The organism is Paraburkholderia sp. UCT2 (assembly GCF_014397665.1).
Taxonomy (GTDB): domain Bacteria; phylum Pseudomonadota; class Gammaproteobacteria; order Burkholderiales; family Burkholderiaceae; genus Paraburkholderia; species Paraburkholderia tuberum.
The window spans coordinates 1-57014 of the sequence record NZ_VZQO01000016.1 but is presented as its reverse complement, the minus strand read 5'-3'; the positions used below and the strand labels follow the sequence as shown (position 1 = coordinate 57014).

Sequence of the window (57014 nt, the reverse complement as noted above, 5' to 3'; positions counted from 1 at the left end):
GCTTTGCTGCCCGACGTACCCCGCCCGATACGGTGGCTATTGCTGGACCAGATCGTACGCCGCAAGCGCCGCAATCTGCGTCACGCCACCGTCCACGGGTAAGCACGTGCCAGTAATGAATCGCGATTCGTCGCTGGCGAGAAACAGCGCGGCGGCCGCGACGTCCCATGCATCTCCCTCCAATGGGAGGGGCGCGATCTTGCGGCGACGTTCGCGAGCCTTATCGTCAAGCATGCTTTCCACCATTGGCGTAAAAATATGCCCCGGAGCAATCGCGTTGGCACGAACCTGATCGCGGCCGTACATCACCGCGAGTTCACGCGTAAAGCCGACCATTCCCGCCTTTGACGAGCCATATGCGGCCGACCCGTGGCTGCGGATGCCTGCGACCGAACCGATGTTGACGATGGCCCCGCCCCCGCGCGCCACGATCTTCGGCACCGCACTTCGGCTCATCAAGAACGCACTTTTCAGATTGACGTCGATCACACGGTCCCAGGACGCTTCGTCGACGTCCTGCAATCTCCCCGGCGCGCCTGAGATACCGACGTTGTTGATGAGAATGTCCAGACCTCCATACCGCTGAACGGTCTCTTCGACAATGCGCGCACAGACAGCGCCGTCCGTGATGTCGCCGGTCGATACGAACGCTCGGCCGCCCGCTTCCGTGATCAGCGCGAGCGTTTCCGCCGCCCGCTCGTACTGCTGATCGACGAGACAGACAGAGGCGCCCTCCGCCGCAAAAAGACAGGCAATGGCCTTGCCCGTGCCAAAACCCTGACCGAGCGATCCTGCGCCGGTCACGATCGCGATCTTGCCGCTTAAACGTTGATGAAAGATTTTCGGAACAGGCATGCTGTAATCGGTTGATGAAAGTCGATTGTCATCTTGAACGTTCGAGCGAGCACCGGCACGTTCACGTTCAAGCCATAACTCGCCAGGAGGCTGCCGATGGTCGAGCTTAGTCTCGCCAGGCCAATAATGCAACATACGGTTGCATTATTGGCCTGGATCATGTCGATTCGCGCACCGTGCCGTGATCCAACAATGCCGCGCCAAAGCGTGCCGCATACGCGGTGTTCACTGCTTCGGTCTGGAAGCGGGTTTCGTTAATCGCAAAGATGAAGTATCCATACGCGAGATCACGTCGATAGTCGTTCCACGCTTCGTCGAAATCGGGCGCCTCGACCCCGCCGATCGCCAGTTGCGAAAGATAGTGTTCGAGCAGCGACCGCTCCCATGAGCGACGGTCCTCGATATCGAGTGCACACCCTATGTGGTAGGCGACCTCGAGGCTCCAAGGCGCCCGACTGACCTGGGCATCGAAAAAACCCGGCGTCCCGTCAGCTTCGACGTACAGATTTCCCAGATGCGTATCGCCGTGAATAAGGCATACCGGTTTGCTCTTATGTTCGCGCGCAATGCGCGCGAGAGATGCCATCATCCAGTCCCGATCGTGCAGATACCGGCTTACTGCCGCTCCTCTCGGCAGCGATATGTAGTGGGCCCAGACGTCCGGTTCGAGGTATCGGTTCTGGTATTCCAGCGACCAGTCCGAAAAGCGCTCTCCCACCCATTCGAGCCGACCGCCCTTGTCGAACTCCCGGCTGTTCCATGTTTGCGCGTGATAGCGCGCCATCGCACTCAACCGTAGGGCGACTTGTTCGTAGCCCTGCGATTGCTGGGCACGGCAAAACTGAACGTTACGCTCGCGCAGGTCTTCCATCACTACGACCGATTGCCAGGCATCAGGATCCGTGCCTGCAAAAAAGCATCCAGGCGCGTTCATGTTGATGAACGGGAGAACGTCGCGATAAAAACGCATTTCATTGCGATACATGTCTCTCATCGAAGGACTGTGATCCTCGAAACCGCCCTTGACGATCATGCGCGCCGGCAGCGCCATTGCCTGTCCCGCGTCGTTGTACTCGAGCGCGACGCGTACCTTGGTCGACGTACCCGGCAATACCTCCACGTGCCGGCACGAAGTTACTTCGGCCCCGGGAAAGCGGAACGCGATCGCGGAGGTTAGCCACTTTGCGGTCACTTCCTCAACAGCGACAGGCAACGCCATGTCACTTACCACACCAGATTCCGACAAGGTTCCTCCCGAAGATTGCAAACCAAAAGACGCGTGCGCATCGTCGCGCATACCTGCTCCCCGTCGCAACATGGGGAAAACCACACCTCGCCTATCGTTGCATATTTTGAATGCCGTGCATATAGTTGCTTGCAAATGCAGCTACTTTTTTGGCAGGAAATCGATGAATCTATCCGACTCCGTCACGCTCGAGCGAGAACCGGCTGGCGCCGAACTCGCACGGAGACTTGCGCCAGAGGAATACCGTACTGAAGATAGTGTCGCGTTCAAGATGAACCTGGTTCATCTTCTGCTTGGCGCGGAAATCGATGGAAAGCTCGCTGCGAGCGAGCTTTCAGCAATACAGTGGGGAATCCTGAAAGCACTGTCCGACGGACGTGCTCGCACACCTACTGCCTTGTGCCGGGTGCTGCTCGCTGACAGCAGCATCATGACCCGCAAGCTCGATTCGCTTGAAAAAAGAGGATTGATTAAACGAATTCGCAGCACTTCCGACCGACGCTGTGTCGAGCTCACACTGACTGCAAACGGCCGCCAGTTGTTGCGCGGAACCCTGCCGCACATCGTCGATGCAAGCAATCGGCAGCTTCGCGGCTTCACGGTCGAAGAAGTCCGAACCGTCAAACATTTACTCGATCGGATGATCGTCAATCTGAGCTGACTAGCGATAGCAAGCTCGGAATGGACCAGCGTCTGCGCCCCCAAGTCAACGCGTATCGATATTTGAAAGGAGCTTTTATGGAGCACCCCGAAACAACAGAAAGGCAACGCGGGAACCCGGCGCAGGAGCCCAGCCTCGTGCCGCTGCCGGTTCCTCACGTATACCGCGGTCGCACTGTCACCGGAAGCGCCATCAGGCACGTGTCGCGTGATCTTGGCCAAGGTTTCTGCACGCCCAGGATCGACCTTGACGACCTCGTGTGGCCGCGAGCTGAGTCAGGCCCCGCCTTCGATATGCCGATTGCGAAGGTTATCGACTTTCTTGTCGAGCTGGGGCCGCGTTTGCATCTGGACGTCAATCCGCTGATGCAGGCCGCGCTCGAGTCAATGATCAAAGTGAGTCCGCTCGGGCGACGGATTCTCGAAAACTGCTATCGCGACATTCCCAACCTTTTCGCACGCGAGGTGATCGAGGACGAGTTGCGCGTAAGTCTTGGCGACGCGCGCCTCGTCGACGGTTGGGTGGCACGCACGCTGCGCGGGCGCCCGAGTCGTCTGCGCGCGTTTGCACCGCGCCTCGTACATGTGCTCGCGGGCAACTCGCCGATGGTGGCAGCCATGACGGTCATGCGCGCGGCGCTGACGAAAGGCGTCCACCTGCTCAAGCTGCCTTCGAACGATCTTTTCACGGCCACTGCAATTCTGCGCACGATGGCCGACATCGACCCGGATCATCCCGTCACCCAGTCGTTTTCGGCTGCGTATTGGCGCGGTGGAGACGAACATGTCGAGTCGATTCTTTATCGTCCGCAGTACTTCGACAAGATTGTCGTATGGGGCGGCGACAGCGCGGTTCGGCACGTGATGCGCTACGCTGGCCCCGGGCTCGAGCTGGTCGCGTTCGATCCGAAGGTATCCATCTCGCTGGTCGGCCGTGAAGCCTTTGCATCCGACGAGGTGCTGCGCGACGTCGCGCGTGCCGGCGCAGCCGATGTGCTGTCGTTCAACCAGGACGCGTGCAATGCGAGCCGGTATCAATTCATCGAAGGCGACGAAGACGACGCCGACCGCTATGCCGAGCAACTGGCGCTGGCACTCGGCCAGGACTTTCGCTATGGCGACGGCCAGGGCCCGCTGGTGCCCAGCGACATTCGCGAAGCGGTTGATGTGCTGCGTGAGATGGAGCCGCTCTACCGGGTGTTCGGCGGATACGACGGCAAGGGGCTCGTCATTCGCTCGGAAGAAATGGTCGATTTTCATCCCATTTGCAAGACCGTCAACGTCGTTCCCGTGGCAAGCCTGCGCGACGGCGCGCGCTATGCGACCGTCGCCACGCAAACGGTCGGCATCTATCCGCCGCACCGGGTCACAGAGGTGCGCGACGCGCTCGCGTGCGCTGGCGTGCAACGCATCGTGGCGCTGGGCGAGTCTATTTCAGATGGGGTTGGCGGCTATCCGCATGACGGCATGTTCCCGATCCATCGATTCATGAAATGGGTCTCGGAGGAATCGGGCCCGAATCCGGAGGAGACCCAATAATGCAAGCCCTTTCCACGCTGCTTCAACTCACGGATCTTCAAGACCCCTTCCGCAACGCGCCGGAAAGCCTCCATGCCGCGCAACTGCAAGCCGTGCGCGAGCGCTTCGCGCAGCGCCGGCAGCAGATTCGCATTCTCGACAAGCGAGCCAGCGAAGCCGGCGTGACGGAAGTGAAGAGCATGAGCGACGCCGTGCCATTGCTTTTTGCCGACTCCGTCTACAAGAGCTATCCCGATTCGTTCATCGAGCAGGGAAAATGGCGCCACCTCACAGCGTGGCTTCAAACGCTCACAACCCGCAAGATCGACGGACTCGACTACGGCACGATCGCCGATCTCGACGACTGGATCCATGCGCTGCGTCGAAACGGCCATTATGTGATGAGCTCGAGCGGGACCTCGGGCAAGCAGTCCTTCATTTACCAGAGCGAAGCCGACCGCGAACTCGGCTGGCGCCTCCTCTCCCAAGGCATTCGCTGGGCGGCGAGCGGCATGCGCGATCCGTCGCGTCGCTATCCCGTGTTCCTTCTGACGCCCTCCTCCGGCTCTTACACCGGAACGGAGCGCATGGCGAAATTCGCCGAATCGATTGCGATGCCGGGCGACCTTCATTACATGTCGGATGTGCCGCAAAGCGCCGCGCACACCACGCGCATGGCGCGCATGCGGCGGGCCATCGCGGACGGCACCGCGCTCCCCAGTGAAATCGAAGCCTTCCAGAACGAAAGTCGAGAACGCAGCGAATGCGTACAAGCCGATTTCCGGCAGTTCATCGACCAACTGCTCGAACGGCGTCACGAGCCCATGTTCATCATGGGCATGATGGGCATGCTTTATCAGATCGTCGCCACGGCGCGCCAGCGTGGCATTCCCGACGCCGACTTTCACCCCGACACGATCATTAGTATCGGCGGCGGCAAGAAAGGTGCGAACCTGCCAGAAGATTTCCAGCAACAGTGCGCGCGCTTCTTCAACTTCAACGCGACCAACTTCAACGACGGCTACGGCATGGGCGAAGTATCGGGCTTTTGCCCGTGGTTTCACGAAGCGAAGGCGTGGACGGTCCCGCCCTGGCTCGTCCCGTTGGTGCTCGACTCGACCGGCGAACAACTGCTTAATCCTGCGGACGGGAAAGGCATCGTCGAGGGACGGCTCGCCATCATCGACCTGCTCGCGGATGGGCGCTGGGGCGGCGTGATCAGCGGCGACAAGGTCACCGTGGAGTTCGGTCACGGCATCGACGGCGTGCGCACGCCAATCATTCGCGATGTGGTGCGCTACAAGGATTTGCCCGGCGGCGACGACAAGCTGTCATGCGCGGGAACGATCGACGCCTACGTCCGCGGAGAGATCGCCGACATGACCGAGGCCCGGACCGCCAACTAAAGCGATGTTTCCTACTCATCTGAAGGCCAATCGACAATGACTGAAACACAGACAAGCCCAGCCGTGTGGTTCATTACCGGCGTTTCGTCCGGCTTCGGCCGCTCGCTTGCGGAGGCGGTCCTCGCTCGCGGTGACAAAGTGGTCGGGACCGTTCGAAATGACGCACAGATCACGCCGTTCGAAATTCTCGCACCCGGACACGCGCACGGTGTGCTGCTTGACGTGACCGACGCGGCAGCGGTGCGTCGCGGCGTCGAGCAGGCCATCGAGCGCGCGGGACCGATCGACGTACTCGTCAACAATGCGGGCTACGGTCTCTTCGGCGCATTTGAAGAGGTCTCCGACGCGGAAGCACGTCAGCTGTTCGATACCAACGTGTTTGGAACGGTCAACGTGATACGCGCCGTACTGCCTCATTTTCGCGATCGCAACCGCGGTCATATCGTGAACTTCTCGTCGGTCGCCGGCGTGATCGGCATCGCAGGCTGCAGTTTCTATTGCGCTTCGAAGCATGCGATCGAAGGGCTTTCGGAATCGCTCGCTCGTGAACTGAGCCCGTTCGGGATTCGAGTGACCGTGGTCGAGCCGGGTGGCTTCCGCACCAATTTCGCAGGCGGATCGCTGAAGTGGAGCGAGGTCGAATCACCCGTCTATACGGAGACCGTGGGCAAGATGCGTCGTTACATGAGCAGCTACCACGGCACGCAAACGGGCGATCCGGCCAAGGCTGCCGACGCCATCGTGCGCGCGGTTTCCGCGGACGTCCCACCGCTGCGGCTACCGCTAGGTCCGGACGCCGTCGACCTCGTTCGGAAGAAACTTTCGTCCGTGCAACACGACCTCGAAGCCTGGCTCGACGTGTCGAGTTCCACCAACTTCGACCACTGACGCCTGGCAACTCATAGCCCTGGAGACGACATGTCCGCTTTGGACCCGTTCTATGCAATGCTGCGCGCTGAAAGCGACCCGTTTCGCAAGCACCCCGAGAACCTTCGCGAGCTTCAGCTCGCTGCCATGAAAGAGCGCTTCGCCGAGCGCCGCGAACAGATCAGGCTACTGCGTCGCAGAGCGGAAGATGTCGGCGTCAACGAGGTGACCCGCCATGAAGATATGGTGCCCCTGCTGTTCGCGCATCAGATCTACAAGAGCTACCCCGAGTCATTCATCGACAACGGCCGCTGGAAGCATCTTTCGGCATGGCTGCAAACGCTATCGAGCAAACGGGTAGCCGAAGTCGATCTGGACGGCGCGGACAACGTCGACGCATGGATGGACCGTCTGCGCACAGCGGGACACCATGTTTTCAGCTCGAGCGGCACATCCGGCAAGTGCAGCTTCATCAGTCAGACGCAAGCCGATCTCGACAATGTCACCGAGTCGTGCGTGAAGCTGGGCGTCTACGGCAACGCAATGATCCGAAGAGATTTCGGCAAGCGCCCGGCTTTCCTCATGATGCCGCCTGCCGGCGCGCATCGGCATATCGAACCGGTACTGAACGCAGCGCAACGGCTCGGCGCGGAAACCACGCTGATGTTCGACGAACCGGTGCTCGCATCCGCAACGATTTCGATGGGCCGCATGCGCCGCGCAATCGCCGACGGCTCCGCGAAACCGAGCGAGGTCGCGGCGTTTCAGGAGCAGGCGGTGGCGCGCCAACGTCATACCGGCAAGATGATCGACCGGTTTCTCGACAAGCTCACCGCGCAGCGCGAAGTTCCGGTGCTCGTCCAGGGCAACTGGTCGTTGCACTGGACGCTCGTCGAGCGCGCCCGTCAGCGCGGCATCGCCGATGGCATCTGCCATCCGGATACGGTAATCACCACCGGCGGCGGCTTGAAGGGCACCTCGGCCCCCGCCGACTTTCGGGAGCAAATCATCCGCTTCTACGGTATTCGTGCCGAGAACGTCCAGAACAGTTATGGCATGTCCGAGATGATCGGAACCGGCCCGTGGTCGGAAGTGGCGCAGGGTTATGCAATCTGCCCGTGGATCGTTCCGTTCGTCCTCGACAAGGCGGGAGAGCAACTGCTGAATCCTTCGGATGGAGTAGGCGTCGTTGAGGGGCGCTTCGCGTTTTTCGACCTGCTGGCCGAAGGATACTGGGGTGGTTTCATCACTGGCGACAAGGTCGTGGTCGACTTTTCACCGGCGGAGAACACCGACGGCCTGCAAGGGCCGCTGGTCCGTCAAGTCGGCCGCTACGCCGATCTCGAAGAAGGCGAAGACAAGCTCTCGTGCGCCGGCACGATGGAGTCGTATGTACGTGGCATGATCAACGTTTGAGCCCTGCTGCGCGCGGTCCGAGCCCCAGGGGCGCCATTACTGGCGCCCCCTTGGGCTCATGAGTATACTGATGTCCTGATTCCGACATCAAACACTCCCCGATGTACAAACCTATGTCAGTTCAGGCTCCCAACGGAGCCTCGCGGCTCGCTGCGGCGGACAAACCTCGAACGGCTGGCCGGCCCACTCACGACGATGCAGTTCAGTTGCGCGAGCGGCTGCTCGAAGCCGCCAAATCCGTGTTCATCAGAGAAGGTTTCGGCGCCGCCAGGGTCGAGGAAATCGCATCGCTGGCTGGCGTCAGCAAAACGACCGTGTATCGCCAGTTCGGCACGAAGGAAGAGCTGTTTCGCTCCATCGTCTGGCGTGGGATGGCCGATCTGCGGGGCAAGATCTCGGAGCACCTGGAACCGGGCCGCGATTTTTCGACGAACATGGCATCCCTTATCTATGCGCTCGTCGAACACATGGCAATACCGGACAGCATGCACACTTCACGCATGGTCATTGGCGAGGCGATTCGCTTTCCCGATGTCGCAAAGCAGTTTCTGCAGTTCGTGGTGACGATGCTGGAGCCGCTAACCGGCGTTCTGGAAGCCGCCGCGCTCAGCGGCGTAATCGCCATCGACGATCCCTCGAACGCGGCGCGCGATCTTCTCACACTGGTCACAGGCGCGCCCGAGGTGCACCTCGCGGTTCAGACCACCCGTTCCGAACGGAAACGCCGGGCTGAGCGGATTCATCGGCTTCTGTTGACCGCGTGGAGGTACCGTGCGGCACTGGATAAGGTTCGAGCCCGGTCAATGCCGTAACGTTCGCGCGGCCATCCAGGTCTCGCCGACGCTCTAGCTGTCAATTTCACCCATCACCTGGAATTGCCCCGACGCCTGGGCGATGCATTTCGCATTCGCCCAGATCCGGCAGTCGGAGAAAATCACCCGCTTTCCCGAACGTAGAACGTCGACGTGTGCTTCCACCCAGTCGCCCGGCTCCGCGTTCCCCATGAAATTGACCGTCAAGCCCGTCGTCAACACCCTGACGGCCGGTTGACGCGAATACTTGCTCGCCCACGTGATGGCGGTGTCTGCCAGCATGCAAACAGCGCCCCCGTGCATCATCTGGCCAAGGTTGCGATGCGCTTCGCGAACGTACATGCCGACGACGTGTCCGCGTTCGCTCTTGCGAAAGTAGGTGGCCTGCGAGACGGCGCCAATATTGCTTTTTCATCGATAAAACATAGCGTATCATTATTCGCACACGAGTCAACTATGTGAATGACCAATGGATACCACGTCGCTCTTTTCGCCTCTCACCGTGCGCGGGGTCACGCTTGCCAACCGTATCGTCATGTCACCCATGACTCGCGGCTTTTCGCCGAACGGATTGCCCGGTAGTGACGTCGCCGCCTACTACAAGCGGCGTGCGCAGGGCGAGACAGGCCTGATCATCACGGAAGGCGTCGGCGTCGATCACCCCGCGGCGCTCGGCGAAGCTGGACTCGGAGAAAATTCGATTCCCGTGCTCGCCGGAGGGGAATCAGTTGCCGCGTGGCGACGCGTGACGGACGAAGTTCACGCTAGCGGCGGAATCATCTTTCCTCAGTTGTGGCATATGGGACCCATGAAAGAGGCGAATACGGGCCCCTTCCCGGCCGCCTCGCCACTGCGCCCATCGGGACTGTGGGGACCGGAAGGACGAACGACATCACTCAACGCAGGTTACATGGAGCGCGTCATGCCGCCAACGCGCCCGATGACCGACGCCGAGATCGCGGACGTCATTGCAGCCTATGGTCGAAGCGCGCGCTATGCGACGGTCGCCGGCTTCGATGGCATCGCGATTCACGGGGCTCACGGCTATCTGATCGACGCTTTTTTGTGGGCAGAAACCAATCAACGCACGGATCGATGGGGCAAGGATCTCACGGCGCGCAGCCGCTTTGCCACCGAGGTTGTCCGAGCAATCCGCGAAGCGATCGGTGCGACGATGCCGATCACGTTCCGCTTCTCCCAGTGGAAGCAGCAGGATTTCCGCGCGCGTCTCGCCAACGACCCGCACGAACTCGAGCACATTCTCGCGCCGCTCGCGGATGCTGGCGTCGACATCTTCGAGGCGAGCACCCGCTATTTCAACCGGGCGGAATTCGCGGGCTCAGAGATGAATCTCGCCGGTTGGGTGAAGAAGGTAACCGGCAAGCTTTCGATGACTGTTGGTGGGATCGGCATTAACAAGGGCTACTACGATTCAATGGCCGGGGCCGCGACAGCGCCGCAGCCCGACCTCACTGCCCTGCTCGATCGTTTCTCACGCAGCGAGTTCGATCTTGTTGGCGTGGGACGCTCGCTTCTACATGATCCGAACTGGGCGCGGCGCGTACGGCTTGGCGAGCCGTTCCTCGGGTTCAGCAACGACTCGCTCGCACACCTCACCTGAAACGCGATTTGCAGTTGGCGCCTTGACTCGGGTATCAACTGCTATTTCCGGTTCGGGATCTTTACGTACGCCCGGTGACAGGAATCAACGCACCGGTCACCCCCGACGCGGCGCCAGACGCGAGAAAGAGAATCACCTCGGCGATTTCTTCAGGCCGTACCCAGCGGGAAAAGTCAGCGTCGGGCATATCCTTGCGGTTCTGTGGCGTATCGATGATGCCTGGCAAGATAGCGTTGACGGTAATGGAACGGCCTTTGAGTTCTTCGGCCAGCGCCTCAGTCAAACGCATCACCCCCGACTTCGAGGCCGCATACGCTCCCATGCCCGCGCCCGCCTTCAGCGCAGCGCCGGCTCCAATATTGATGATGCGTCCGCCTTCCGCGCTGTCGGCAATATGGTCGAGTGCCGCTTTCGACGCAGTCGCCGCCGTGCGCACGTTCGTCCGGTACATCAGATCCCAGGTGTCGAGACTGCCGTCCGCCAGCGTTTCCCAGCGAAAGCCTCCCGCTACATTGACGATCGCATCGAGCTTGCCAAGCTGCTCGACGACCGCGGAAAGCGCCGAGCGCGCCGCATCGAGATCAGTCAGCTCGACGCCTCCTCGCCACCAGGAAGCGTGCAACTGCTCCGCGCTCGCGTTCTCCGGTTCGAGCGCCTTGTCGATCAGCGCGACCTTCCAGCCGTTCTCGGCAAACACGCGACCAACCGTGCGCCCAAGCGTGCCGAATCCACCCGTTATCGCCACTACCCGTTGCATGTGCATCTCTCCCTCGCCGCGCCCGGCGCCGCCTGTACCGCTGGCGCCGGACACTGTAAAAGCTCAACGTCCCTTGAACACCGGCTCGCGTTTCTCGCGAAACGCGTTGACCGCCTCCTGATGGTCTTCCGTCAGGTTCGACAGCGCCTCGTATGCAATCGACGCGTCGAGAATGGCATGCGCAAGTTGCTTCAGGCCGATGTTGATCGACGCCTTGGTCCACTGGATGGCGCGCGAAGCGCCGTTTGCGAGACGCTTCGCCATCGCGTCGACCACGGCATCCAGCTGGTCGGCCGGTACGGCATGATTGATGAGACCCAGTCGTGCCGCCTCTTCCGCGGTGACGAGATCCCCCGTCAACAGGTATTCCTTGGCCTTCGCATAGCCCACGAGCTGCGGCCAGATCACCGCGCCGCCATCGCCCGCCACGAAGCCGACTTTCACGTGCGGATCGCCAATCTTTGCGTGATTGGCCGCGTAGCTCAGATCCGAGAACAGCGCGATCGTCGCGCCGAGACCAATTGCATGACCGTTGATCTTGGCGATGACCGGCTTCGGACAATCCAGCATCGAGAAGACAATTTTCTTTGCACGCTGCATGCCTTCGAGAAACAGCGTGGGATTGTCGATGACCTGCTGCATATGCTCGATATCGCCGCCCGCGCTAAAAGCCCGCCCTGCGCCCGTCAACACCACGACACGGGTCTCAACGTCCTCGGCGACATCGAGAAAAAGCCGCGACATCTCAATGTCCATTTGCTCGTCGAACGCGTTCAACGTTTCCGGCCGGTTGAGCGTAACGGTCAAGACGCCGCCTTCGCGTTCGAGCAATAGCGCCTGATAGTCCGAAATATTCATGGCTAACCTGTTCATAATGAAGAAATCGCGCGGGACGGACAGACCGTCTGCCGCCGCCGACCGGTACAAGACCGATTACACGTGCAGCGGAATGAACCGGCGGCCGTTGTCGTACATGATCTTGCGCGTGTCTTCTTCCGAGAGCCCATTGCATGCTTCCGACGCGAAGTCCTTCGGTTCGGGCACGCCTTCCGCGTGCGGATAGTCGGAGCCCATCAACAGGAAGTCCGACGATCCCGTTTGAGCGATGATCTGGGCGATGTCGTCCTCCGGATACGCGACCACGAAGACATTTTCCTTGAAGATCTGGCTCGGGCGTTTCTTCAGCTGACCGCACGGCCAGTAGCCATTCTTCGCCATCCCCCGGCACTTGTCCATTTTGACGAGCAGCGAAGGCACCCATTCGGCACCGTTTTCGGCGCTGCACAGCTTGACCCGCGGGAAACGCTCAAAGAAGTTGTAGAAGATGAACGACGACAGCGTTTCCATGACCGGCCGCTCGCCGTAACCGTGCATCCAGACAAAGGCGGTCTGACGCTGGCGCGACTGCTGCACGGGCTCGCCCCACACCGCCATATGATCCTTCATGTAGATCGCTTCCGACACATGGAAGGTGACGCGCACGCCCGCTTCGTTGAGGACCGACCAGAACGGATCGAAGTACGGATCCGCAGGTGCACGGCCATTGAACGGCCCCATCGGCATCAGGATCACCCGCACACCGTTCGCAACCAGCCACCTGGCCTCGGCGACAGCCGCATCGAGATCGTCGAGCGCGACGACCGGCGTCGTGTAGATGCGGTCTTTGTAGTTGAAGCCCCAGTCGTCGAGCATCCACTGGTTATACGCATGCAACACCGCATTTGCCGCAACGGGCTCGTCGAGGTAGGAAATACACGCGACCATTTCGCCGATGTACATCGTGCAGGCTTCAACACCGAAATCGTCCATCTTCTTCAGGCGCGCGTCGCGGTTGAACATGTCCGGCGTCGGCGAAACCCGCATATCGACGTTATCCTTGCCATCCTTCATCGCGCGCAGCCATTCATGCAGCTTGCCCGGCGGCGGAACGTGCCCCTCGGCCGATGTGTAGCCCTCGCTGATTTCCACCTTCCGGTCGCCCACATACATGCAGCGGTTGCCGTCTGCCGTGACACGGCTGGTAAAAGACCAGTCCTTCCTGAACTTCTCGGGCAAATGACGGTTGAATGCGTCCTCGACTTCGTAGAAGTGCGTGTCGGCGTCGTAGATCTTCCCTTGATACGTTTGCATGGTCTCGCTCCTGATTGTGGGGAGCGCTTCAGAACGTGCGCCCTTGAGAGAAGTATCGGGTCAAGCCATCGACCAAAAAACTCTCATATCGAACTCGAAAACGTCGATATCGATTTGATATCGGGCGGTGGCCTCTCGACCCTTGCGGTCGGTATCGAACTCTCCAAAAAAAAACATAAATACGAACGCCGTTCGCATATAAGTATAATCGAAACGAAGACACGCAACCGGAGACGTTTATGCAAGCCGAAGTACTCTCCCAGCCTGCACACCGAGCGCAACCGGTAGCGGGTCCACCGCGCGGGTTCACGATGGCGATCCTGCTTGCCGCGGTAGCGGCCTCGTCCGGCATCACCGTCATCTACACCGTGCTGGTCACGCTCTACAAGGCTTTTCCTGCGTCGAACTCCGTGAGCTGGACCGTCACCGCGTACTGGCTCGGCTCGGCCGTCTTTGCCGCCGTGAGCGGGCGACTCGGCGACCTGTTGGGCTACCGCCGCATCCTGCTCGTGGTGATATCGGTCGCTGCGGCGGGCGCAGTCGTGGCCGCATGCGCGACCGATGTCGGCATGCTCGTCGCGGGGTGTGCGATGCAATCGATCGCGGCAGGCATTACGCCACTCTCCATCGGGCTGGTTCGTGAGAATCTGCCACCCGCCAGGCTGCCTGCCGCGGTGGGGTTGATCAGTGCGGCAGGCATGGTGTCGGCGGGGCTGATCTACATCTGCGCGGGCGTTGTCGTGGATCACTATTCGTGGCAGGGCGGCTTCTGGTTCAAAGTCGCGCTTTGCGTCGTGGCCGTCGCGGCGGTACGCGCGTGGGCACCGCCGTCGCCACCGAATCCCGGCGTACGGATCGACTACATTCGAGGTCTCGCGTTCGCTCCGGCACTTTGCGCCATCCTCTTCGCCGTGCAGCAAATCCGCACGTGGGGGCTCGCCGATCCGCGGCTGTGGGGCTTGATCGCTGGCGGGATGATCGTGCTCGGACTCTGGGCACGCCATCAACACGGGGCGCGTCATCCGCTCATCAATGTGCGTCTGCTGAAGACGCGCGAAGTCGTGTTGGCCAATGCATGCATGGCATTCCTCGCGGCAGGCGCCATGCAACTAGGACAGGTCTTCTCGCTGCTCGCCCAGCAACCTGCCGGCGCGCACGCCGGATTCGGGTTGAGCGCGACGGCAGCCGGATTACTGATGTTCAGCATCAACATCGTCGCGTTGGTCGCGAGCCCATGGAGCGGCCGGGTTGCTGCCCGCTACAAGGCCCGGCCCGCTGCCTTGATTGGCATGCTCATACTGGCCCTAGGCTGGGCCTCGCTGATCGTGCTTCATCGCAGCCTGCTGCTCTTCGTTCCAGGTGCGGTGCTGTGCTCGTTCGGCCTCGCCTTCGCAAGCACGGCGCTGTACAACCAGATCGTGGAAGCGACGCCTGCACATCAGACAGGCGAGGCAACGGGCATGCTCTACGTTTTCTTCTCGTGTTTCTTCGCGGTAGGTGCCCAGGCGGTATTTGCGCTGCTGCGCAGCGCGACGGCGGGACACGACGGTGCATCGTTTCCGGCCGATAGTGGCTATGTTTCGGTATTCGTCTACATCGCCTGCAGTTCGATCGCCGGACTGCTGGTCGCCTTCATGCTGCCGAAGCGTCGTACACACTGACGGTCGTTGCGACCGATCCGTTGCGCGCGGGCGCAACGCTTCTTCGACCGCACCGCGACCGCGGCGCATTGAAGCACCCGCTTCACTGCGCCGCCGATCGACCGGCGAGTCACTCCTCTTCTGCCTGACCCAACGCAGACGCCCGCTGTGCGACTCTGATCATGTGCTCTTCGAGCCGGTGACGTTCGCGGTCGAAGCGTTCGAGCGGCGCACCAATTGCCATCGCTGCGATGACATTGCCATTCGGTCCGAAGATCGGCGACGACACGCCGGCCGAATCCGGCAGTAGTTCACCGCGACTCACCGACAGGCCGCTTTCGAGGATGTGGTCGAGTTCGTCACGCAACGCCTTCTTCGTTGCGATCGTTTGCGGGGTGCGGCGCTCGAATTTGACCGTCTTCATGTAGTCGTTAACGAAAGCGTCCGGTGCATGGGCGAGCAGCACGCGGCCCGCAGCCGTGCAATAGAGCGGGCGACGCAAACCGATGTGCATTGAATAGCGCACCGATTGCTCGCTCTCGATCACGTCGACATAGGTAATCTCTTTGTGTTCGACGTCAAGGACACCGACATACACGGTTTCATTGGTGCTCTTCGAGAGATCCACCAGGAACGGGCGCAGTATCTTCGAAAAATTCCACGCGGCCATCACGCCTGCCGACAACCGGAAGATCGACGGTCCCAGGCGATAGCGGCCTACGTCGTGCATCAAGTAGCCCTCCGCCACCAGGGGTCTCAGCAGATTGAGCAGGCTGCTCTTCGGTGACTCGAGAGCGACATTCAGTTCTGCTAGCGACATCCCGTCAGGAGACTTCGCCAGCACATCGAAAATTCCGAGGAGTCGGGTCAGCGAGCGCGGCCCGCTGACGTCCCGGTCCGCCGGCGCTGAGGTCTCTTTCAACATGATTTTCCCCATGAATTGACTGTATCGATTATACGTGAACTATTCACATAGTTTTACATCGATCAAAATTTGGCACACTTTTGCACCACCCGAATTCGGGAATACGCCAGGCGCTCCCTCACACAGCTTTGAGATATATTTGAACGACGTTCACAAATCTGGAATTCAGAAGCATCATCTTCCAGACCCTTTACGCAACACGCTCGCGCGTCGAACAGCAACATCAACCTTCACTTCTGGATTCACTCATGTACACGAAAAAACTGGCAGAAAAGGTCGCCATCGTGACCGGAGGCGGCCAAGGCGTTGGACTCGGCATCGCCCTTGCGCTTGCCACCGAGGGGGCGAGTCTGGTCCTCACTGGTCGCACGGAGGCCAAACTCACGCGGGCTGCTGAGGAATTGAGCGCCCTCGGTTCGCAAGTGCTGGTCGTGCCCGGCGATACGCGCAATCGCGCCGACGCCGTGCGGACGGTCGAGCTTGCCGTCGAGCGATTCGGACGTGTGGACGCACTCATCAACAATGCCCAAAGCAGCAGCCCGGGGGTGCCGCTCGAGTCCGTTACCGACGATGACTGGAGCAACACGCTCGAATCGGGCTTGTACGGCACGCTGTATTTCATGCAGGCCGCATTGCCGCGGATGAAGTCGCAGGGCCGCGGCGCCATCATCAACTTCGGCTCGCGCACCGGTATCGAAGGCCTCAAGGGATTCGGCGCGTACGCCGCAACCAAGGAGGGCATTCGTGGGCTCTCGCGTGTTGCCGCGCGCGAATGGGGCGTCTACGGCATTACCGTCAACGTCATTTGCCCGGCAGCGCTCACGCCTGCCGCCGAAGCCTACCTCGAAGCCAATCCTCAGGAACGCACTCGCTATCTCTCTGAAATTGCGCTTGGCCGCTTCGGCGATCCTCAGCGCGATATTGGACGAACAGTTGCATTTCTATGTAGTGACGACGCTAATTTCATCACCGGGCAGACTATCAGTGTGGACGGCGGACAGTCAATGCTTTAGTGCGTCTTTTTGAACACGGTGCAATATATGAAACGTTTAGTTGCATTATCGCGAGCCTCGATCCGAGGAGTGAGCTTCCCGCCGGGCGCGTACCACGAAGCTTGAAGAGCGATCAGGTGTTTCTCCTCTCACACACTTCGCGAGAGCGTGTGGAGTTTGGCCTTGGCTGCGGGACACCGAGCCAAGGCGTTTTTTCGCCGTTACCTTTGGGACTCGATCGCGTCCCCGACTTCTACGTGGTCTGTACATACGATACGGCTGTTGCTTCTCTCAGTCGTCACGACTCCCCCTTAGCTGCAACTTTTCACCATCTCCTCGATCACCTTCTTCGCGTCGCCGAACACGAGCACCACGTTGATCTTGCCGAACTCGCCGTTGATGTCCTTTCTATAGAACTTTCTTTTCGCGCAGGATATCGATATCCGACTGCGACATACTCAGCACATCACGCAGCACGTCGTCCGTATGTTGTCCGAGCGTCGGCGGCGCCCCGTACGAATCGATAGGCGTGCCCGACATCTTGACCGGATTGGCGACCATCCGAACCGCCTTATCCGTGAGCGGGTGCGCGACTTCGACGCACATCGCGCGTGCCTGCACATGCGGATCTGCGAACACCTGCTCCAGATTGTTGATCGGTCCGGCCGGCACCCCGGCGGCGTCGAGTGCTGCGAGCAGTTCGCCGCTCTGCCATTGAAGGATCAGCGGCTCGAACACTTCGCCCAGCGCGCGACGATTCTTTACGCGCAGCGCAATCTCGCTGAATCTTGGATCGCTAGCGAGCTCGGGGTGCCCCAGAACGTCACACATCCGCGCGTATTGCTCGTTGTTGCCCGCCACGATCATGATGTCGCGATCGGCGCAGCGGAACATGCGGGACGGCATCCCACCGTTGCCCTCGGTACCGCGCCGGATAGGAATCTGGCCTGAAACGAGATACTGGCTTGCATAGTGCGATGTGGCAGCAATCATCGCGTCCAGCAATGCCAGGTCGATGTACTGTCCCTGCCCGGTACCGCCTTGCGCCGCGTCGCGATGATAAAGCGCTGCGATGATCGCCGAAGCGGCGTACTGACCACACAGGATGTCCGCAAGACTGGGCCCGGTTTTCATTGGCCCGCCGCCCGGCACGTCGTCGCCGTTTCCGGTCACGCTCATCAGGCCACCCATCGCCTGGAAAATCGAGTCGTAGCCGGGGCGCGGGCTATACGGTCCGGTCTGACCGAATCCGGTTATCGAACAGTAGATCAGGCGCGGATTGACCAGCTTGAGGCTGTCGTAGTCGAGCCCGTAACGCTTGAGGTCGCCAACCTTATAGTTCTCGATCAACACGTCGCAGTGCGCCGCCAACGAGCGGATCAGCGCCTGGCCTTCGGCCGTGGAGATATCGCACGTGATCGACTTCTTGCCTCGGTTCGCGCTGATAAAAAACGTCGACTCGCGCGTGACCTTTCCCTCCCGATCCATCAGGAACGGGGGGCCGAATTGCCGCGAATCGTCGCCCTTGCCCGGACGCTCGACCTTGATGACCTCCGCGCCGAGATCCGCCAGCATCTGAGCCCCCCAAGGCCCGGCGAGAATACGGCTCAGGTCGAGTACGCGAACACCCGCCAACGCGCCTTTTGTCATAGCAAACGGTCCCCTTGAATTCACACCGGCTGCCCCGGAAGCTTGCATCAGCGTCCGACGAACTTCGCCGTACGTTTTTCGATGAAGGATTGAACGCCTTCCTTCGCGTCTTCAGTGTTGTAGAGAAACTGCTGGGTCGACTGAATCGTCGCGTAAGCATCCTGCCAGCCTTGTCCCAGCGAAACGCGCGCGTTCTGCATCGTGGCCTGCACGGCTAGCGGTGCCTGCGCCGCGATTCGCTCGGCGATCGCGAGCGCCCGGTCGAACTCCTGCCCCGCAGGCACGACATCCTGCACGAAGTTCATGTGCCGTGCCTCGTCTGCGGTGAATTCGTCGCCGGTAAGCAGTACCTTCATTGCGTTGCCCCAGCCGGCTCGCTGCACCATGCGGAACGTCGCACCACAACCTGCCATGATCCCCCGCTTGACTTCAAGTTGGGAGAAACGGCAGTTGTCGGCCGCAACAGCCACTTCCGATGCAAGCATCAATTCGACCGCGACCGTGAAGCAGATTCCCTTCAGCGCAATGACGACCGGCTTGGTACGCAGCGGCGCGCGCAAGTTGAACGGATCGACCTCGCCTTCAGGAAGCAGCGGTTTCCCTTCGCGGCGCAACGGCGCGACCTTTGGCATGTCGAGCCCTGCCGTAAAGTGATCGCCTTCGGCGTATACCAGCCCGCAAAAAATATCGCCGCTCTTCTCGAGCTGCGTGTAAGCCATGGCAAGCTCTCTGAACATTTTCGGCGTGAAACCATTGCGCTTTTCCGGCCGGTCAATGCCCATCAAGAGCAGGTTCCCACGCTGCTCAACGCGAATCTGTCCGTCCTCGTGACGAGTGGTCATGCAGTGTCTCCTCGCGGTGTTTTCCGTTAGCAATTCTGACCTCGCGCTCAATTGACAAAGCTGGGTCGCACATTCAGAATCATAAACGTCGTTCACAAAATTGGCAACGCACGATACGCTCCGACGCTGCCGCGCGGCGCACCGCAGACACGCAAATCATCGGCGAGCAGGCCCCATCCGGGCCTAGGTGTTCACCCTCATTCGTTCAAGGAAGAACCATGGCCTACGAGACGATCATCGTCGAAACGCACGGGAAAACCGGCTTGATCAGGTTGCACCGTCCGCAAGCCTACAACGCACTGAACAACCAGCTGATGGACGAGCTGACGGCGGCACTCGACGACCTCGAAACCGACCCCGCCATCGGCACCATCGTGATGACCGGTAGCGAAAAGGCGTTCGCCGCCGGCGCCGACATCAAGATGATGAACGAATGGACGTACATGGACGTGTACAAGAATCAGTTCATCACGTCGAACTGGGAACGCACGTCGCGTTGTCGCAAGCCGGTCATCGCCGCGGTCGCGGGTCTTGCCTTGGGCGGAGGCTGCGAACTGGCCATGATGTGCGACTTCATTCTCGCCGCCGACAACGCCCGTTTCGCCCTGCCCGAAATCACGCTCGCGACCATCCCCGGCGCCGGCGGCACGCAGCGCCTTACGCGCGCGCTCGGCAAATCGAAGGCGATGGAAATGATCCTCACCGGCCGCAGGATGGACGCCATTGAAGCCGAACGATGCGGCCTCGTGAGCCGCATCGTGCCCGCCGACACGCTCGTCGAGGAAGCGCTGAAAACGGCCGACGAGATCGCGCGATACTCGCAACCCGTCGTAGCGATGGCCAAAGAATGCGTCAACCGCGCCTACGAATCGAGCCTGGCAGAAGGCATCCTGTTCGAGCGGCGTATGGCGTATTCGACCTTCGCCACAGAAGATCGAAAGGAAGGCATGGCAGCCTTCGCCGAAAAGCGCAAACCCCAGTTTCGCGATTGTTGAATTGCTAAAAAGCGCCACGCTGTCGTGGCGAACAGAGCCCGCCAGGTTACGCGCGTCACGCGCATTTCTCTGGCACCCATACTTCCTATCCAGGCTACAGGCGCGCGATGAAACCGTATGTCAATCGCATTACTGAATTACTCGGCATTCAATATCCCATCATTCAAGGCGGCATGCGCTGGGTGGCGCGAGCCGAACTGGCGGCGGCCGTGGCCAATGCGGGCGGTCTCGGCTTCATCTCCGCGCACACTCATGCAAGCGCCGATGCACTCGCGCGCGAAATCGACAGGGTGCGTTCGCTCACCGACAAGCCCTTTGGCGTCAACCTGACCGTTCTCGGCGCCAATGTCGGTCTCGACTATGACGCGTATGTGCGCACGATCGTGTCTCAAGGCGTCCAGGTCGTCGAGACAGCAGGCAGCAATCCGGCGAAATACATCGCCGAGTTCAAGGCGCAGGGCGTCAAGGTCGTGCACAAGTGCGTGACGGTTCGCCACGCGATGAAGGCCGAATCGCTCGGCGCGGACGCCGCCAGCATCGACGGGTTCGAATGCGCGGGACACCCTGGCGAAGACGACATCCCTGGACTGATCCTGATTCCCGCCGCCGCCGACAAGCTGAAGGTGCCGATTCTCGCGTCCGGCGGCTTTGCCGATGGGCGCGGGCTGATGGCGGCTCTCGCGCTCGGCGCGGACGGCATCAACATGGGAACCCGATTCATGCTCACGCAGGAGTCCCCCGTCCACCCTGCGATCAAGCAACGGCTGCTGGAAGCGAGCGAGCGCGATACGGTGCTGGTTGGCCGCTCGATCGGCGATTCAAGCCGGGTGGTCAAGAACAGTGTGAGTCTCGCCGCGCTCGAACTCGAGCGCGCCGGCAACGTGACGCGCTCGGACCTCTACGCGCTGACCGGAGCACAGCGCTGGATGGACGCATTCGTGACAGGAGAAGTGGAAGGCGGCGCCTTCCCCGCCGGTATCGTGACCGGCCTCATTCACGACTTGCCGACCTGTGCGGAATTGATCGGTCGCATCGTGAAGGAAGCCGCCGCGATTGCGCAACGCCAGCTCGGCTTCAGCGCTGCTCTGGCATGAAACTGACCGGCCTTCGCGTCGTGGACCTGTCGCAATTCATGCCGGGTCCGTTCCTCGCCGCCAACCTCGCCGATCACGGCGCGCACGTCGTCAAGATCGAACCGGTCACCGGCGACCCCACCCGCGGCGCACCCGGCACCGACGGCGCGTTCTTCGCCGCGATCAACCGCGGCAAGCGCAGCATCGCGCTCGATCTGAAACATCCGGACGCACGCGAGGTCGCCCTCAAGCTGATGAACGAGGCCGATGTCGTGATCGAATCGTCGAGGCCGGGCGTGGCCGCTCGGCTTGGCATCGACTACGACACGATCAGCCGGACGAACCCGGGAGTCGTTTATTGTGCGATTACCGCATTCGGCCAAACCGGCCCGCTCTCTCAATTGCCCGCACACGATCCGGTAGTTCAATCGCTTGCAGGCACGCTGCCGCGCGATGGCCGGGGAATCCCAATTGCCACGGGACCGTCGCTCGCTGCGCTGGCCGGTTCATTGACGGCGTTGTCCGCCGTGTTGATGGCGCTGCTGCGCGCGCGGGAAACGGGGCGCGGCGACTACATCGACATGGCGCTTTTCGATGCGGCGCTCACATCGCAGCCGTATCTGAGCGGCCGCTTGCTCAACGCGCCGGACAGCCAATTGCGAGGGCCGACTGAAGGCGACAGCGGGCTCGCGTTGCTCGACACCTATGAGACCGCCGATTCGAAGTGGCTCTGCCTTGGCGGCCGGGAACACAGCTTCGCAACCAACCTGCTGACACCACTCGGCCGTCCGGATCTCGTCGCCGACGCGATCGGCCCAGCCGGTGAAGCCCAGATACGCGTCCGGGCGTGCCTGACGCAAATCTTCCTGACTCGCACACTCGATGAATGGCTCTGCTGGTTCGAAGGCCGAAACATCAGTGTGGCGCCGGTGCTCTCGCTCGCCGAAGCGCTCGACCATCCGCATGCGCACGAGCGCGGGATGGTCCAGAGGGATCCGTCCGGACGCAACCACGTTGCAAGCCCGATTCACTTCCGTTTGGAGCCTGGGTCGCCACCGCTCGCCGTTCCACACCTTGGCGAGCACACAGAACTCGTGCTGCGGAGCATTGGCTACAGCGACGAACGGATTGCGGAACTCGTCGCGACAGGCGCAGTACGTGGGCAGCACGACGAAGCCCAGGCCCTTGCGCAACCCGCCACCTGACGCAAACAACACCATGCCCTTACAGCTAGAGGCGGACGCCGTCGATTTCGCGTCCATCATCCGCCCCGGCGATACCGTCGCATGGGGCCAATCGAACGCAGAGCCCCTTGCGCTCACGCGCACTCTACTTCAGCAGCGGCACAGCATCGGCGCGTTCCGGGTCTTTCTCGGCGCCGGCAACTACGACACGTGCCGGCCTGAGCACGCGGACTGCATCGATTTCGTTTCGTACTGCGGGAGCGGCTCCAACCGCGCACTGGCCAAGGCTGGCGCGCTTGATATCCTGCCCTGCCATTATTCGCAGTTGCCAGAGATGATCGAGTCGGGTCAGCTATCGATCGACGTCCTGCTACTGCAGTTGGCGCCACCCGACGCGCACGGCCGCTACAGCTTGTCCGTCGCGCATGAGTATCTGATCCCGGCACTCGAGCGCGCGCGCGTCATCATTGCGGAAGTCAACGAACAGGCACCCTGGACTTACGGCGAGCGATATCTTCGCGACGACGACCTCGACTTCATTGTCCCGACGTCGCGCACTCTGCCCGAGAGTTCGCCCAGCGCCGTCAGCCCGACGGAGCTGGCGATTGCACGGCACACGGCCGGTTTGATCGAAGACGGCGCCACCATTCAACTCGGCCTCGGCGCGATTCCAGAAGCGATCCTCGCCTGCCTCGGCGATCGGCGAGACCTTGGCATCCATTCCGGCACGATCGGCGACAAAGTCGCCGATCTGATGGAAAGCGGCGTGATCAACAATGTGCGCAAGACCATCGACACGGGCAAGACCATTGCTGGCGTGATGATGGGGGGTCGCCGCATACACGAGTTCGCGCATCGAAACGACGCCGTGCAGTTTCGTTCGACCCGCTACACGCACGATCCGAACGTGCTCGCAAGCATCGACCGCTTCGTCGCCATCAACTCGGCGCTCGAGGTCGATCTGAGTGGCCAGATCAACGCCGAAATTGCCGGTGGCGTGTATGTGGGCGCGGTGGGCGGCGCACTGGATTTCCTGCGCGGCGCGCGGCGCTCGCGTGGCGGCGTTCCTGTCATCGCATTGCCGTCCACAGCGGGCAAGGGCGCGACCCGCATCGTCGCGTCGTTGAACGGACCGGTCAGCACGCCGCGCAGCGACGCCGCCATCGTGGTGACCGAATACGGCGTGGCCGATCTGCGCGGCCTGACGCTGCGCCAAAGGCGCGAACGCATGCTGGCAATCGCCCATCCGGATCATCGCAGCGCTCTCGATCAGATGGCGGGCGTCCCGCCTTCCAATCGCGTAAGAAGCGCGACGCTCGTCGGCTGATTGCAACCGCACCCGAATCAGAACTTCAAACTTTGCAAGGAAACGTCCGATGAAACGCGCGGCAATTGTCTCCCCTGTACGAACGCCCGTCGGCACCTTTGGCGGTAGCCTGCGCGGCGTTTGCGTCGAAGATCTCGGCGCGCTCGTTGCGAATGAAACGATCCGGCGCGCAGGACTCGAACCCGCTCGCATCGACGACGTCGTCTTCGCGCAATCGTACGCGAACAGCGAAACACCTTGCGTGGGCCGCTGGATTGCGCTGCAGGCGGGCCTGCCCGTGGAGGTGCCGGGCATGCAGCTTGACCGACGTTGCGGCGGCGGCCTGCAGGCGCTCGTCACCGCCGCGATGATGGTGCAGACCGGCGCCGCCGACGTGGTGTTGGCCGGCGGCGTGGAAAGTATGAGCAATATCGAGTACTACAGCACGGACATGCGCTGGGGCGCCCGGTCGGGCTCCGTCCAGTTTCACGACCGGCTCGCGCGAGGCCGCGAGCGCTCACAGCCGGAATCGCGCTTCGGCTTTATCTCCGGCATGATCGAGACCGCCGAAAATCTGGCCACCGACCATGGCATCAGCCGCGAGGCCGCCGACGAGTTCGCGCTGCGCAGCCATCAGCGCGCGGCCGCCGCATGGGAGTCCGGCCATATGGCCGAAGAGGTCGTGGCGGTCAGCGTTCCTCAGAAAAAAGGCCAGCCGCTTCTGTTTTCCAAAGATGAAGGATTCCGCGCCGACGCCAGCATGGAAAGCCTCGGCAAGCTTCGCGCGTTGATGCCGGGCGGCACAGTCACCGCAGGCAACTCCAGCCAGCAAAACGATGCCGCTGCCGCTTGCCTCGTCGTCGCGGAAGACCGCCTCGAAGCGCTCGGACTCGAACCCATGGCCTGGCTGACCGGCTGGGCCGCAGCCGGATGCGAGCCATCACGCATGGGCATTGGGCCCGTGCCCGCAGTGCGGAAGCTGATGACGCGCATCGGGCTCACGCTCGAGCAGATGGATCTTGTCGAAGTAAACGAAGCATTCGCGTGTCAGGTGCTGGCAGTCCTCAAAGGCTGGAACTGGCACGATACCGACCGGCTCAACGTGAACGGCTCTGGCATATCGCTGGGCCACCCGATTGGCGCAACGGGCGTGCGCATCATGACAACGCTGTTGCACGAGTTGACGCGCCGGAAAGGACGTTATGCACTCGAGACCATGTGCATCGGCGGTGGCCAGGGTATTGCCGCCGTGTTCGAGCGCGCCTGATCCTGAGCAATGAAGCGCACGGCCTTGCGCCGTGCGCCCGCCCGCACGCTCAGGCCTCCACTTCGAACATCACGAAGTCGGCCTTGGTCGCACCGCACTCGGGGCAGGCCCAGTCATCCGGGATGTCTTCCCAGCGAGTGCCAGGCGCGATGCCCTCCGCGGGAAGTCCCGCTGCTTCGTCGTAATAAAAACCGCAAAAAATGCATTGCCACTTTTTCATGATCGTCGATGAGTCGTTGAGGGTGGGGATACTTCAGGGCGCTACGTCCCAGACGAGCGGCAGATAGAGCATGCCGTTGACGGAGCCCGAGCCGCATCGGGGCTTGTCGCCCTCGCGAATGCGAAAATCGGGAATGCGTTTGAGCCACTCCTGGAGAAAAACCTTGATCTCCGTACGTGCAAGGAACGACCCCGGGCAGCGATGCGGGCCGTTGCCGAACGCGGCGTGCAGCACTGGCTTGCGCGTCAGATCGACGGCGAGCGGATCGCTGAACTTGCGCTCGTCGAGGCCAAACAGGGAGTTCGGCAATTGAATCTGGTCGCCCTTCCTGAACTGGATGCCCTTGTATTCCATGTCCTGCGTGATGAGCCGCGCGGTGTTCGCCACGCCAAAGCGACGAATCATCTCATCGACCGACGACACCATCAGATCGGGATTCTCGATCAGCTGCCTCCGGTGCGCCGGATTCTCCGCCAGAAAGCGCGCGATGAAACCCATCATCGACGCGACGGTATCGAGGCCGCCAAACAGCACGACGATAAACATCCCGAACATCCGCTCGGGGCTGATCGGCTTGCCGTCGATCTGCGCGTTGGCGATGAGGCTGACGAGATCGCCGCCCGCCTCTGCCTTGCGCTTCTCCACCCAGGTGGAGATATAGCCAATCAGCCGGTGCTGGGATTCGTTGCGCTGCTCGAAGTTGCCGCGCACGGCCCATTCCGCCCATTCGAGCAATTGTCCTCGATCGCTCAACGGAAGATCGGCAAGACGCAGGAAAATCACGATCGGCAGGATCTTCGAGAACTCCGAGACGAACTCGCATTCGCCTCGTGGAGCGATTTTTTCGATCAGCTCGATCGCGAGCTTGCGCACGTCGCTTTCCAGCGAGGAGATAGCTTGCGGCAGGAAAGCGGGCGTGATCAGGTTGCGGTACGCGGTATGTTCGGGCGGGTCAAGTTCGAGCGGCACGAGCTGCGTTTCGTTGAGCGGCGGGATGTTGACACTGCGATGCGAAAAATGGGTGTGGTCCTTCTGCATGGCCTCGATGTCTTCGCCGCGCGTGGCGATCCAGTGGCCGCCATGGTACGGGGACCAGACGATATCGGGCCCGGTATGCAGCCTCTTCCACGCCAGATGGACGTCGTCTTGCGCACCGGGCGGATTCATATAGTCGAAATCGACCACGAGTTCTCGCGGAACATGGTCCGGCACGGTCCAGTCTTTCGTAGGGTTCATCTCGCGTCTCCTATCATTTGGTCGTCTTCGAATGGATCAATCGTCACACTTTGCATCAACGTGCCGGCGTTCATATTATGCAACGCCGTTCAGTTTTGATATTATACCGAAGCGAGCTTTTCTACATCAACGCTTATCGAACGGAGACAAGAGTGAGCGATTTCGTCAAGGACAAGGTGGTAGTGGTAACGGGTGCGGGTGCCGGCATCGGGCGCGATTTTGCGTTGCAATTCGCGGCGAACGGCGCAAAGGTCATCGTCAACGACCTGGGTCGCAACGCCGAATCCGGCCAGTTCGCCGCAGAGCGCGTCGTCGAAGAAATCAAGGAGGCCGGCGGGCAAGCGCTTGCCTCGACGGATAGCGTCGCTGAATGGGATTGCGCGCAGAAGATCGTGCAGGCCGCGCTGGACACGTTCGGCCGCATCGACTGTGTGGTCAACAACGCCGGCATCGTGCGTGACCGCATGTTCTTCAACATGAGCCTCGACGAGTGGAAGGCCGTAGTCGACGTGCATCTGAACGGGTCGTTTTTCGTGGCACGCGCGGCGGCTCCGCATTTCAAGGCACAAAACGGCGGCAGCTTCGTTCACATGACCTCCACCTCGGGTCTGATCGGCAACATCGGACAGGCCAACTACTCCGCCGCCAAAATGGGGGTCGTCGGTCTGTCGAAGTCGATTGCCCTCGACATGGCGAAATTCAACGTGCGCTCGAACTGCATCGCACCGTGGGCATGGACCGCAATGACGGCCTCGATCCCCTCGGAGACGCCTGAGCAAAAAGCACGCGTCGAAATTCTCAAGCGCATGGAATCGCGCAAGATCGCGCCACTCGCGGTCTACCTTGCGTCCGACCAGGCCGCAAAGGTTTCGGGTCAGATCTTCGGCGTGCGCGCCAACGAGATCTACTTCTTCAACCAGATCCGCATGATCCGCTCGCTGCATCGCGACGGCGGCTGGACGCCCGAAGCGATTGCCGAGCAGGTCATGCCGGCGTTCGAATCGAGCTTCTTCCCGAACGTGCCGTCCATGGCGCTCACGCCCTGGGACCCGGTGTAAGCGATACCGTGTCACGCCCGCGCCACATGATGCGGTGGTGGCGCGGGCGGTGCGGCGCTCACCCGCCGCACCACTTACCCTTCCTCTGAACCTCGCACGCTTTCAGACAAGCCAACGATGCGTCTTGCCTTGAGCAATACCGGCAAGTCCACCATCCGTCCATCTACGGACACCGCCCCGCCTTCTGCCCGCTCATACGCGTCGACAATTCGCCGCGCCTTGGCAATTTCATCCGCGCTCGGGCTGAACGCCGCATTGACCGCTGCAATCTGGCGCGGATGAATGCACAGCTTCCCGCCAAAGCCCAGCGATCGCGCCTTCGACGAATCGTGCGCGAGTTGCCGTTCGTCATCGATTGCCACGCTAACGCCATCCACGGGAGACTGAATGCCCGCTACGCGGGAGGCCAGCACGATACGCGAACGCGCGAGCAGCAGCGCGTCCCATGAACCGTCACAATCCAGATCGAGTTCGAAGTCAACCGAACCGAATATGAGTCGCTCGACGCCGGGCATGCGCGCCACGTCCAGTGCGTTCCAGACGCCCTCGGCAGATTCGATGATCGGCAATATGGGTTTCGCCGTTGCCGCCGCGACAGCGGCCAAAGCAGCCGGATTCTCAGCCTTGGGCAACACCACGCCATCGATACCATCGAACGCTGCGAGCGAGAGGTCCCGCTGGAACGACTGCGTCCCCGCGCCATTGATGCGCAAAAGTACCCGAACCGTCGATGCCAAAAATGTACGTACCGCGTCGGCAACATATGCACGCGCCGACGCTTTGTCCGCATCTGCAACAGCGTCCTCGAGGTCCACGATCACCGCATCGGCGCCTGCCGCGAGCGCCTTGGCGAATCGTTCAGGCTTGCTGCCCGGCACAAAAAGAAACGAACGCATAAAGTCTCCCATTCAGCGTGCGGTCCGGCTATGGCGACCCCGCCAGCGGACCGGCTCGACGATCAGATCAGAACAGCCGTGGCTTCCATGCGCAACGATCCGTCGCTGCCGGCGATCCACAAGCTCACCTTGCTTTGGTCCGATTCGTGTTGCTTTCCGCAAACATAGAAAGGCGAAGTGTCCACCACCGGTTTGATCGCGCGGAACGAAAACGCTCCGACGCGCGCGCCCGGCAACTCCGATCCGAGCGAGTCCATCAGTAGCGTGGCGAGCAGCGGGCCATGCACGACGAGTCCCTCGTATCCCTCTGCGCCGATCGCGTAGGGCCGATCGTAGTGAATGCGATGACCATTCAACGTAAGCGCCGAGTAGCGAAACAGCAGCACAGGATCGGGGTTGACCTCGCGTGCCCATTGAGCGCCCATGGGCGCGGCCTGTAATGCTGCGGGCTTTTCGCTGGCGGCCGGATGATCGCGATACACGATATCCTGGCGTTCGACGATGGCAAGACCGGCAGCATCGCTGACCTCGTGCTTGACCTTCACGAACACGAGATCGCCGGTACGTCCACGCTTGTGCGCAACACTCTCGATGCATGAAAGACGCGTGATCGCGCTACCCGCTTTCAGCGGCCGTAGAAACTCGAGTTGACTGCCCGCCCACATGCGGCGAGGCAAATCGACCGGCGGCAGAAAGCCGCCGCGTTTCGGATGACCGTCCGCCCCCACCATCGACTGGCGATGAACCGGCAGAAAATAAAGCCAGTGCCACAACGGCGGCAAGTCATCGCCACGTGCTGAAAGCGCGTCATCGTGGTCAAGCATGGCGCTGAGAGCCGCCATCGGCGTGGAGGTGACCTGATCCCGCACTTCCTCCGTGCGCCCGGTCCATTGCTGCAAATACTCGATATCCATGCGCATCGTGCCAATCACTTCAGATCCAGTGCGTCGCGAATCGCCGCAGCGATCGGAAGCAGCGGATCTTCTTCCGGCGTGGCCGGGTTGAACAGCTTGTTATGGCAGATCGCGACGGCGAGCCCGGTATCCGGGTCCGCCCAGCCGATCGAATTGCCCTGCCCCGGATGGCACAAAGCGCGCGGCGAGCGTGCCGCCGTCACCGGCGGATGGTTGCCGCCGAACCAGAAGCCACCGATCGTGATTGGAATCGGAAAGCCGAACATCACCGGGTCGGGTTCCTCGCTATTGGCGCGTGGCGTGTTCAGCGTGGCGACGAGCTCCTTCGAGAGTATCCTCACGCCGTCCAACTCGCCGCCGCACGCCAGCATTGCCCAGAAGCGCGCCTCACTGCGTGCATTGAAGATCCCGCCAACGCCCGCCACTTCCGCGCGCCGCACGTCCGGACGCTCGAACACTTGCGGCGCCAATGCGACCTGTTGCGGCATCGAGCGCAGGAACAGCGGCGGCAGGTATTCCGCGGGAACCGGCACCATTGCATCGGTGAGACGTGCGATGCGCGGCTCGACTTCGTCGGAAATGCCGATCCATAGATCGTCGATGCCGAGTGGCATTGCAATCTCCTCGCGGACAAAGCGGCCCAGCGAGCGCTTCTTCGGATCGGCGCGTCGCACCAGTTCGCCAACGATCCAGCCGAACGTCATCGAGAGGTACAGCGTCTTCGTCCCCGGCTCCGCAAGCGGCTCGAGGTTGGCGATGGCGCTGGTCATCCACTGCCAGTCACACATCAGCTCCGGTGTGACGCCTTCGGGCATTTGCGGCACACACGCGCGATGAGTCAGCACATCGCGCACCGTCGTTTTCTGCTTGCCGTGCGCACCGTACTCTGGCCAGTAGCGCGTCACCGGCGCGTCGTATTCGATGAGCCCGCGGTCGGCCAGGATATGCAACGCGGTTGCTGCAACGGCCTTCGTCACCGAATACACATTGAACAGCGTTTCGCCGTCGACCGGACGGCCGGTGGACGGATCGGCCACGCCGCTCCATGCGTCGATCATGAGCTTGCCGTTCAGATAGGCCGCCACCTGCACGCCGACCTCACCGCCTTCCCGTGTGGCGCGGTCGAGCGCCTGCTGAACGATCGCGTTGCGCTCCGTTGATGCTTGCACTACCAAGGTCATATCGTGTCTCCCATTCGTGAACATTCGCGTTGACGGGCTACCTCTTGCCGGACTGCGCGGCAATACCGGCGAGCCCTTCGAGCGCGAGCCCGTAGCCCAGTTCGTCGACCATGCGGCGCTTGAGCGGCTGCGTGAAGACCGCGCGCGTGTATCGCAGCGTTTCGATCGGCTTCGCCGCGAGTTCGTGCGCCATTTGCCACGCACGTTCGAGCAAGGTGTCGTGCGCGACGACCTCGCCGACGACGCCAAGCTCCCACGCGCGTTGCGCCGTGATGCGCTCGCCGCTGAGAAGAAAGTAGCGGGCGCGGTTGTGGCCAATCAGCATCGGCCAGACGATCTGCACGCCGTCCGCCGGCACGACGCCGTGAACGAAGTGCGCCTGCTCCGAGATTTCGGCGCGACTGGAGGCCAGCACGATATCCGACAGCACGAGCAACTCGGCATGAATGAGTGCCGGCCCGTTGATCGCGCCGATCACCGGAACCGGAATGTCCAGCAGTTGCATCAGCAGGTCCTGCCCCTCGCGCTGCAGGCGCGGCCAGACTTGCACAAGCGGCTCCGCCGGCAACTCGGCGTCATTCATCGCGTCGCAGAACGAATCGCCGGTGCCGGTCAGGATGACTACGCGATTATCGAGGTCGCGTGCGATCTGGTAGAACGCCTCGCCTAGCTGGCTGTGAATGCTGCGATCGAGCGCGCCCCACTTGAGCGGGCCGCCATCGGTATGCAGGCGCACCTGCAAAATACCCTCGCGTCGCTCGAAGTCGATGTTCGTAAAACGCCCGCTGTAGTCTTCAAGGCGGCTCATCGCGCGTCCTCCAGGATCAGGCCGGCGGCGCGCCATGCCATCGCCATCATGGGGCCATTCGTGTTGCCGGAGATCATCGTGGGTGTTACGGAGAGATCCATCACGCGCAGGCGTTCGACGCCGCGCACGCGCAGCCGCGAATCGAGCACGGCAAGCGTGTCCGATCCCATCTTGCAGGTACCGCAAGCGTGATAGCCGGATTGGCCTTCACGCCGGTAGAGGTCGAGAATCTCGTCATCGGTCTGGACGGCGGGGCCTGGGCGTGTCTCCCCTGCCAGCAGGCTGGCAAGCGGCTCGGCGGCCAGCACGCTGCGCATGAACCGGAATGCGTTGACAGCCGTCTGCCGGTCGTACGGATCGGCAAGGTAGTTCGCGACGACTTCGGGCGGCACGCGGGGGTCCGCGGACTGGATCCTGACGTGCCCTTCGCTGCGCGGGCGCAGCGGGTAGCTGAAGAGCTGCATGCCTGGGAACGACTCGAACGCGTAACCGGCCGCGCCGAAATCCATCGAGTACGGCGCCATCATCAGTTGAACATCGGGACGCATCGCATCCGCCGCGGTCTTGACGAAGCCGCCCACCTGGTACGAGCCGAGCGACATCACGCCACGGCGAAACAGCAGATACTGCATCGCGTTGCGCCATAAGCGCATGCCGCTGAACTGCCGGTTCTGCGAATCGCGCCAGTGCCGCAGGCGGGCCTGCAGCATATATAGATAGTGCTCGCGCAGGTTCCGTCCGACCCCCGGGCTTGCTGCCACGACAGGAATGCCAAGCGACTGCAGATGGCCGGAATCGCCAACGCCCGACAACTGCAAAAGTCGCGGCGACTCGATCGCGCCCGCCGAGAGCACGACCTCGCGACGCGCACGGTAAGCGATCTGCTGCCCCGCGCTTTCGCCCTGCACGCCGACGGCGCGCGTGCCGTCAAACACGATTCGCGCGGCTTGCGTGCCGGTAGCGACTGTGAGGTTCTTGCGCGCCCTCACGGGCTTCAGAAAGGCTTCGGCCGAGCTTTGCCGACGACCGTTGCGTATCGTATAGATCAGATAGGCCACGCCCTCATGATCGAGCCTGTTGATATCTTCCAAGCGCCGCACGCCGAGCGACCGGCACGCTTCGAGTACGGCCTCGCCAATTCGATTGCGCTGCGCGTACGGTGACACTTTCAGCGGGCCGCCCTCTCCACGCAGCTCATCGGCGCCGAGCGCGTGATCTTCGATGCGCCGGAAGCAAGGCGCCAGGTTCTGCCAGCTCCAGCCCTCGACACCCAGTTCGGCCCACCCGTCGTAGTCCTCGGGATGACCTCGCATATACACCATGCCGTTGATGCTGCTGGAACCGCCGAGCATCTTGCCGCGCAGCCAGATTTCGTTGCGATGCCCGTTGCCGTGATCGGGCTGCACCGGAATGAACCAGGCATGAGCTGGGTCGCCCAGCAGCTTGCCAAAGCCTTTTGGCATCCGGATCAACGGATTGCGATCTTCCGGACCTGCCTCGATGAGTAACACGGTATGGTGCCCGCTCTCCGAAAGACGATTGGCTAGCACGCAACCCGCCGCACCCGCGCCAATCACGATAAAGTCAAACTCGGTCATCTATGCGTTCTCCACCGTCCGTGCCTTGTCGGCCGGCCCCATCCATAGCACGCGAGGCCGGCGTTGTTCCTGTTAGCCGAAGATGACGGGAATCGAATGCGGAACGCGCATCATGATCCCGTTGATCGGTGGAGCTGGCGCGGCCGGATCGAGCTGAAGATTGGGCAGGCGATCGAGAATCGCGTTGAGCGCGCGCGTCATTTCCACGCGCGCCAGATGCTGGCCGATGCACACGTGCGGGCCATAGGCGAATGCAAAGTGCCGGTGACCCGCCTTGCGATAGATGTCGAACCTGTCCGGATCGGCGAAACGGCTGGGGTCGCGATTGGCGCTGCCCGCCACCACGTCGAGAAATGCGCCGGCAGGAATCTCGACACCACCGAGCGTGACATCACGCGTCGCCATACGCGACTGCATCAGCACGGGGCCGTCCCAGCGCAGAGCCTCTTCGATCGCCGCCGCGACCAGCGTGCGATCCTGGCGCACCGCTTCGAGCTGTACCGGATCGCGCAGCAACGCGAGCAACAGTACGCTGGTCGCGCGATAGGTTGTGTCGCCGCCCGCATTCACCAGTTGGCGAAGAAACGAAATGACGACCTCGTCCGGTAGCCGCTCGCCGTCCACCTCCGCGGTGGCCAGCGAGCTCACCAGATCGTCGCCGGGATGACTGCGGCGCTCGTCGACGAGCCGCGCGAAATAGGTGCCCAGCTTCGTCGATGCCTCCACGCCATGCTCGACATCGATCGAAACCAGCGTCTGTGCGATGGCGAGCTTGTGAAAGATCTTTACGTCTTCCGGCGGCAATGCCAGTTGTCGATAGATGATGTTGAACGGGTAGTGAAGCGTGAACTCGTTGACGAGATCCGCATGTCCGCGATCCATGAACTTCGACATCAGCTCGCTCACCACTGGGTCGACCAGCGTATCGCCCCATGCCGCGACGGTGTGCGGCAAAAAGGCCTTCTGGAAGATGCGGCGGTAGCGCGGGTGCTCGGGCGCATCCATCGTCGAGATACTGCGCCCGAAGCTGATGCCGAGATTGCGCTCGTAAGACTTGTTTGAAAACGTTGCCGGGTCGCCAAGCACCTTCGAGACCTCGTCGTATCCGAATACGGAATAGTGCGCGACATCGGACATGGTCAGGTCCGCCGCGCCGCCCATCAGCACACGGTAGTCGCCTTCCTGAACCACGGCCTTTTCCCGCAGTTCCGCAATGCGTGGATAAGGGTCCGCATCGGCACCGTAAGCGAGTGAATCCTCGAAAAAGGGGTTGAACTTAGGATCGTCGAAGTCCTCAAGTCGCAGCGCGGCGGCCATGGTTCCCGTCTCCATTAATCGTTTGTTTGCAGGCACCTCTGCTTTTGCGCGAGGTACCAATAGTTGAACTATGTTCTATTTTGCACAAGTGTGCAAGATCGATTTATCATTCGCGGAAGGGGATGTTGCGCGCTTCCTGGCTCGCGCCCCGCCATCAAAGGGAAACCATGCCGTCCAGCACCACGCACGCCGCCAGCAGACGGGCGACTGCCATCAATGTGCCGCGTGCCACGGCGCGCAGCACGACGCCAGAGCGCATTCTCGATACGGCCGAGCGGCTGTTCGCGATGCACGGCTACTTCGGCACGTCGATTCGCGACATCATGCAGAGCTGTGGCATGGAGCTGAGCCTCGCGCGGTACCACTTCGGCAGCAAAGACGCGCTGTTTCAGCAGGCGATCGGCCGTCGCGCCGCGGTGATCAGCCGGCAGGTCATCGAATCGCTCGAGGCCGAACTGGCACCCCTGCAAGGCAAGCGCCCCGACGTGGAAGCAATCGTGACCGCACTTTCCGCACCGGCCTTCGCGCATCTGAAGAGCGGCGATCCGGGGTGGCGAAATTACTTGCGCCTGCTAACCCAGATTGGCTGTCTTCCGGAGCGCCCCGATCTCACGGCGCCGTTTTATGATCAATACGCGCCTGCGGCCGCGCGCTACCGTGACGCCTTCGCCAAGGCACTTCCCCGCGTCACGCGGGAGACCGTCGAACTGGTGCAGCATTTCGTCGAGTCCGTGTTTCATCTCGTGCTCAACGAGCTTTACGCGCAGGAGGCGCGCTCCGGAGCCAAGGCACTCGCGACAGCACATATCGAGCGCATGCGCACCTATTTGATTCGTTTCGCGGTTGGCGGCATCGAGGCGATGGTCAGCTCCGCCTCGGCCCAACGGGGTTCATGAGCATTGACAGTCGCAGCGACCGTCGTTCACAATTTAGAACATTATTCAGACTTACTGTGGCCGCAGCGAGCCTGCGGCCGTGCGAGATGGAGTTAGCCTCATGACAGCTGGAGACGCAGAGAACATCGCGCTGATCGTCGGGGCGGGTCACGCAGCAGGAGAATGCGCGACCGCGATCCGCGAACAGGGATGGACGGGACGCATCGTGATGGTGGGAGAAGAACCGCATTTGCCCTACCAACGGCCGCCGCTCTCCAAGGCATTCCTGTCGGGCGAATCGACCGCCGAGCAGCTGTACCTGAAACCGCTGTCGACCTACGACAAAGCGCGTGTCGAGTTCATCCCGAACACGCGCGCGCAGCGCATCAACCGTGACGCGAAACGGGTCACGCTGTCCAACGGCAGCGAAATCAGCTATACGAAACTGGTTCTGGCCACCGGCGGCCGCGCGCGGCGCCTCGCGTTGCCGGGTATCGAAGCGACCGAGAAGCTGCAAAATTTTCACTACCTTCGCACGCTCGATCACGTCGCGCGCATTCGAAACCAGTTTCATGCCGGCTCGCGCCTCGTGATCATCGGCGGTGGATATATCGGGCTGGAAGTGGCTGCGGTAGCCGTGAAGCGCGGCTTGCGCGTCACCGTGCTCGAGGCGTTGCCGCGCGTCCTCGCGCGCGTCACGGCTCCCGAGCTTTCCAGGTTCTACGAGGAAGTTCACCGCGAAGCCGGAGTCGACATCCGTACCAACGCGATCGTGAGTGGGTTCGAACTCGACGCATCCGGCGACGCCGTTGCCGCCGTGTGCTGCGCGGACGGCACGCGCGTCGCCGCGGATCTCGTCATCGTCGGCGTGGGACTGGAGCCCGCCACCGAACTCGCGCAAGCGGCCGGCCTTGCTGTCGACAACGGCATCATGGTCGACGAACACACGCGCACGTCCGACCCGGACATTTTTGCGGTCGGGGATTGCACCAACCACCCCAACCCTTCCCTCGGACGCCGCCTGCGCCTCGAGTCCGTCCCTAACGCGCTGGAGCAGGCCCGCACCGCCGCTGCGTCGTTGTGCGGCAAGGAGCGTGTCTACAACAGCGTGCCGTGGTTCTGGTCCGACCAATACGATCTGAAGCTCAAGATGGTCGGCTTGTCCCTCGGCTACGACGAGTTTGTCCTGCGCGGCGATCCCAAAGCCCGCTCTTTCTCGGCGTTTTATCTCAAGGACGGCGTCATGCTCGCAGCCGATACGGTCAGCCGTGTACCCGAATTCGTGCTGGCCAAGCGTTTCGTTGCCGAGAAAATTCCGGTCCGCGCCGCCGATCTCGCCAACGAATCGATCCCGTTGAAAAGTCTGCTTCCCTAGTCCAATTCATTTTTTCAGAGGTTCACAAGCCATGCCGCTCATTCGATTCATCCAGCCGGACGGCAGCGAGGCCGCCGTAAGCGCCAACGTTGGCGATTCAGTCATGCAAACAGCGGTGAACAATCAGATCCCAGGGATTCTCGGCGATTGCGGCGGCAGTTGCAGTTGCGCAACCTGTCACGCGTATGTCGACGACACCTGGAGCAGCCACATGCCAGCGGCGCAATCCTATGAAGTCGACATGCTCACCTGCGCGATGGACGTGCGCGAAAACAGCCGTCTGACATGCCAGATCTTCATGACGCCGGAACTGGACGGGCTGGTGGTGCGTCTGCCCGATCTGACGGCGTAAGCGCGAGGAGCACGGAGGCCTGTCGCACGACGCCGATCTCCACGATGCGGGAGTTTGCGCGGACCTCACTCCTTGCATTCCTCGCCAGTCCCACGAATGGCTACGTGGCGGGCCAGGAGCCGAAGACGAGACCGCGCTTACGGCGCTTTCGTCAACGCGTCGATCGCGTGCTGTTCGCTGTTGCTCCAGAACGCCGCCCACGTCGGAAATCCTTGCGGAAGACGCGGCTGATACCGATCGCCTTCATACTTGCCGGGCCAGTTCTGCAAGCGCGGCGCACCGGGGCGAGCGAGCCAGTCCGTCGAATACCAATGCTGTTCGTCGCGACGCTCGAAGCACCACTGCCCGTCGCGCCGCACATAGTGATCGAAGTAGCAGATCGCCATCACCACCCACGCTCCGTTGTCCTCGTGCTCCGCGCGACAATAGACGCTTCCCGTCGCATGGTCGGCATCGGTGAAATCGACGACGTGGCCGCAGATCTGGTGAATGCTGCGATAAAAGCCGCGCAGAATATGCTCGGACCCGTAGAACGTGTTCAATGCCGCGCGCCCTACGCCCCATCGGCCGCAATTGACGTCTTCGGCGAACAGTTGCACCAGGCTGTCCAGATCGCGCGAATCGACCGCGAGCGCGTATCGGACGGGCAATTGTTGGATGGCGAGCTGCGCCTCGATGCGCTCGACACGCGCGAGCAGCGCTGAATCCGTCGTCATGCCTTCCCCTTCGTAGCGTTGGCCATCGCGGCCGGGCGCGCGCGGATTTCGTCGGCATAGTAAGGCTGGTGTGAAAGAAGTCCGCCATCGACGTTGAACACCTGGCCCGTGACGAACGCCGCCTCATCCGAAGCGAGATACACCACCGCGTGTGCAATGTCTTCGGGCTGCCCGAGGCGAGGCGTGAGATGGTGGCTCAGCATCATCTCTCCGGTCTCCCCCGCGTAGTACGCCTGGGTCACCGGCGTGACGATCAGGCCCGGAGCGATCGCGTTGCAGCGTATCCCCTCCTTGCCGTGCTGCGCGGCGACGTAGCGCGTCAGCGCCTCGATACCGGCCTTGCAGACACCGTACGCGCTGTACCCCAGCGCGCCCGCCTGAGCGGCACCGGAAGAGGTATTGATAATCGAACCGCCGCCTCGTGCGCGCATCAGCGGCAGCGCGCACCGCGAGGCCAGCATGGTGCCGCGAAGATTGATGCGCATCGTGTCGTCCCAGACCCCGACGTCGAGTGCCTCGACTGCCGCATCGGCAGTACTGGAAAGCGATGTGGCCGCGGCGTTGTTATGCAGGATATCGAGCCCGCCCCAAGTCTTGAGCGTCAGATCGAACAATGCATCGATCGAACTTTCGTCGCCGATATCGACCTGCGCCGGGACCGCGTGCCCCCCCGCTTCGTTGATACGACGAACCTGTTCCTGCGCGCCTTCGAGATTCAGGTCCGCCACGACGATCAAGGCGCCCTCCTGCGCGAGCCTGGCGGCACAGGCAGCGCCGATACCGGATGCGGCCCCGGTCACGATGGCAATCTTTTGCTTCACGCGTTGCATGATCTGCTCCCTGTCTCAGGCCGTTATCGGTGTCCGGCCGCCTGCTGCAAATCGGTCGAGATGAAAGTCGATATCGCCGAACATCTTCTCCATCATCGTCATCTTGCGGAAGTAGTGCCCTACCGGATATTCCTCGGTGAGCCCCATGCCTCCGTGCAACTGGATGCCCTGCGCGCAAACGAAGCGATTGGCGCGCGCGGCAACGGCTTTGGCCGCCGAGATGACGCGGCTGCGTTCGGCCGCCGGGCCGTTCAGGTGCGCGATCCCGCAGTACAGCATCGAACGCGCCTCCTGCGTGGCGACGAACATCTCAGCCATGCGATGCTGCAACGCCTGGAACTTGCCGATCGGCTGGCCGAACTGCGAGCGTCCCTTGATGTACTCCGAGGTGATCGCCATCACGGCTTCCATCATGCCAAGGCTCTCGGCCACGCTCGCGAGACTGGCGAGTTCCGTTGCCTGCGTGAGCACCTGCAGCGAGCGTTCAGGTCCGACGATCAATGCATCTTCACTGAGCTCGACGTTATGCAGGTCGATATCCGCGGCACGCGATCCATCGAGCAAGCGGTACGACCGGCACGTTACGCCCGCGGCCCGGCGATCGACAAGAAAAACGCCCACGCCTTGCGACGCGCCTTCGACTCGCGCGGTCACGAGCAGCTGGTCAGCCGACGCGCCGGCGATCACCAGCGTCTTCGCGCCGCTGATCAGGTAACCCGAGGCGCTCTTGAGCGCGTGCGTTTGCGCGTGGCATCCCAGCTTGTACCGGCTGCCCGCTTCGCTGTCCGCGAGCGACAGCAGCAGCGTGCCGTCGATGACGGCGGGCAGCAGCGTCTCACGCCGGCGCCGCGCATCGCCTCGTTCGATGATCGTGGCGCAAAGCAGCGCCGTCTGCACGACCGGCTCGAGCGCCATACCGCGACCGAGCGCCTCCATCACGATCGCCGTTTCAACGAACGAGCACCCGAGACCGCCGACGTCTTCCGGCATCGTCAGCCCGAGCCAGCCAAGTTCGGCATAGGCGCGCCAATGTTCGCGGCTGAAGCCCTCTTGCTCCGATGCGACGCGCGTGCGCGCCTCGAATCCATACTCCTGCTGAACGTAGCGCTCTGCGCCGTCCTTCAGCATCAATTGTTCTTCGGAGAAGTTGAAGTCCATGGCTACAGTCCAAATGCCAGCTTGGCAATGATGTTCTTCTGCACTTCGCGCGCGCCGCCATAGATCGTGGATGCGCGAGCGATCAGATAGCCCGACGTGCGGCCGCCCATGTAATCCGGCCAATTTTCGTCGACCGCCAGATCACCCTGCGGCTCGCCGTGGTCGTCGAAACGCATCGCGCGGGGACCGAGTGCGTCCATTTGCAGCTGCGTCACGCGCTGTTGCATCTCCGACCCGCTGATCTTCAGCGCAGAGACGACCGCATCGAGATTGCGCTCGCTCTTCTCTTCGGCAAGGATGCGGAGCACCGACCATTCGAGCGCCATCAGGTCCGCTTCGACCTCCGCGACCTTGCGCGCGAACCCGGGTGTATCGATGAGCCGCACGCCGTCCTCCCGCTCCTGCCCCGCGATGTCTTTCGCGCGTTGCAGCTCGCGTTTGTTGAAGTACAGGAACGCGCTCGCCGTGCGCTCCTTCTCGAGGAGGTACTTCGCATAGGTCCATCCCATGCCGGCCTCGCCCACGAGATGCGACTTCGGCACACGCACGTTTTCGAGGAACACTTCATTCAGGCCCTTGCCGCCCTCGATCGAAACGATCGGACGCACCGTGATGCCCGGTGTGTCCATGTTGACCAGCAGGAAGGAAATGCCTCGTTGCGGCTTGACGCTCGTATCGGTCTTGACGAGGAAGAAGCCCCAATCGGCAATCGTTGCGTCGCTGGTCCAGATCTTCTGGCCGTTGATCACGTACTCGTCACCGTCGAGCACGGCCGTGGTCTTCAGTCCAGCCAGATCCGAGCCCGCGTTCGGCTCCGAAAAGCCCTGGCACCAGAACTCGTCGCCGCGCAGAATAGGCCCGAGAAAACGCTCCCTCTGCCAGTCCGAACCGAACGCGATGATGACGGGCGCCACCATCTGCGTCGACTGCCACCCGTAGTCCATGGCATCGGCGTTGTACAGCTCTTCCATGAAGATATGCTTGCGAAGCGCGCTCCAGCCGGTGCCGCCATGTTCGACGGGCCAATGGGGCGCACCCCAGCCGCGCTCGTACAGAATGCGCTGCCATCTGCGGATGTCATCGCGCGCAGGCGGATGCACGCCGACACGCCAGCGGCGTGAAATGTCGGCCGGCGCATGCTCACTGAAAAACGTTCTGACTTCCCGACGAAATGATTCGTCTTCCTCGCTATAGCCCAAATGCATGCCTGACTCCTGAATCTCTTGCGCCCTCGTTGTCTGCTCTGTTGCGCCACTGCGCCGCGCTTGCGCGGGTGCTCCGCCTAGCGGCCTCTGAAAGCCGGGGCGCGTTTTTCTCTCGCGGCGAGCCGGCCCTCCGCGGCGTCCTCTGAGTTCACCGCGAGCGCCACCGCGTTCAGTTCCTGCGCAAGAAACTCTTCCATGCCACCGGGGTTCAACCTGAACAACTGCTTGGTCAGCCCGAGCGAGAAAGTCGGGCCAGCCGCCAGCTCGCCAGCCAGCTTTTCGGCGGCCGCGTCAAGCTCGCCGTCCTCGACGAGATGGCTGGCAAGACCCATATCGAGTGCTTCCTTGCCGCTCAGCCGGCGATTCAGATACATGATTTCCTTGGCGCGAAACTCGCCGCAATGACGCGCAAGCAGATACACCATGCCGCCTTCAGGTAAGGTGGCGCGCATCAGGAAGGCGGGAATGAACTGCGCCGTATCGGAAACGATCAGCTGGTCCGCGCACAGCGCAAAGCTCCAGGCAATTCCCACGGCAACGCCTCGTACCGCCGCGACCACTGGCTTGTTCAGGTTGTACAACCGAAGCGCGATCTTCTGATACACCGCCATCGATGCGCGCGCGTGCGCCACGCTCATCTGCGGTGGCGCGGCGCCGCTGCCCTTGATGTCGGCACCGGCGCAAAATGCGCGGCCTGCGCCAGTGAGAATCACCGCGCGAATCTCCGGATCCTTTTCGATGCGATCGAGGTGGCCGAGAATCAGATCAAGCATTTCCGGCGTCAGCGCGTTGAGCTTCTCGGGGCGGTTCAGACACAGCGTCGCAACCGCGCCGTTCAAAGTGAGTTCAACATCCATGATGTTCGGATCTTCGTCTGAGTTTGGTTCGTCCGTTCGACGGTCTGGTCAACTGCCGCGAGCATGCAGGCGGATCATCCCGTCACCGAACGGCTCGTCGCGGCGCTTGAGCGCTTCCTTCAGGCCAACCGCCTCCATGTCCGCCTTGAACTGCGCGCGGCGCGGCCCCAGGCTCTGGTGAGCCCGTGAGTCGTTTTCCACCGCGAGCCGCTGAAGCGTGCGCGAACCGGCCAGCTCCAGCCCGATGTTGACAATGCGCTTGTTGGCCGCAAGCAGATCGGCATCGACAAACGACAGACGGCGTGCCAACTCGCCCACCTCCGCTTCGAGCTGCTCTGCCGGCACCGCATCCATGACGAGCCCGATCTTCGCGGCATCGCGGCCCGTCAGCGAGTCGCCGGACAGCAACAGACGCTTCGCCCACTGCGGGCCGACGTGATAGAACCACATATGCGCAGGCGGCGAGCCGTTCGCGCGCGTGGCGGGAAAGCCGATCCTTGCGTTGTCGGCGGCGATCACCATGTCGCACGCCAGCGCGAGATCCGTGCCGCCCGCAAGACAGTTGCCATGCACCTGCGCGATGATCGGCTTGTGGATATCGGCCATCAGATTGACCGTCTCCGACTGCCGCTCCATCGACCAGCAGTCGTCGTCGAAGCTGCGAATCGTTCCACGATAGTCACCCGGATCAGCGGCGTCCGCGGCCCGATCCGAATAGGTCGTCACCAGATCGTAGCCCGCGCAGAAGTCGCGGCCAGCTCCCGACAGCACGATCACGTTCACCGATTTGAGGTCGTCGGCTTCGAGCAATGCCGCCTTGAGTTCCTGCAGAAGCGGATTGTTGATGGCGTTGCGCTTGTCCGGACGACTCAGCGTGATGCGCGCAACGCGTTGCGCCACTTCAAACTTCACGCACTCCGATGTTTTCAGCCATTTGGCCATGGTCGATTCCCTCCAATTGAGGCGATTGCCGTTCACCGGGCAAACTGCGCGCGCAGACTGACCTTGCTGATCTTGCCCGTCGGCAGCCTCGGCAATTCGTCGACGAATGCAATGGCTTTCGGACATTTGTAGCTCGCGATCAAGCCGCGACAGAACTCGATCAACTCGGCTTCGCCCGCTTGCTCGCCACGGCGCAACACGACGATCGCCTTGACGCACTCTCCCCACTTCTCGTGCGGCACGCCGATCACCGCCACGTCGATGACTGCCGGATGCTGGAGCAGCGCATCTTCGACTTCACGGCTGTAGATGTTCTCGCCGCCGGAAATGATCATGTCCTTCTTGCGGTCGACGAGGAAAATGTAGCCGTCCTCGTCCTGGTAGCCCATGTCGCCCGAGCGATACCAGCCATCGCGCAGTGCTTCCACCGTCGCCACGCTGTTGTTCCAGTAGCCACTCAACTGCGTCAGCGAGCGCAGCCAGACCTCGCCGGTCTGACCTTGCGGCAGATCGTTGCCGTGATCGTCGACGATGCGCAGGTCGATGCCGGGGCACGGGCGCCCCACCGATGCGAGACGCCGTACCTGTTCCGGAGACCCTTTGGGCTTGACCTCGTGCGCAGGCAACCAGCAGGCGTTGCTCTCGGTCATGCCGTACTGGACCGAAAACACCGGGCCGAGCACCTGAATGCCGCGCGACAGCAGCGGCGCAGGCACCGGGGCTGCCGCCGTGACGATGTTTTCGATGCTGGACACGTCATAGCTCGACAGTTCGGGCACATCGAGGACCGCCTGAAGCATCGCGGCAACCATGAACGTGAAGGTGATGCGTTCTTCGGCGATCGTCTCGAGCATTTGCTTCGGCTCGAAGGCGCGATGCACGACCGTCGTGCCGCCCATCCAGGCCACCGAATTAACGAAGCCAATTCCACCGACGTGGAACGCCGGGGTCGTCTGTAGCACGCGGGTATTGCCCGAAAACTCCGTCACCAGCGCGCAGCTTTCGGCGGTGACGCACATGGCATGGTGCGTGCGCACGACGCCCTTGGGACGCCCCGTGGTGCCGCTCGTGTACATCAGGTACGCGTAGTCTTCCGGTTTCGAACGGATCGGCGGCCCTTCCACTGGGCCGGCTTCCATCACCGCCTCGAACGAAACGGCCCAATCCGGTGCGTCGCCAATGCAGATGTACTGCTCGATTTCGGGCAGTTGCGAACGCAGTCCGTTCACGACGTCGGCATACTGAGCCTCGAATACGAGCGCCTTGGGGGCCGCGTCCTTAAGAATATAAAGAATCTCCGCGGGGGCCAGCCTGAAATTGACGGTTGCCAGAATGAAGCCGGCCCATTCGCATGCACGGTAGCTCTCGTAGTACTCCGCGCAATTCATCGCGAGGATCGCAACCCGGTCCTGACGCCGCAGGCCGCGCTCATATAGCGCTCCCGAAAAGCGGCGTGCACGCTCCGCCAACTGACTGTGCGTCAGACGCCGGTCGGCGTACACGAGCGCCGTGTGGTCGGCATGCAAGCGCGCGTTTCGCTCGATCATCTCGCCAAGGGTTCTCATCTCAATCCTGTCGTTGTTTTGTCAGATCGACTGTTAGCCAGCGAGCGTCTGCGGATCGGCCAACACGGTTCCAATGAATGCGGCGAACCGCGCCGCGTCGGCTCCGTTGATCACTCGATGGTCGTAGCTGAGCGACAGGGGCAGCATCTTGCGCCAGCTGACGCCGCCGTCGTCCGCCGGCGCGGCTACCAGCCGGGTTTTAGTCACGCCGAGAATCGCCACCTCCGGCGCATTGACGATAGGCGTAAAACCAGTACCGCCAAAGCCGCCGAGCGAACTAATCGAAAAGCAACCGCCCGACATCTCTGCCATCGATAAACCCTTTTCGCGCGCCTTCTGCGAAATTGCTGCAAGTTCCACCGAGAGTTCTTCGACGCTCTTCCGGTCGCAATCGCGCAGCACCGGCACGAGCAATCCGAAGCGCGTGTCCACGGCGACCCCGATGTGGAAGTACTTCTTCAGAACGATGTTTTTGCCGTCACCGTCGAGCGACGCGTTGAATTGCGGGAACTCCTGCAAAGCCCGCACCACGGCTTTGATAAGGAAGACGAGCGGCGTCAGCTTAACCGCCGTGCCCGCCTCGTTACGGGCCTTGCGATAACTTTCGAGCGACGTAATATCAGCGTCGTCGTGGTGGGTCACATGTGGGATCGTCAGCCAGTTGCGCGACAGGAAGGCTCCTGTGAGCTTCTGGATGCGCGATACCGGCTTGACTTCCACCTCGCCGAATTCGGCGAAATCGACCTGCGGCCAAGGCGGCAGATTCGCGCCGAAAGCGGGGACTGCAGCCTCGCCGGGGCCGGTATTCACATCGGACTGCGGTCGCGTAGCAACGGATTCGACACTCATCGCGGATGCCTCTTCGAACGACTGTTGGACAGCGTGACGGCCTGCGGCCAATCAGACGATTTCCGCCAGCACCGTGCCGACGGGATACACTTCGCCAACCTGGGCAACGATGCGCAGCGTGCCCGACGCGGGCGACTCGACCTCCTGAATCGATTTGTCGCTTTCGAGCGCGTAGAGAATCTGCCCTTCGCTCACGGTTGCGCCGTCGTCCGCCAGCCATTCGGCTAGCGTGCCTTCGTTCATGGAAAAGCCCAGTTTGGGAAGCAGAACTTGTGTGGTCATGACCTTGCTCTATTGATGATGGAATTCCGGGTGTTCGTGCTGGTCATTTCAGCGTCGCGCGAACCGCCGATTCGATTTCGGCCACGCCCGGTACGAACGCGTCTTCGAGCGGCTTCGAGAACGGCACGGGGCAGAATTGCGCGCCTACGCGCTGCACGGGCGCCTTGAGCTCGCGAAACAGGGCTTCGTAGATACGGGATGCGATTTCCGCACCCACGCCGAACGGTTTGACGGCTTCGTGCACGACAACGGCGCGCCCGGTTTTTGCAACCGAAGTCAGGATAGTTTCGGTATCCAACGGAGAGACGGTGCGCAAATCGATCACTTCGCAGGCGACACCATCTTTCGCCAGCACTTCGGCAGCAGCCATGGCTTCCTGCACGCGGCGGCTGTAACTGATCACCGTCACGTCGGTACCCGCGCGAATCACGTTGGCTTTGCCAAGCGGAATCGCCACGCCGCGCTCCGGCGCACTGCCCGGATTCCAGTAGGTCGGCATGTTCTCGATGAAAAGGCAAGGGTCGTCATCACGGATGCAGGACAGCATCAAGCCATACGCATCGGCAGGATTCGACGGTGTGACGACCTTGATGCCGGCAACGTGCGCAAACCAGGCCTCGAGGTAGTCGGCATGTTGGCCACCCGTGCCGAAGCCCGCGCCCGTCATGGTGCGGATGACGATCGGCACATTGGTCTGTCCGCCCGACATGAACCGCAGCTTCGCGGCGTGATTCACGATCATGTCCATCGCGACGGTCGTGAAGTTCATCAGCATGATTTCCGCCACAGGACGCATCCCGACCATCGAAGCGCCGATTGCCGCACCGATGATGGCCTGCTCCGAAATCGGCGTCGAACGCACCCGCGACGTGCCGTATTTCGACGACAGTCCCTTCGTTACGCCGACAATGCCGCCCTCCTGGCCGTCGGCAACGTCTTCACCCAGCACGATTACGTTGGCGTCGGCGGCCATCGCGTCGTCGAGCGCGAAGTTGACCGCCTGGATGGTGTTGATGTTGGTTGGCTGCTGGCTCATGCAAGCACCTCGTCCTTGAAGATGTCGCGCCGAAGCTCCGCGACATCGGGATATTCGCTCGACAGCGTGAATTCGACCGCAGCGTCGATCTGCGCCTCGTGTTCGGCTTCCATCGCAACCAGTTGCTCCTCGGTCGCATGCTTCGCATCGATGAGCCACTGACGGAACAGCGGCACCGGATCCTTCGCGAGCCAGGCGGCCTTTTCGTGCTTGTCCATATAGGCGTCGGGGTCGCCGAACACGTGCCCCTGAAAGCGGAACGTGTTCGCTTCGATCAGCGTCGGGCCGCCGCCGTTGCGCGCGCGTTCGACCGCTTCGTGCGCCGCCTTGTGCATCTGAATCGGATCGTTGCCGTTCACCGTGATGCCCGGCATCTGGTAGGCGACGGCGCGCTGGGCGATGTTCGGCACGGACGTGCCATACGCGTATTTGGTGTGCTCGGCATAGCCGTTGTTCTGGCAGACGAAAATCACCGGCAACTTCCACACGGACGCCATGTTCAGCGACTCGTGGAAGGCGCCAATGTTTGATGCGCCGTCACCGAAGTAGGCCACGGCCACGCGCGATTCACCACGAATCTGCGCGGCGAGCGCAAGCCCATTTGCGATCGGCATCGAACTGCCGACAATCCCGGTCGTCACCATGACGCCCGACGCGGGATGCGTGACGTGCATCGGGCCGCCCTTGCCTTTGCACGTCCCCGTCACTCGCCCTCCGAGCTCGGCCCAGAGTTCCTTGAGCGGCACACCTTTGGCGATCATGTCGTGGACGCCGCGGTAGATCGTGCAGATGTAGTCGTCGTCGCTGAGACACACCGACATCGCCGACGGAATCACTTCCTGGCCGCGCGGCGAGTAGTACGGCATCACCAGCTTGCCGGCCTTGATAACGGCACGAAAGCGCTCATCGTTCTGCTTGATGAGAGCCATGCGCCTGTAGATGTCGACCAGGACTTCGCTGCTGGGCGGCTGATAGGCATTCATTCGTCACTCTCCTGTGTCACCAGATCTTTTGCGCGCCGCTCGCATGCAGCGCCGCGATGTAACCGAACACGAACGATGCGCCGATGCTGCTGCCGGCGCCCGGATAACACCGGCCAACCACGGATGCCGTGCAGTTGCCGGTGGCGTACAGCCCAGGGATTTGCGAACCGTCGTCCTTCAGCACGCGCCCGTATTCGTCGGTCACGAGACCGCCTGCCGTGCCCACATCCCCTGGATACATGCGCACGGCGTAGAACGGCCCCTCCTCGATCGGCCCGAGATTGGGGTTCGGTTTGATGGTCGGGTCTCCATGACAGCGATCGAATGCGCGCGAGCCGCGACCGTAATCTTCGTCGACGCCCGTTTCGCAGAAGCCGTTGAAGCGCTTGACGGTCCCGAGCAGCCCAGCACGGTCGATACTGCATTTCGCGGCCAGTTCTTCGAGCGTGCCAGCCTTGATCATGTATCCACTGTCGAGCCACTTCTGCGGAATCTGGCCCGGCATCGCCGTGCCCCACGGGTAGTACTTACGCTGCCGGCTGTCCATGACGACCCATGCGGGAACGGCCTTACCGGTCTGCTTGTGGCGCTGGTACATGCGTTGACCGATTTCCATGTACGCTCCGGCTTCGTCGCAAAAGCGCTCGCCGTCCTGGTCGACCATGATCGAAAACGGCAGCGACAGGTCGAGGTGATGCATGAACGGCAGCGGCGAACCATCCGGCGCGCGTGCACCTTCGGGCAATTCCTCGTTGGGACCGAGCGACGTCACGACCCACCACGCTTCCTCCATGCAGTCCACTGCGCCGCCGAGCGCAATCGCGGCTTGCAGGATTTCACCGGTATCGCCCGGATTCGCATTGGTCCAGTCCGCGGACGACGGCTGCGGCTGGTACCTGCGGCGCATTTCCGCGTTGTGTGAAAAGCCGCCGGTATTCAGCAGGACGCCTTCGCGAGCGCGCACGCGCAACTCGCGGCCGCTGCGTACCGCGACGATGCCGGTCACGCGTCCATCCTCGACGATGAACTCGCGCACCGGCGTGTCCGTCCAGATCGGCACGTTCGCGCGCAGCGCCATCTGCAGCATGCGCCCCTGAATCGCCGCGCCGTTGGCCACGAGCTCCTTGCCGGTGATCTTCTGGTAGAGCATCCGGCCACCCAGTTGCATCGCCTTGCGCTTGCCGCCCCACGTCCGCTTCATCAGAAACAGTTGCGGATACTCGTCCGAGTTGGCCGGCATCGACGGCCCCTTGTAGCGCGACAGACGCGGCGCCCATTCGCCCAGTTCCTTCACGTCGAACAACCTGGCCAGCAGCGACCGGCCACGCGGCTCGCCGCCGGGCAGCGTGTCGTAGTAATCGGACCAGCCGTCCGCGTACACGAACTGCATCCCCTGCTGCTCGAGAAACTCGGCCATCTTCGGGCCGGTGCGCAGGTAAGCCTCGCGTCGCGCGTCAGAGGTGCCCGGGCCTTGATAAGTAACCGCCGCATCGAAGTACTGGCGCGCGCGTTCATAGGAATCGCTGACGCCGTGACGCTTCATCACATGATTGTTCGGAAGCCACCAGACCCCGCCCGAATATCCGGTCGAGCCGCCGACCTTCGCCTGCTTCTCGATGATCAGTGCTTTTTTGCCCACCGACTTGCAGGCAAGCGCCGCACACATCGAACCCCCGCCGCTGCCGACCACCACGAAGTCGTAGGTTGCGTCCCAGTTTGTCGACATCACTCATCCCGCGCGATGAATTCGCGCAGCGCGCGATGGAAGTTCGAAACCGACGATTCCTGCAGCGGATTGGTGCGCAAACCCTTGAAGCCGCGCGACTTCATGCCCTGCTGAACGTTGGTCATGTTCTGGAAGTCCTGCCACAGGATCAGGCCGAAGTTCTCCTGCGCGTTCTCCTTCCAGTCGTCCACGCCGTAATAGAACTCGCGCTTCAACGGCGGCTCCGCCCCAGGCGCGAAGCGCTGCAGCGACCAGATGTCGTAGATGCACGAATCCGGGTTGTCGCCGTCCGGCCGCGCGCGATAGAACAACGCGCCGTCCGGGTACGGCAGGAACACCAGATTCGGAAAGACGTGCCAGTCCGCTCCCGCGCGACCCAGTTGCTCGAAAGAGATCTCGGGCCAGCCCGCACCCTCGGCAATGGCCGCCTCGCGCTGAAATTCCATCGCCTTCCCAAGGACTTCGAACTGGTTACCCGACGGCGACATTTCGGTCATCAGGCGCTTCGCGGCTTCGTAATCGCGCGCGGTATTGATCGCCTTCAGAGTCTCTTCCATTACCCGGAAAAAGTTCACGAGCCCCTGGCGGACGTCTTCCGGCATCGGCTTGCCGGTTCGCGGCGAGGGCGCGCCGATCATCCGCGTAGCCGTCGAATAACCAAACATCCCATGGCGGCCATAGGAGAAACTGCGCGTCACGTCATCGCCGGCGACGTCGAGCAGTTGCGGATGGGTTGCCGCTACGTGATAACCCTCGTTGAACGCTTCGAGCGCAACCTTCCAGTTGCACGGCAGACGAATCGACTTGTACCAGCGGTAGCGCATCTTTTCGAACTCGAAGCAGTTCGTGATCTCCGGCACCGGGTCGAGAAATTTCGCGAGCGGCTCTGCATCCGGATCCATATTGATGAACACGAACCCGCCCCACGTATCGACCAGTACGTTCGTGAGACGAAGGTCCCCGTCAGCCATGTCCGGGCAACCTTCCCAATCTTGCCTGTCGAGCACACGCGCAAGACTGCCATCCAGATTCCACTGCCAGCCGTGATAGGCGCAGTGAAATTTCGCGGCCTTGCCACAGCCATTAGTCAGGCGCCGGCCACGGTGCTGGCAGACGTTGAAGAAGGCCTTGATCTGATCTCCCGCGGTTCGCACCACGATGATCGATTCGCCGGCCACGTCGAAGGTCACGAAGTCGCCCACGTTGGGAATCTCTTCGAGACGGCAGGCGACCTGCCAGATTCGCGGCCAGAGGCGCTCTTTCTCGCGCTCGAGAAACTGATTCGACAGGTAACTGTCCTTCGGGACAAAATCGAGGCGGACAGTGTGCTCACCCGAATCGGGACTGGTGTTACCCATTGTTATCTCCTTCGTCATATGGCCGGCGTAGGCACCGGTTCCGCCTTTTTATGTGGGGGCCGCGCAGTCGACGGCCATATTGCAACTAGCTGTTCAATTATCTTGAACAGCGTTCCGCTCGGTGTCAATCCGGGCGAACGTCAATCGAGCGCCGTGGTCAGTGCCGGGACAGCGTCGAAGAGGTCGGCGCTCAGACCGTAGTCGGCCACCTGAAAGATCGGCGCCTCGCTGTCCTTGTTGATCGCGACGATGACTTTCGAGTCCTTCATACCGGCGAGATGCTGAATCGCGCCTGAGATACCCACCGCGATATACAACTGAGGCGCGACGATCTTGCCGGTCTGGCCGACCTGATAGTCGTTCGGCACGAAGCCGGCGTCGACCGCGGCGCGCGACGCGCCGACTGCGGCGCCAAGCTTGTCCGCGAGCGCGTCGAGCAGTTTGAAGTTGTCGCCGTTCTGCATGCCTCGGCCGCCCGACACCACGATGTTGGCTGCCGCAAGCTCCGGCCGGCTCGATTTCGTCAGTTCCTGGCCGACGAAACGGGCCTTGTCGAAAACCGCTGCCGATGCGACTGCGCGCGACGGCGCGGCGGCCGAACCGGTAGCGGCCGCATCGAAGGCGGTCGGACGAATCGTGACGACCTTGATTGCGTCGGACGATTGGACCGTGGCGAGTGCATTGCCGGCGTAGATCGGACGCACGAACACATCGGGGGCCTTGAAAGCGATCACGTCGGAAATCTGCGCGCTGTCGAGCAGCGCGGCCACCCGCGGCATGAAGTTCTTGCCCACGGCCGTGGAGGCCGCGATCACGTGCGTATAACCGCTAGCCAGCGAAACGACGAGTGCGGCCAGATTTTCCGGCAGCCCATGCGCGTATTCGGGTGCATCCGCGACGAGCACTTCGGCGACGCCGGCAACGTTCGCGGCCTGCTCTACCACCGCCGACGCACCGTGGCCTGCGACCAGTACATGAATCTCGCCGCCCGCAGCGCCCGCCGCCGTGATGGCGTTGAGCGTGGCGCGCTTGAGGCTTGCGTTGTCGTGTTCGGCGATAACGAGAATAGTCATGATCAGATCACCTTCGCTTCGTGACGAAGCTTTTCAATCAGCGCTGCAACATCGGGAACCATCACGCCGCCCTTACGCGCCGGCGGCTCGGTCACTTCGAGAACCTTCAGACGAGGTGCAACGTCGACCCCAAGCGCGTCGGGGCTCAGCGTCTCCAGCGGCTTCTTCTTCGCTTTCATGATGTTGGGCAGCGTCACATAGCGCGGACTATTCAGACGCAAGTCCGTCGTGACCACCGCCGGCAGATCGAGCGCGACACGTTCGAGTCCGCCATCGATCTCACGCGTGACGAGCAGTTGTTGACCGTCCACTTCCGTCTTGAACGCGAACGTGGCTTGCGGCCAGCCGAGCAACGCGGCGAGCTTCTGGCCGGTTTGTCCCGCGTCGTTGTCGATGGCCTGCTTGCCGAGCAGCACCAGTTGCGGAGTTTCCCGCGCGGCCACGGCGGCCAGCAGCTTGGCGACCGCGAGCGGCTGCAGATCCGCATCGCTTTCCACCAGCACCGCGCGATCAGCCCCCATCGCGAGCGCCGTACGCAGTACCTCCTGCGATTGCGTGGTTCCCGCGGACACCACGACGACTTCACTCGCCACGCCCGCTTCCTTGAGGCGCACCGCCTCCTCCACCGCGATCTCATCGAACGGGTTCATGGCCATTTTCACGTTGGCCAGATCGACGCCCGAACCATCGGACTTCACCCGAGGTTTCACGTTGTAGTCGATCACGCGCTTCACCGCGACCAGTATTTTCAATTTGACGCTCCGAACGCTTTGTTGAACAATGTTCTATATTCTGAACTAATCTTTTTGTAGCTGTCAACGAGAAGAATGAGGAGGACGTCGCTTGTCGCTCAATTCGACGCCCTCGTTCGACACCATGGAGACGACCAATGAAGCTCTATCGATGTGAACGGTTTGAAGGTATTGCGGGTCTGGCACTACGCGAGGAACCCGATCCGGCGCCGCCCGGCGCTCACCAGGTACTGGTACAGGTCAATGCGAGTTCGTTGAATTTCCGCGAGTTGCTGCTGGTCAACGGTGCGTATCGCGACTGGATGGCGCCTAACTTCATTCCGGCCTCGGACGGCGCGGGCGTCGTGCATGCCGTCGGCCCAGGCGTGCGGCGCTTCCGACCCGGCGACCGGGTGATGGCCAATTTCGCGCAGAACTGGCACGGCGGCACCCGCCCGCAACACGCGGATACGCTGGGCCGCGGCGCTATCGTCGAAGGCATGCTGCGCGACAAGGCGGTGCTGAGCGAGGAAGAGCTGGTTAGCGTTCCGGATCATCTTTCCGACGAGGAGGCCGCAACGCTGCCTTGCGCCGCGCTCACCGCATGGAACGCGCTGTGCCAGCATGCGCCGCTGCTGCCGGGCCAAACCGTGCTCGTACAGGGCTCTGGCGGGGTATCGCTGTTCGCTCTGCAGCTCGCCCGTCTGTTCGGCGCGCGCGTGATCGCGACTTCGTCGAGCGAAGCGAAGCTCAAACGGCTTGCCGAACTCGGCGCCGACGCCACGATCAACTACCGCGACACGCCGAATTGGGATGACGCCGTGCTGCGCCTGACCGATGGCTTTGGGGTCGATCTGGTCGTCGAGGTGGGCGGCGCCCAAACCTTCGGCAAGTCCATTGCCGCCACTCGCGACAGCGGGCGCATCAGCGTGGTCGGACTGCTGACCGGCGCCCCCTCTCCCGGCGAAGGATTCTTCGCGCGCGGACTGTCGATCGCGCCGATCCGCGTCGGCTCCCGTCAGGATTTCGAAGCGATGAACCGCGCGATCGGACTCCACAAGCTCAAGCCCGTCATCGACTCGGTTTATGACTTTGCGCGCGTACCGGATGCGCTGCGGCACCTCGAAAGCCAGCAGCATTTCGGCAAGATCGTCATTCGCCACCGGTAACCAGCCTTCGCATGATCCACGGAGTCAGACTATGAAACTCTTTTCACTGGAAGGACAGATTGCGCTCGTCACCGGCGCGTCGCGCGGCCTCGGCTTCGCCATGGCTAACGCGCTGGCGGCAGCGGGTGCGACGGTGATACTGTGCGCGCGTTCGCGCGCGAGCCTCGAAACCGCTGCGAAATCGATTCGTCAAGCGGGCGGCGACGTCGATATCGAACCGTTCGACCTCACCGATCAGGGCGCAATCAGAAACGGCGTTCGCAACGTCCTTGCACGCCACGGACGCATCGACGTCCTGCTCAACAATGCCGGCATTTGCGAGTGGAGTGATTTTCTGCAGTCGAACCTCGACATGTGGCAAAGAACGATGGATACCAACGTCACGGCCGCCTACGTGCTCGCGCAGGAAGTTGCGCGCCAGATGATCGACCGCGGACACGGACGCATCATCAACGTCGGGTCTTATGTGTCGGTGCTCGGTCGCGAGAAGCTGCAGGCATACGTGGCCAGCAAGCACGCGATTGCCGGACTGACGAAATCGCTCGGCGCGGAACTGGGCCGACACGGCATTCGTTGCAACGGCATCTGCCCCGGCTACTTCCTCACCGAAATGGCCGAGCCTGTCACGTCCAACCCGCAGATGAAGGAAATCGTGCGCTCGCATATCTCGGTGGGACGCTGGGGGAACCCCGAGGAACTCGGCGGCGTCGCGGTTTTTCTCGCCTCCGAAGCGAGCTCCTACATGAATGGGCAAATGCTGATGGTCGACGGCGGGGTCTCGGAGATCCTGAGCTTCTCGATGTCCGTGGTGTAGCGCAACGAGCGGTTCGCCCCAACACGCCGCGTGACCTGCAGGCAACCCGGCCCGCTATCTCCACGGATAGCGGGCCAATTCTTTTGTCCTGCCAGGGTGCCGCTTGAAGAGCGGCACCCGTTACGCAGTCACGACCGCAGCGTTGCCTCACCGCTACAGGCCTCGACCTTCGTGGAACCGGCGGCGCCGCCCTTCGCCACTGCTTTACGCGAAATGCCTTGCAGCAGGAAATGCGACAGCGCCGGAATGAGGATCAGCGCGCCGATCATGTTCCACAGGAACATGAACGTGAGCAGGATGCCCATATCGGCCTGGAACTTGATCGGCGAGAACGCCCACGTTACGACGCCGGCAGCCAACGTCACACCGACCAGCGCCACGACCTTCCCGGTGAACTGCACCGCGTGCCGATAGGCTACACGCAGCGGCTGCCCAGCGCGCTGATACGCGAGCTGCACACTCAGCAGATAGAGCGCATAGTCGACGCCGATGCCCACGCCCAGCGCGATCACCGGCAGCGTTGCCACCTTCACGCCGATGCCGAGCTTGACCATCAGCGCCTCGCACAGCACCGACGTGATCCCGAGCGGCACGACCGCCACCACGACCGCGCGCCAGCTGCGGAACGTGATGAAGCACAGCAGGATCACCGCCGCATACACCATCAACAGCATCGTGCGGTTCGCCTTGGCAACAACGACGTTCGTCACCGCGTCGATGCCCGCCGACCCGGCGACCATCAGGAATTGATGATCGGCGTCGCTATGGGTTTTCGCGAATGCCTCTGCAGCCTCCATCACGCGCGACAGCGTCGCCGCTTTGTGATCGGTCAGATAGGCGATGACCGGTGCGGTGCCGCAGGTCTGGCTCAGCAGATCAGGATGATCGAGCAGGATCTGCCACACCGTCTTGTTCACGATTGAAGGCACGCGGTCGATCGTGTACCACTTCGGGTAGCCCTCGTAGAACCCGGACGTCATCCAGCGCGCGAGACCGCCGACCGAGGTGGTGGTCTGCACCCCCGGCACGCCCCGCAGTGCGGTTTCGAGCCGGTCCGCCTCGAGCACCAGCGGGAAGTTGTTGGCGTCGCAGGTGCCGTGCGACGACTTGCCGATCACGACGAACAGGTCGCTCGACAGACCGTAGTGCGCGTTGGTGTACGCGTTGTCGAGGTTATAACGCGACTCCGGCCTGAGTTCCGGCGCGCCCGAATCGAGGTCGCCGATCTGCAGGTGCTGACTGATCGACCAGCCGAACACCGTGAGCGCCGCCGCACAAACGATCGCACCGACAGCCCAGCGGCGCTCGGTGAAGCGATCAAGCAGATTCCACAACGCGCCCGCCGACGAGGTGCCGCGCGCGTCGTTCTGCTCGCCACGCACGCTGCGTCGTGCAGCCGACGGACTCACACCAATGTATGACAGTAGTACCGGCAGCAGCAGCAGGTTGGTGAAGACCAGCACGCCCACGCCAACGCTCGCGGTAAATGCCAGATCCTTGATTACCGGAATGTCGATCACCATCAGCACGGCGAAGCCAACCACGTCCGCGAGCAACGCCGTGAGACCGGCGAGGAAAAGCCGCCGGAACGTGTAGCGCGCCGCCACGTAGCGATGCGTGCCACGCCCGATGTCCTGCGTGATCCCGTTCATCTTCTGCGCGCCGTGCGAGACGCCGATCGCGAAAACGAGAAACGGTACGAGCACCGAGTACGGGTCTAGCACATAGCCGAGCGTGCGAATGATGCCGAGCTGCCAGACCACCGCAATCAGCGAACACCCCACCACCAGCAGCGTGCTGCGATAGCAGCGCGTATAGAGAAAGATCACGACGAGGGCGATCCCCGCGGCCGCGCCGAAGTACATCGCTACCAGCTTGAGTCCGTCGATCAGGTCGCCGATCAGTTTCGCGAAGCCCACCACGTGAACCTGCACCTCGCCGCGGCCCTCCGCTTTGATGACCTCGTCGATCCGGTGCGAGAGCTTCGCGTAGTCGAGCGGCTTGCCGGTATCGGCGTAATGATCGAGCAGCGGCAGCTGGATCATGCTCGAATGCAGATCGTTCGACACGAGGCTGCCCACGATGTTGGCGCGGGCAACGTTGGTGCGCAGCTGTTCGACTGCCTGCGCGGACGCGTCGAAGCCGTCCGGCATCACCGGTCCCCCTGCGAAGCCGCGCTCCGTGACCACGTTCCAGCGCACGATCGGCATCCAGAGCGACTTCACGCCAGGCCGGTCGACGCCCGGAATCAGGAACAACGCGTCGTTGATACGCCGCAGCGCCGCGAGATATTTCGGATCGTAGATGTCACCCGACGGATTCTCGACGACGATCCGCAGCGAATTGCCGAGTCCTTTCAGATCCGCCTTGTTGGCGAGGTAGTTTTTGATGTACGGATGCGACAGCGGAATCATCTTCTCGAAGCTCGCATTCACATCGAGCCGCAGCGCCTGAAATCCAAGCACCGCCGTGATGATCGCGCAGATGATGATGAGCCACGGACGCCGGTTGAAGATCAACCGCTCGAGCGCGTTACCCGAGCGCGTATCGAAGCTGGCAAGATCCGCCACCACGGGCATCTTGTCGAATTGGGCATTGTTGCCGCCAGCCATGTCTGCTCCCCCTTAGGGTCTGTTTACATATGGAACGCACGTGCGTTGCCGCGAGAAGGGCCGCTCGCAAGGATTGCGACGCCGCGAATACTCGACGTATTCGCAAGGAGCATGAC

53 protein-coding genes are annotated in these 57014 nt (G+C 62.1%); 20 read left to right on the top strand and 33 right to left on the bottom strand.

Going from position 1 to position 57014, the window contains the following annotated elements:
* Window positions 1-36: 36 nt before the first annotated feature.
* Both F6X39_RS15510 and F6X39_RS15505 read right to left on the bottom strand, forming a co-directional pair.
* A complete protein-coding gene (locus tag F6X39_RS15510; protein ID WP_262414719.1) occupies window positions 37-990 on the bottom strand; it encodes an SDR family NAD(P)-dependent oxidoreductase in 954 nt (317 codons plus the stop codon).
* A gap of 22 nt (window positions 991-1012) precedes the next feature.
* Window positions 1013-2152 carry a phosphotransferase gene (locus tag F6X39_RS15505; protein WP_262414718.1) on the bottom strand — a complete coding sequence of 380 codons (1140 nt, stop codon included), beginning with the start codon at window positions 2150-2152 and terminating at the stop codon, window positions 1013-1015.
* Window positions 2153-2264: 112 nt separating this feature from the next.
* Between F6X39_RS15505 and F6X39_RS15500 the strand changes: the two genes are divergently transcribed.
* The 6 genes from F6X39_RS15500 to F6X39_RS15475 all read left to right on the top strand — a co-directional run bounded on the left by F6X39_RS15500 (window position 2265) and on the right by F6X39_RS15475 (window position 8780).
* Window positions 2265-2762: a MarR family winged helix-turn-helix transcriptional regulator gene (locus F6X39_RS15500; RefSeq protein ID WP_187617240.1), complete on the top strand. Its 498-nt coding sequence runs from the start codon at window positions 2265-2267 to the stop codon at window positions 2760-2762.
* Window positions 2763-3055: 293 nt separating this feature from the next.
* Window positions 3056-4300, top strand: a complete 1245-nt coding sequence (locus tag F6X39_RS15495; RefSeq protein WP_262414717.1) for an acyl-CoA reductase — start codon at window positions 3056-3058, stop codon at window positions 4298-4300.
* Window positions 4300-5685 (top strand): hypothetical protein, encoded by a 1386-nt coding sequence (locus tag F6X39_RS15490; RefSeq protein WP_187617238.1) that lies wholly within the window; start codon window positions 4300-4302, stop codon window positions 5683-5685. Before F6X39_RS15495 ends, F6X39_RS15490 begins: the two co-directional genes overlap by 1 nt.
* Before the next feature lie 36 nt (window positions 5686-5721).
* The gene (locus tag F6X39_RS15485) at window positions 5722-6573 is read left to right on the top strand and encodes an oxidoreductase (protein ID WP_187617237.1); all 852 of its coding nucleotides are present in this window, start codon (window positions 5722-5724) and stop codon (window positions 6571-6573) included.
* A gap of 30 nt (window positions 6574-6603) precedes the next feature.
* Window positions 6604-7968 carry a hypothetical protein gene (locus F6X39_RS15480; RefSeq protein ID WP_187617236.1) on the top strand — a complete coding sequence of 455 codons (1365 nt, stop codon included), beginning with the start codon at window positions 6604-6606 and terminating at the stop codon, window positions 7966-7968.
* Window positions 7969-8081: 113 nt separating this feature from the next.
* A complete protein-coding gene (locus tag F6X39_RS15475; RefSeq protein ID WP_262414716.1) occupies window positions 8082-8780 on the top strand; it encodes a TetR/AcrR family transcriptional regulator in 699 nt (232 codons plus the stop codon).
* Window positions 8781-8813: 33 nt separating this feature from the next.
* Here F6X39_RS15475 and F6X39_RS15470 read toward each other — a convergent pair whose 3' ends face one another.
* Complete coding sequence (locus F6X39_RS15470) at window positions 8814-9182, bottom strand: PaaI family thioesterase (protein ID WP_316251693.1); 369 nt, start codon at window positions 9180-9182, stop codon at window positions 8814-8816.
* Between the two features lie 67 nt (window positions 9183-9249).
* Here F6X39_RS15470 and F6X39_RS15465 point away from each other — a divergent pair, with 67 nt between their 5' ends.
* Entirely contained in the window at window positions 9250-10401 is a 1152-nt protein-coding gene (locus F6X39_RS15465; RefSeq protein WP_187617234.1) for an NADH:flavin oxidoreductase, read from the top strand.
* A gap of 61 nt (window positions 10402-10462) precedes the next feature.
* On the opposite strand, the gene F6X39_RS15460 is transcribed toward F6X39_RS15465, so the two are convergent.
* From F6X39_RS15460 to F6X39_RS15450, 3 genes are all read right to left on the bottom strand, one after another.
* Complete coding sequence (locus tag F6X39_RS15460; protein WP_184065002.1) at window positions 10463-11158, bottom strand: SDR family NAD(P)-dependent oxidoreductase; 696 nt, start codon at window positions 11156-11158, stop codon at window positions 10463-10465.
* Between the two features lie 63 nt (window positions 11159-11221).
* The gene (locus tag F6X39_RS15455) at window positions 11222-12016 is read right to left on the bottom strand and encodes an enoyl-CoA hydratase/isomerase family protein (RefSeq protein ID WP_090808869.1); all 795 of its coding nucleotides are present in this window, start codon (window positions 12014-12016) and stop codon (window positions 11222-11224) included.
* 75 nt (window positions 12017-12091) lie between these two features.
* Window positions 12092-13288: an amidohydrolase family protein gene (locus tag F6X39_RS15450; protein ID WP_187617233.1), complete on the bottom strand. Its 1197-nt coding sequence runs from the start codon at window positions 13286-13288 to the stop codon at window positions 12092-12094.
* A gap of 239 nt (window positions 13289-13527) precedes the next feature.
* On the opposite strand from F6X39_RS15450, the gene F6X39_RS15445 reads away from it, so the two are divergent.
* Window positions 13528-14949 (top strand): MFS transporter, encoded by a 1422-nt coding sequence (locus F6X39_RS15445; protein ID WP_262414715.1) that lies wholly within the window; start codon window positions 13528-13530, stop codon window positions 14947-14949.
* A gap of 109 nt (window positions 14950-15058) precedes the next feature.
* On the opposite strand, the gene F6X39_RS15440 is transcribed toward F6X39_RS15445, so the two are convergent.
* Window positions 15059-15853 (bottom strand): IclR family transcriptional regulator, encoded by a 795-nt coding sequence (locus F6X39_RS15440; protein WP_187617232.1) that lies wholly within the window; start codon window positions 15851-15853, stop codon window positions 15059-15061.
* A gap of 248 nt (window positions 15854-16101) precedes the next feature.
* On the opposite strand from F6X39_RS15440, the gene F6X39_RS15435 reads away from it, so the two are divergent.
* A complete protein-coding gene (locus F6X39_RS15435; RefSeq protein ID WP_018425469.1) occupies window positions 16102-16866 on the top strand; it encodes an SDR family NAD(P)-dependent oxidoreductase in 765 nt (254 codons plus the stop codon).
* Between the two features lie 387 nt (window positions 16867-17253).
* Here the strand turns inward: F6X39_RS15435 and F6X39_RS15430 are convergent, their stop codons facing one another.
* Both F6X39_RS15430 and F6X39_RS15425 read right to left on the bottom strand, forming a co-directional pair.
* The gene (locus tag F6X39_RS15430; protein WP_187617231.1) at window positions 17254-18495 is read right to left on the bottom strand and encodes a CaiB/BaiF CoA transferase family protein; all 1242 of its coding nucleotides are present in this window, start codon (window positions 18493-18495) and stop codon (window positions 17254-17256) included.
* Between the two features lie 47 nt (window positions 18496-18542).
* Complete coding sequence (locus tag F6X39_RS15425) at window positions 18543-19337, bottom strand: crotonase/enoyl-CoA hydratase family protein (protein ID WP_184032260.1); 795 nt, start codon at window positions 19335-19337, stop codon at window positions 18543-18545.
* Between the two features lie 218 nt (window positions 19338-19555).
* On the opposite strand from F6X39_RS15425, the gene F6X39_RS15420 reads away from it, so the two are divergent.
* The 5 genes from F6X39_RS15420 to F6X39_RS15400 all read left to right on the top strand — a co-directional run bounded on the left by F6X39_RS15420 (window position 19556) and on the right by F6X39_RS15400 (window position 25162).
* Entirely contained in the window at window positions 19556-20332 is a 777-nt protein-coding gene (locus F6X39_RS15420) for an enoyl-CoA hydratase (protein WP_187617230.1), read from the top strand.
* 107 nt (window positions 20333-20439) lie between these two features.
* Complete coding sequence (locus F6X39_RS15415) at window positions 20440-21426, top strand: NAD(P)H-dependent flavin oxidoreductase (protein WP_187617229.1); 987 nt, start codon at window positions 20440-20442, stop codon at window positions 21424-21426.
* The gene (locus F6X39_RS15410; RefSeq protein WP_187617228.1) at window positions 21423-22610 is read left to right on the top strand and encodes a CaiB/BaiF CoA transferase family protein; all 1188 of its coding nucleotides are present in this window, start codon (window positions 21423-21425) and stop codon (window positions 22608-22610) included. The genes F6X39_RS15415 and F6X39_RS15410 overlap by 4 nt, the downstream gene beginning before the upstream one ends.
* Window positions 22611-22623: 13 nt before the next feature.
* Window positions 22624-23916, top strand: coding sequence for an acetyl-CoA hydrolase/transferase family protein (locus F6X39_RS15405; protein ID WP_187617296.1), 1293 nt, complete (start codon window positions 22624-22626; stop codon window positions 23914-23916).
* A 49-nt stretch (window positions 23917-23965) separates the two neighbouring features.
* Entirely contained in the window at window positions 23966-25162 is a 1197-nt protein-coding gene (locus F6X39_RS15400; RefSeq protein ID WP_187617227.1) for an acetyl-CoA C-acetyltransferase, read from the top strand.
* 49 nt (window positions 25163-25211) lie between these two features.
* Here F6X39_RS15400 and F6X39_RS15395 read toward each other — a convergent pair whose 3' ends face one another.
* Both F6X39_RS15395 and F6X39_RS15390 read right to left on the bottom strand, forming a co-directional pair.
* Window positions 25212-25382: a rubredoxin gene (locus F6X39_RS15395; protein WP_090808851.1), complete on the bottom strand. Its 171-nt coding sequence runs from the start codon at window positions 25380-25382 to the stop codon at window positions 25212-25214.
* 33 nt (window positions 25383-25415) lie between these two features.
* Window positions 25416-26618 carry a cytochrome P450 gene (locus tag F6X39_RS15390; protein ID WP_187617226.1) on the bottom strand — a complete coding sequence of 401 codons (1203 nt, stop codon included), beginning with the start codon at window positions 26616-26618 and terminating at the stop codon, window positions 25416-25418.
* Between the two features lie 152 nt (window positions 26619-26770).
* Between F6X39_RS15390 and F6X39_RS15385 the strand changes: the two genes are divergently transcribed.
* Window positions 26771-27676 (top strand): SDR family NAD(P)-dependent oxidoreductase, encoded by a 906-nt coding sequence (locus F6X39_RS15385; RefSeq protein ID WP_184064369.1) that lies wholly within the window; start codon window positions 26771-26773, stop codon window positions 27674-27676.
* A gap of 74 nt (window positions 27677-27750) precedes the next feature.
* Here the strand turns inward: F6X39_RS15385 and F6X39_RS15380 are convergent, their stop codons facing one another.
* From F6X39_RS15380 to F6X39_RS15355, 6 genes are all read right to left on the bottom strand, one after another.
* Complete coding sequence (locus F6X39_RS15380) at window positions 27751-28572, bottom strand: HpcH/HpaI aldolase/citrate lyase family protein (RefSeq protein WP_187617225.1); 822 nt, start codon at window positions 28570-28572, stop codon at window positions 27751-27753.
* 62 nt (window positions 28573-28634) lie between these two features.
* Window positions 28635-29492, bottom strand: coding sequence for a MaoC family dehydratase N-terminal domain-containing protein (locus F6X39_RS15375; protein WP_187617295.1), 858 nt, complete (start codon window positions 29490-29492; stop codon window positions 28635-28637).
* Between the two features lie 8 nt (window positions 29493-29500).
* Window positions 29501-30655 (bottom strand): serine hydrolase domain-containing protein, encoded by a 1155-nt coding sequence (locus tag F6X39_RS15370; RefSeq protein WP_316251689.1) that lies wholly within the window; start codon window positions 30653-30655, stop codon window positions 29501-29503.
* 49 nt (window positions 30656-30704) lie between these two features.
* Window positions 30705-31475, bottom strand: coding sequence for an enoyl-CoA hydratase/isomerase family protein (locus tag F6X39_RS15365; protein WP_187617223.1), 771 nt, complete (start codon window positions 31473-31475; stop codon window positions 30705-30707).
* Window positions 31472-33073 carry a GMC family oxidoreductase gene (locus F6X39_RS15360; protein WP_187617222.1) on the bottom strand — a complete coding sequence of 534 codons (1602 nt, stop codon included), beginning with the start codon at window positions 33071-33073 and terminating at the stop codon, window positions 31472-31474. Before F6X39_RS15360 ends, F6X39_RS15365 begins: the two co-directional genes overlap by 4 nt.
* A gap of 72 nt (window positions 33074-33145) precedes the next feature.
* Entirely contained in the window at window positions 33146-34390 is a 1245-nt protein-coding gene (locus tag F6X39_RS15355; protein WP_187617221.1) for a cytochrome P450, read from the bottom strand.
* 167 nt (window positions 34391-34557) lie between these two features.
* On the opposite strand from F6X39_RS15355, the gene F6X39_RS15350 reads away from it, so the two are divergent.
* From F6X39_RS15350 to F6X39_RS15340, 3 genes are all read left to right on the top strand, one after another.
* Window positions 34558-35286: a TetR/AcrR family transcriptional regulator gene (locus F6X39_RS15350; protein WP_187617220.1), complete on the top strand. Its 729-nt coding sequence runs from the start codon at window positions 34558-34560 to the stop codon at window positions 35284-35286.
* 100 nt (window positions 35287-35386) lie between these two features.
* Window positions 35387-36640, top strand: coding sequence for an NAD(P)/FAD-dependent oxidoreductase (locus F6X39_RS15345; RefSeq protein ID WP_187617219.1), 1254 nt, complete (start codon window positions 35387-35389; stop codon window positions 36638-36640).
* A 31-nt stretch (window positions 36641-36671) separates the two neighbouring features.
* Entirely contained in the window at window positions 36672-36992 is a 321-nt protein-coding gene (locus F6X39_RS15340) for a 2Fe-2S iron-sulfur cluster-binding protein (RefSeq protein WP_184032234.1), read from the top strand.
* 137 nt (window positions 36993-37129) lie between these two features.
* Here the strand turns inward: F6X39_RS15340 and F6X39_RS15335 are convergent, their stop codons facing one another.
* The 15 genes from F6X39_RS15335 to F6X39_RS15265 all read right to left on the bottom strand — a co-directional run bounded on the left by F6X39_RS15335 (window position 37130) and on the right by F6X39_RS15265 (window position 52324).
* On the bottom strand, window positions 37130-37708 hold the full coding sequence (locus tag F6X39_RS15335; RefSeq protein ID WP_187617218.1) for a nuclear transport factor 2 family protein: 579 nt from the start codon (window positions 37706-37708) through the stop codon (window positions 37130-37132).
* The gene (locus F6X39_RS15330) at window positions 37705-38538 is read right to left on the bottom strand and encodes an SDR family oxidoreductase (RefSeq protein ID WP_187617217.1); all 834 of its coding nucleotides are present in this window, start codon (window positions 38536-38538) and stop codon (window positions 37705-37707) included. Before F6X39_RS15330 ends, F6X39_RS15335 begins: the two co-directional genes overlap by 4 nt.
* 15 nt (window positions 38539-38553) lie before the next feature.
* Complete coding sequence (locus F6X39_RS15325; protein ID WP_187617216.1) at window positions 38554-39696, bottom strand: acyl-CoA dehydrogenase family protein; 1143 nt, start codon at window positions 39694-39696, stop codon at window positions 38554-38556.
* Window positions 39697-39698: 2 nt separating this feature from the next.
* Window positions 39699-40901, bottom strand: coding sequence for an acyl-CoA dehydrogenase family protein (locus F6X39_RS15320; protein ID WP_090808827.1), 1203 nt, complete (start codon window positions 40899-40901; stop codon window positions 39699-39701).
* Between the two features lie 77 nt (window positions 40902-40978).
* Complete coding sequence (locus F6X39_RS15315) at window positions 40979-41758, bottom strand: enoyl-CoA hydratase/isomerase family protein (RefSeq protein ID WP_187617215.1); 780 nt, start codon at window positions 41756-41758, stop codon at window positions 40979-40981.
* 48 nt (window positions 41759-41806) lie between these two features.
* On the bottom strand, window positions 41807-42700 hold the full coding sequence (locus tag F6X39_RS15310; RefSeq protein WP_090808822.1) for a crotonase/enoyl-CoA hydratase family protein: 894 nt from the start codon (window positions 42698-42700) through the stop codon (window positions 41807-41809).
* Between the two features lie 32 nt (window positions 42701-42732).
* Window positions 42733-44265 carry a class I adenylate-forming enzyme family protein gene (locus F6X39_RS15305; RefSeq protein WP_187617214.1) on the bottom strand — a complete coding sequence of 511 codons (1533 nt, stop codon included), beginning with the start codon at window positions 44263-44265 and terminating at the stop codon, window positions 42733-42735.
* 33 nt (window positions 44266-44298) lie between these two features.
* Window positions 44299-45114, bottom strand: a complete 816-nt coding sequence (locus F6X39_RS15300; protein WP_187617213.1) for a 2-oxo acid dehydrogenase subunit E2 — start codon at window positions 45112-45114, stop codon at window positions 44299-44301.
* A 51-nt stretch (window positions 45115-45165) separates the two neighbouring features.
* Window positions 45166-45396, bottom strand: a complete 231-nt coding sequence (locus F6X39_RS15295; protein WP_018425497.1) for a biotin/lipoyl-containing protein — start codon at window positions 45394-45396, stop codon at window positions 45166-45168.
* Between the two features lie 43 nt (window positions 45397-45439).
* Window positions 45440-46432, bottom strand: a complete 993-nt coding sequence (locus F6X39_RS15290) for an alpha-ketoacid dehydrogenase subunit beta (protein WP_184032226.1) — start codon at window positions 46430-46432, stop codon at window positions 45440-45442.
* Window positions 46429-47415: a thiamine pyrophosphate-dependent dehydrogenase E1 component subunit alpha gene (locus F6X39_RS15285; RefSeq protein WP_184064331.1), complete on the bottom strand. Its 987-nt coding sequence runs from the start codon at window positions 47413-47415 to the stop codon at window positions 46429-46431. Before F6X39_RS15285 ends, F6X39_RS15290 begins: the two co-directional genes overlap by 4 nt.
* 16 nt (window positions 47416-47431) lie before the next feature.
* Window positions 47432-49141, bottom strand: coding sequence for an FAD-binding protein (locus F6X39_RS15280; RefSeq protein ID WP_187617212.1), 1710 nt, complete (start codon window positions 49139-49141; stop codon window positions 47432-47434).
* Window positions 49141-50499 (bottom strand): aromatic ring-hydroxylating oxygenase subunit alpha, encoded by a 1359-nt coding sequence (locus tag F6X39_RS15275; protein WP_187617211.1) that lies wholly within the window; start codon window positions 50497-50499, stop codon window positions 49141-49143. The genes F6X39_RS15280 and F6X39_RS15275 overlap by 1 nt, the downstream gene beginning before the upstream one ends.
* A gap of 140 nt (window positions 50500-50639) precedes the next feature.
* A complete protein-coding gene (locus F6X39_RS15270) occupies window positions 50640-51572 on the bottom strand; it encodes an electron transfer flavoprotein subunit alpha/FixB family protein (protein WP_187617210.1) in 933 nt (310 codons plus the stop codon).
* Window positions 51573-51574: 2 nt separating this feature from the next.
* Window positions 51575-52324: an electron transfer flavoprotein subunit beta/FixA family protein gene (locus tag F6X39_RS15265; protein WP_187617209.1), complete on the bottom strand. Its 750-nt coding sequence runs from the start codon at window positions 52322-52324 to the stop codon at window positions 51575-51577.
* A gap of 137 nt (window positions 52325-52461) precedes the next feature.
* Between F6X39_RS15265 and F6X39_RS15260 the strand changes: the two genes are divergently transcribed.
* Both F6X39_RS15260 and F6X39_RS15255 read left to right on the top strand, forming a co-directional pair.
* Window positions 52462-53472: a zinc-dependent alcohol dehydrogenase family protein gene (locus F6X39_RS15260; RefSeq protein WP_187617208.1), complete on the top strand. Its 1011-nt coding sequence runs from the start codon at window positions 52462-52464 to the stop codon at window positions 53470-53472.
* Between the two features lie 31 nt (window positions 53473-53503).
* Entirely contained in the window at window positions 53504-54286 is a 783-nt protein-coding gene (locus F6X39_RS15255; RefSeq protein WP_187617207.1) for a glucose 1-dehydrogenase, read from the top strand.
* Between the two features lie 128 nt (window positions 54287-54414).
* Here F6X39_RS15255 and F6X39_RS15250 read toward each other — a convergent pair whose 3' ends face one another.
* A complete protein-coding gene (locus tag F6X39_RS15250) occupies window positions 54415-56898 on the bottom strand; it encodes an efflux RND transporter permease subunit (RefSeq protein WP_187617206.1) in 2484 nt (827 codons plus the stop codon).
* Window positions 56899-57014: the final 116 nt, after the last annotated feature.

Bases quoted from the DNA above. Each gene is read 5' to 3' on its own strand.
- F6X39_RS15450 (WP_187617233.1), bottom strand. From the start codon at position 13,288: ATGCAAACGTATCAAGGGAAGATCTACGACGCCGACACGCACTTCTAC.
- F6X39_RS15445 (WP_262414715.1), top strand. From the start codon at position 13,528: ATGCAAGCCGAAGTACTCTCCCAGCCTGCACACCGAGCGCAACCGGTA.
- F6X39_RS15355 (WP_187617221.1), bottom strand. From the start codon at position 34,390: ATGGCCGCCGCGCTGCGACTTGAGGACTTCGACGATCCTAAGTTCAAC.
- F6X39_RS15255 (WP_187617207.1), top strand. From the start codon at position 53,504: ATGAAACTCTTTTCACTGGAAGGACAGATTGCGCTCGTCACCGGCGCG.
- F6X39_RS15480 (WP_187617236.1), top strand. From the start codon at position 6,604: ATGTCCGCTTTGGACCCGTTCTATGCAATGCTGCGCGCTGAAAGCGAC.
- F6X39_RS15310 (WP_090808822.1), bottom strand. From the start codon at position 42,700: ATGGCCAAATGGCTGAAAACATCGGAGTGCGTGAAGTTTGAAGTGGCG.
- F6X39_RS15300 (WP_187617213.1), bottom strand. From the start codon at position 45,114: ATGAGTGTCGAATCCGTTGCTACGCGACCGCAGTCCGATGTGAATACC.
- F6X39_RS15290 (WP_184032226.1), bottom strand. From the start codon at position 46,432: ATGAGCCAGCAGCCAACCAACATCAACACCATCCAGGCGGTCAACTTC.
- F6X39_RS15335 (WP_187617218.1), bottom strand. From the start codon at position 37,708: ATGACGACGGATTCAGCGCTGCTCGCGCGTGTCGAGCGCATCGAGGCG.
- F6X39_RS15260 (WP_187617208.1), top strand. From the start codon at position 52,462: ATGAAGCTCTATCGATGTGAACGGTTTGAAGGTATTGCGGGTCTGGCA.
- F6X39_RS15390 (WP_187617226.1), bottom strand. From the start codon at position 26,618: ATGAACCCTACGAAAGACTGGACCGTGCCGGACCATGTTCCGCGAGAA.
- F6X39_RS15505 (WP_262414718.1), bottom strand. From the start codon at position 2,152: ATGCGCGACGATGCGCACGCGTCTTTTGGTTTGCAATCTTCGGGAGGA.
- F6X39_RS15285 (WP_184064331.1), bottom strand. From the start codon at position 47,415: ATGAATGCCTATCAGCCGCCCAGCAGCGAAGTCCTGGTCGACATCTAC.
- F6X39_RS15405 (WP_187617296.1), top strand. From the start codon at position 22,624: ATGCCCTTACAGCTAGAGGCGGACGCCGTCGATTTCGCGTCCATCATC.
- F6X39_RS15425 (WP_184032260.1), bottom strand. From the start codon at position 19,337: ATGACCACTCGTCACGAGGACGGACAGATTCGCGTTGAGCAGCGTGGG.
- F6X39_RS15350 (WP_187617220.1), top strand. From the start codon at position 34,558: ATGCCGTCCAGCACCACGCACGCCGCCAGCAGACGGGCGACTGCCATC.
- F6X39_RS15435 (WP_018425469.1), top strand. From the start codon at position 16,102: ATGTACACGAAAAAACTGGCAGAAAAGGTCGCCATCGTGACCGGAGGC.
- F6X39_RS15415 (WP_187617229.1), top strand. From the start codon at position 20,440: ATGAAACCGTATGTCAATCGCATTACTGAATTACTCGGCATTCAATAT.
- F6X39_RS15360 (WP_187617222.1), bottom strand. From the start codon at position 33,073: ATGACCGAGTTTGACTTTATCGTGATTGGCGCGGGTGCGGCGGGTTGC.
- F6X39_RS15280 (WP_187617212.1), bottom strand. From the start codon at position 49,141: ATGTCGACAAACTGGGACGCAACCTACGACTTCGTGGTGGTCGGCAGC.
- F6X39_RS15345 (WP_187617219.1), top strand. From the start codon at position 35,387: ATGACAGCTGGAGACGCAGAGAACATCGCGCTGATCGTCGGGGCGGGT.
- F6X39_RS15295 (WP_018425497.1), bottom strand. From the start codon at position 45,396: ATGACCACACAAGTTCTGCTTCCCAAACTGGGCTTTTCCATGAACGAA.
- F6X39_RS15365 (WP_187617223.1), bottom strand. From the start codon at position 31,475: ATGAGCCGCCTTGAAGACTACAGCGGGCGTTTTACGAACATCGACTTC.
- F6X39_RS15500 (WP_187617240.1), top strand. From the start codon at position 2,265: ATGAATCTATCCGACTCCGTCACGCTCGAGCGAGAACCGGCTGGCGCC.
- F6X39_RS15455 (WP_090808869.1), bottom strand. From the start codon at position 12,016: ATGAATATTTCGGACTATCAGGCGCTATTGCTCGAACGCGAAGGCGGC.
- F6X39_RS15490 (WP_187617238.1), top strand. From the start codon at position 4,300: ATGCAAGCCCTTTCCACGCTGCTTCAACTCACGGATCTTCAAGACCCC.
- F6X39_RS15485 (WP_187617237.1), top strand. From the start codon at position 5,722: ATGACTGAAACACAGACAAGCCCAGCCGTGTGGTTCATTACCGGCGTT.
- F6X39_RS15380 (WP_187617225.1), bottom strand. From the start codon at position 28,572: ATGCGTTCGTTTCTTTTTGTGCCGGGCAGCAAGCCTGAACGATTCGCC.
- F6X39_RS15330 (WP_187617217.1), bottom strand. From the start codon at position 38,538: ATGCAACGCGTGAAGCAAAAGATTGCCATCGTGACCGGGGCCGCATCC.
- F6X39_RS15375 (WP_187617295.1), bottom strand. From the start codon at position 29,492: ATGCGCATGGATATCGAGTATTTGCAGCAATGGACCGGGCGCACGGAG.
- F6X39_RS15495 (WP_262414717.1), top strand. From the start codon at position 3,056: ATGCCGATTGCGAAGGTTATCGACTTTCTTGTCGAGCTGGGGCCGCGT.
- F6X39_RS15475 (WP_262414716.1), top strand. From the start codon at position 8,082: ATGTCAGTTCAGGCTCCCAACGGAGCCTCGCGGCTCGCTGCGGCGGAC.
- F6X39_RS15305 (WP_187617214.1), bottom strand. From the start codon at position 44,265: ATGAGAACCCTTGGCGAGATGATCGAGCGAAACGCGCGCTTGCATGCC.
- F6X39_RS15430 (WP_187617231.1), bottom strand. From the start codon at position 18,495: ATGACAAAAGGCGCGTTGGCGGGTGTTCGCGTACTCGACCTGAGCCGT.
- F6X39_RS15340 (WP_184032234.1), top strand. From the start codon at position 36,672: ATGCCGCTCATTCGATTCATCCAGCCGGACGGCAGCGAGGCCGCCGTA.
- F6X39_RS15270 (WP_187617210.1), bottom strand. From the start codon at position 51,572: ATGACTATTCTCGTTATCGCCGAACACGACAACGCAAGCCTCAAGCGC.
- F6X39_RS15465 (WP_187617234.1), top strand. From the start codon at position 9,250: ATGGATACCACGTCGCTCTTTTCGCCTCTCACCGTGCGCGGGGTCACG.
- F6X39_RS15420 (WP_187617230.1), top strand. From the start codon at position 19,556: ATGGCCTACGAGACGATCATCGTCGAAACGCACGGGAAAACCGGCTTG.
- F6X39_RS15315 (WP_187617215.1), bottom strand. From the start codon at position 41,758: ATGGATGTTGAACTCACTTTGAACGGCGCGGTTGCGACGCTGTGTCTG.
- F6X39_RS15400 (WP_187617227.1), top strand. From the start codon at position 23,966: ATGAAACGCGCGGCAATTGTCTCCCCTGTACGAACGCCCGTCGGCACC.
- F6X39_RS15395 (WP_090808851.1), bottom strand. From the start codon at position 25,382: ATGAAAAAGTGGCAATGCATTTTTTGCGGTTTTTATTACGACGAAGCA.
- F6X39_RS15320 (WP_090808827.1), bottom strand. From the start codon at position 40,901: ATGCATTTGGGCTATAGCGAGGAAGACGAATCATTTCGTCGGGAAGTC.
- F6X39_RS15325 (WP_187617216.1), bottom strand. From the start codon at position 39,696: ATGGACTTCAACTTCTCCGAAGAACAATTGATGCTGAAGGACGGCGCA.
- F6X39_RS15460 (WP_184065002.1), bottom strand. From the start codon at position 11,158: ATGCAACGGGTAGTGGCGATAACGGGTGGATTCGGCACGCTTGGGCGC.
- F6X39_RS15440 (WP_187617232.1), bottom strand. From the start codon at position 15,853: ATGTTGAAAGAGACCTCAGCGCCGGCGGACCGGGACGTCAGCGGGCCG.
- F6X39_RS15510 (WP_262414719.1), bottom strand. From the start codon at position 990: ATGTTGCATTATTGGCCTGGCGAGACTAAGCTCGACCATCGGCAGCCT.
- F6X39_RS15410 (WP_187617228.1), top strand. From the start codon at position 21,423: ATGAAACTGACCGGCCTTCGCGTCGTGGACCTGTCGCAATTCATGCCG.
- F6X39_RS15250 (WP_187617206.1), bottom strand. From the start codon at position 56,898: ATGGCTGGCGGCAACAATGCCCAATTCGACAAGATGCCCGTGGTGGCG.
- F6X39_RS15275 (WP_187617211.1), bottom strand. From the start codon at position 50,499: ATGGGTAACACCAGTCCCGATTCGGGTGAGCACACTGTCCGCCTCGAT.